Here is a 57,671-nt window from a genome sequence, read left to right as displayed (position 1 = left end):
CGGCCTCGACGGCCGTACCGGTGCGCCAGGTCGATGGCGCCCGTCGCGACGAGGTGGTCGAGGTACCGGCGGGCGGTGGCCCGCGAGGTGCCCGTCGCTGCCGCGACCTCGTCGACCGAGCGTGCGACCACGGGGTCGAGCGCCGTCACGACCCGACCGAGCGTGGTGGCGCTGACGCCCTTCGGGAGGGCGTCCTCGGGCGCTCGCGTCGCCGTGCGGTCGGGTCCGACCACGCGCACCGATCCGGTGGCGAGCAGCCGGTCGACGTCGCCCTGCCCCATCGGGACGTCGCGCTGCGCGTCCTCGCGGGACCGACGTTCGGCCGCGTAGGCGCGGAGTCGGTCCTGCAGGGCCTCGCGGTCGAACGGCTTCAGCAGGTACCCGACCGGGTGCGCGGCGAGCGCCTGCCGGACGGTGACCTGGTCGCGGGACGAGCTGACGACCAGCACGTCGGTGTCGTCGACGCCGGCGACGTGCATGCGGTGCAGGACCTCGATGCCGCTGATGTCGGGCAGGCGCATGTCGAGCAGCACGAGGTCGACCCCGCGCTCCACGGATGCCAGCGCGGCGCCACCGGACGCGACCGCCCCGACGACGGCGAACCCCTCGGTCGCGGCCACCCACCGGGTGTGGAGTGCGCGAGCGCCGGCGTCGTCGTCGACCACGAGCACGCGGAGCGCCGCCGTCACGACCCCGCCGCCATCTCGACGTCGAGCCGGGCACCGCCGAGCGCTGCCGACCGTCCGACGACCACGGATCCGCCGCGGTCGGTGGCGGTGCGTCGGACGAGTGCCAGGCCGATGCCGCGCCCGAGGCCGCTCTCGTCGGTCTTCGACGACCACCCGCGGGTCAGCACGCGGTGCGCGTCGGCCGGGTCGATGCCCGGTCCGTCGTCCTCGACCGTCACCGTCACACGCCCGTCATGCGAGCCGATGGTGCAGCTGACGGTGGCCGCCCCGGCCTCGGCGGCGTTCCGGCACAGGTTGGCGAGGACGAGCAGCACCGCGTCGTCGAGCACGACGTCGTCGGCGATCCGCAGGTCGAGCGTGGTCCCGGCCACGGCGAGCTCCGAGCGCACCGCCGCGACCGACGCCGTCGCCACCGCACCGCGGCGCGGCGACCCGGCACCGCCGCCGCTGGTCAGCCCGGGTGCCACGGCGTCGATGTAGGCCATCGCGTCCTCGTCGTCCCCCTGTTCGACCAGTCCGCGCACCACGTGCAGACGGGTGCCGAACTCGTGTGCCTGCTCGCGCAGCGCCTCGGTCGTCCACCGGACCTGCCGGCTCTCCGCGTCGACCGCGTCGGCCCGGCGGAGCCGTCGGGCGATCACGAGTGAGAGGAGCACGCTCGCGAGCGTCGCCGCGACGAGCGCACCGGTGCTCCACGGGAGCAGGGTGCCGAGTGCCCGTTCCCGGTCCGCCGCGATGGTGGACTCGAGCACGCCGACCGCCACGACGCCGACGACCTCGCCGTCCGCGTCGACGACGGGCACCTTCGCACGCAGGGTCGTCCCGGTCGGGCCGGTCTCGGTGCCGACGAACTCCGCACCGCGGAGCACGGGCGCGATCGTCGTCTCGACGGGCTCACCGCGTTCCGCCGGGTCCGGGTGGGTGATCCGCACGCCGTCGTCGTCGGTGACCACGACGTACGAGACGCCGGCGGCACCCTCGACGAGCGTCGCGATCGGTTGCAGTGCCGCGGTGGCGGAGGCGAGGTCGTCGGCGTCGGCGAGCGCCCCGGGTGCGCCCCGGTCGGCGACCGACGCCACCGCGTCCCGCACCTCGGGCAGGTCGGCCAGGCTCGACGCGACGCCGGACACCTGGTCGACCACGGACGTGCGGATGGCGCGCTCCTGCACCACGGCCGCGACCCCGGTCGTGACACCCGTCGCCGCGAGCACGATGACGCTCGGCAGCGCGAGCACCGCGGTCCGCCGCAACCGCCCGAGACGAGCCCTGGTCACCGTGGCGTCCCCCTTCGGCCGCGACGCCGTGAGCGTCAATGAGCACATCTCCGCCGCCGGGTGCTCGCCCGGTCGGCGGCTGCCATCGTACTTCTCGACCTGCGACACGACGACGTGCGCAGGAGGGAGCCAGCAATGCCAGAGCAACCAGTGCAGCCGGAGCAACCAGTGCCGGAGCAGCCGACGACGGGGACGCCGGGTCCGTTGCGTGCCCGTCGCCCCGTCGCACGCGTGGTCGGGACAGCCGTCGCCGCGGTGTCCATCGCGGTCGCGGCCTTCGGCTCGGTGACGTCGGCAGCGGCCGGAGGTGACCCGACCCGGTCGGTGACCCTCGTGGCGCCGGCGGCGGCCGGCGGCGGTTGGGACGGCGTCGCACGGTCCATGCAGCAGGCGCAGCGCGCGAACGGCATCGTCAACTCGGTCCAGGTGGTCAACATGCCCGGCGCCGGTGGCACCATCGCGCTCGGGAACGTCGCTCGGCTCGCCGGACAGACGGACACGCTGCTCGTCGGCGGGACGGGACTCCTCGCGGCCGAGATCCAGTTCGGTTCCGCGGTCACCCACGACGACATCACGCCGCTCGCGGTCACCGTCGAGGAGTACGACGTCATCGTCGTCCCTGGCGACTCGCCGTACGAGACGCTCGACGACCTCGTCAGCGCCTGGCGCGAGCGACCCGGCTCGGTGCCGTGGACGGGCGGCGGCTCGTTCGACCAGCTCGTCGTCACCGACCTCGCCGTCTCGGCCGGGATCGACCCGAAGGACACGAACTACATCCCGTCGGACGGCGGTGGCGAGGCCATCCAGGCGCTCCTCAACGGCACGGCGGCGGCGGCCTCGGGCGGGTACCCGGACAACATCGACCAGATCGAGTCCGGTCGTCTGCGCGCACTCGCGCTCGTCGCGGCGGAGCCGGTCGAGGGCATCGACATCCCCACGGCGGTCGAGCAGGGGCACGACGTCACGCTGACGAACTGGCGCGAGATCGCCGCACCGGGCGGACTCGACGACGAGCAGCGGGCGCAGCTCACCGACATCGTGCTGGACACGCTCGACACCCCCGAGTGGGCGGACGCCATGGAGCGGTACCACTGGACCGAGCGGATCATCACGGGTGACGAGCTCGACGCGTTCATCGACGAGGAGCGCGAGCGCATCACCGGGCTGTACGAGGAGCTGGGCCGATGACCCGTCCGAGCAACCCCACGTCGTCCTCCGTGGTCGTCGGACAGCGGCTCACGCTGCGGGCCGACCCCGGCCGCGTCGCCGCGGTGGCGAAGGAGCTGACCACCCCGGCGCTCTTCACCGCCTTCGCGGTCTACCTCGTCGTCGGCATCGTCACGATGGAGGTCCCCGAGGGCACCGCGTTCCCCGGGCCCGCGGTGTTCCCCGGCATCGTCGCCGCCGCGCTCCTGCTGCTGGCCGCCCTGCTGGTCGTCCGGTCCGTCCGGGCTGCACGCGGCCGACGGGTCGGGACCGACGGCACACCGTCGGAGGCCCGCACCGACGCCGCCGTCCGCGCCGACACGCACACCGCCGACACTGGAACGACCGGCACCTCGGTCGAGCAGCGCTCGGTCCGCGTCGACTGGCGCTCCCTGGCCTGGGTGGTCCTGTCCTTCGCCGCCTTCGCCCTGCTGCTCGGCGTGCTCGGGTGGATCGTCGGTGCCGGACTGCTCTTCCTCGGTGTCGCGAAGGGGCTCGGCGCCCCGGGGTGGCTGCGTCCGCTCGTCGTCGGGCTGACGGTGAGCGCGATCAGCTACATCGCCTTCGACATGCTGCTCGACCTGTCGCTGCCCTCGGGCATCGTCGGATGGGAGTTCTGACGTGGACGTGCTCGGTCTCCTCGGTGACGGCTTCGCCGGCGCCCTGACCCCCGCCAACCTGCTCTGGGTCGTCGTCGGGTGCCTCCTCGGCACCGCGGTCGGCGTCCTCCCCGGCCTCGGTTCGTCGATGGCGGTGGCGCTGCTGCTGCCCGTGACGTTCTCGCTCGACCCGACCGCGGCGTTCATCATGTTCGCCGGCGTCTACTTCGGCGGGCTCTTCGGTGACTCCACCATGGGCATCCTGATGAACACGCCGGGCCAGGCCTCGGCCATCGCCTCGACGTTCGAGGGCCACAAGATGGCGCTGAACGGACGAGCGGCCCAGGCACTCGCGACGGCCGCGATCGGCGCGTTCGTCGGCGGCATGATCGCCTCGGTCCTGGTCGTGTTCCTCGCACCGGCGCTCGCGTCGTTCTCGTCGAGCTTCGGACCCGCTGAGTTCTTCGCCCTGGCACTCTTCGCGTTCGTCACGACGTCGTCGGTCGTCACCGACGACGCACTGAAGGGCCTCGGCTCGCTGTGCCTCGGCCTCGGCATCGCGGTGATCGGCGTCGACGGCATCTCGGGTGCGCCGCGCTTCACGATGGGCGTGCCCGAGCTCTTCGACGGCATCTCGCTCGTCACGGTGACGGTCGCGGTCCTCGCGCTCGGCGAGGTCATCTACGTCGCGTGCCTGGCCCGACACCTGAAGGACGGCCGGATGGTGCAGGCGACCGGACGCCCGTGGCTCTCGAAGCGGGAACTGCGCGAGGCGGCGCCCGCCTGGCTGCGGGGCACCGCGATCGGGCTGCCCTTCGGCGTCGTGCCCGCCGGCGGGTCGGAGATCCCGACCTTCCTGGCGTTCGGGCTCGAGAAGCGTCTCGACGCCCGCCGGAAGGACCCGCAGTTCGGCACGGGTGCGATCCGCGGCCTGGCGGCACCCGAGGCCGCCGGCAACTCCACGACCGGCATGGCGATGGGCGCGCTGCTGTCCCTCGGCCTGCCGGTGTCGGCGACCGCCGCGATCATGCTCGCCGCGTTCCGCCAGTACGGCCTGCAGCCGGGTCCGCTGCTCTTCGACCGGTCCCCCGACCTGGTCTGGGCGCTGCTGGCCTCGTTCTTCATCGCGATGGTGGTGCTGCTCGTCATCAACCTCCCGTTCGCGATGCTGTGGGCGAAGCTGCTCCGGATCCCGCGGGCGTACCTCTACGCGGGCATCGCCGTCTTCTGCGGGCTCGGCATCTACGCGACGAGCGGTTCGGTCTTCGACCTGCTCATGCTGCTCGGCATCGGCCTCGTCGGGTTCCTCATGCGGGCCCTCGACATCCCGCTCGCACCGCTCATCATCGGGATGGTGCTCGGTCCGCTCGCCGAGACGAGCCTGCGGGACGCGGCGCTGAGCGCCGACGGGGACTTCTCGGTGCTGGTGGCCGGCCCCATCCCGATCGTGCTCTACGCGGTGCTGGCGGTCGTGGTCGCGGTCACGGTGACCGGCCGCGTCCGCGCACGCCGTGCGGCACGACGCGAGCTGGTCGACGCGTAGCCACGACCGAGCGTCGCGGCGCGCGGTCCGGGTCGGACCCGCCCCGTGTCGGACGGGAGGCACGGGGCGGTCCTGCACCGCACCTCCCGTCCGTCACCGCGACGGACGGAGGCACGTGGCGGCACCGCACCGCGCCTCCCGTCCGCCGGGCGGCGCGCTACGCTCGTCCCGATGCGCGCGACCGTGCGGGACGTGGCGGCCCTCGCCGGGGTCTCCCCGAAGACCGTCTCCAACGTGGTGAACGGCGGCGTGCCCGTGCGGCCGGCGACACGGGAGCGGGTCGAGCGAGCGGTCGCCGAGCTCGGCTACGTGCCGAACCTGTCCGCGCGCGGCCTGCGCAACGGACGCTCCGGCGCGATCGCCCTGACGCTGCCCGAACTCGGCAGCGCCTACTCGGCCGAACTCGCCCAGTGGTTCGTCGAACTCGCCCGCGAGCGCGGCTGGACGGTGCAGCTCGACCAGACCGGACACGACACCGGACGTGAACGGGACCTCGTCTCCCGGGCCCGGGCCCACCTGGTGGACGGCCTCGTGCTCAACCCGGTGTCGCTCAGCGCGAGCGTCCTGGCCGAGACCGAGGGGCTCCCGCCGACCGTCGTCATCGGCGAGGTCGAACCGGAGCACGTCGACCAGGTGCACGTGGACAGCCGCCGCGCCGCACGCGAGGTCACGACCCACCTGCTCGACCGCGGGCACCGTCGGATCGCGGTCGTCGGGGCCGCCCGCCCGACGGACGCCACCGCCACGAGCGAGCTGCGCGACCAGGGCCACGCGGATGCGCTCGGCGCGGTCGGCCTCGACGTCGACCCCGCCCTGCGCGTACCGCTGCCGACGTGGTCGACGAGTGCGGCGGCGACGGGGTTCGCGACCTGGCTGGACGCGCACCCGCTGCCGGACGCGGTGTTCGCGTACACGGACTCGATCGCCTTCGGCGTGCTGCACGTCCTGGCGGCACGGGGTGTCCACGTGCCGGACCAGGTCAGCGTCGTGGGGTTCGACGACGTCGACGCCGCAGCCTTCGCGATCCCGGCGCTGACGACGGTGTCGTTCGACCGGCGGGCCTTCGCCACGGCGGCGCTCGACCTGCTCACCCGACGCATCGCCGACCCGACGGCCGCTCCGGAGACCGTCGTCGTGCCGCACCGGATCGTCGAGCGCGCGAGCGTCGCCGCCCGCTGACCAGCCGGCAGCCGTCGCGAGCCCGTCGCGAGCCCGTCGCGCGCCCGTCGCGGTGCTGGACCGTCCTGTCGACAGACCCGGGTACCGTGCGCCGCATGAGTGCCGACGACCCCGCGATGCCCGTGCTGACCGCGACCGTCCTGCAGTCCCCCGACCCGGTGCGCCTCGCGCGGTTCTGGGGTGCGCTGACCGGGTGGACCGTGCACGAGGACGGTCCGACCTGGCTCCGGGTGCGCCCGGCCGACGGCGGGGTCGGGCTCTCGGTGCAGTACGACGACGCCTACGAGGCACCGACCTGGCCCCCGGTCACGGGGACGCAGGGCATGCAGCTGCACCTCGACCTGCAGGTGGAGGACCTCCACGCCGGGACCGCCCGCGCGCTCGAGCTCGGTGCGACCGAGGCGGACTTCCAGCCCCAGGACGACGTGCGGGTGCTCCTCGACCCCGACGGGCACCCCTTCTGCCTGTTCCTGCCCGGCGCCTGACCGCGGCGGCAGCGGCGCGGCACGGCCCCGAGACTCGGCCAGGCGGACGAGACTCGCGGGCCCCGGGGACGAAAGTGCCCGTCAGCGCGAGTCTCGCGCACGGCCGCCGCAGGAACCGCTCGCGGCTCAGCCCGCTGAGCCCGGGCCCGCGGCCGCGTCGAGCACGACCTCGCGGGTCTGCTGCGCGCCGAGGATCCGGAAGTGCCCGCCGACGGGCACCCGCACGTTCGTGGCCCCGGCGAGCTCGCTGCCTCCCGGGATGAGCGTGTCGAAGACCCCGTAGACGGACGTGATCCGGGCGTTCACGGCGAGGTCGCGTCCGAGCGCTGCGAGCACCGGGTCCGCCGCACGGAAGGCCCGCAGGTGCGGCACGGGCGCCAGTCGCGCGTACACGGACCCGCCGAACGGCGTCGACACCGCCACCATCCGGTCGATGCGCTCCCCCTCGGGCAGGGTCATCGCGTACTTGCCGATCAGGCCGCCCTTGCTGTGCGCGACGACCAGCACCCCGCGGAGGTCGTGCTCGCCGAGGTACGCCAGGACCTCGCACGCCGACTCCGGCACGGGACGCAGGTTGTGCCGCAGGACGGGCAGCACGTGCACCGGGTGTCCGGCGTCGTGCAGGGCGTCCATCAGCGGGCGCATGAAGTGCCAGGTCTCGTAGACGCCGGGCACGACGACGACCGGCTGGCCGTCACCGGTCCGGTAGTCATCGGCGGTCGTCGGTCCGGTGCTCCGCAGCTGCCACCGCGCGGCGTACCACCAGTCGAGGGCGGCCCACCAGGCGCGACGCAGCAGCGGCACACGGCCGGGAGGCACGGCCGCCGTCCCCGACGCCGCTCCCGTCCCCGGGGTGGTCCGGTCCGTCACCGTGCCGGCCCCGTCGTGGTGTCACCGGTCGACGGGTCACCGGTCGACGGGCCACCGGTCGATGGGCCACCGGCTGCGAGGTCCTCGACGGTCTGCACCCGCCGGAACTCGTCGACGAGCCGCGCGAACGCGACGGGCTGCCGGTCCTGCACGTGGTGACCACCGGGGAGCTCGACCAGGACACCCCGACGCGCTGCGGCCGCGAGCGCAGCAGCCCAGTCCCGTCGCCCGATCGGGTCGCGGTCGCCGCGCACGACGAGCACCGGCTGCGGGAGCTCCGGGACGGTGTCCTCGAGCCGGTAGCGGAGCATCGGTCGGAGCTGCCGGACGTACTGCCGCAGGCTCCGCAGGTAGTCGGTGAGCACGACGAGGTTCATCCGCGGGTCCTCGACGAGGCAGTCGCGTCCGAGGTCTGTCGCCTGCTGCAGCAGCGTCCGCCGCGCCGGGTCCACGACGGGCCCGACCAGGACGACCGCGGTCACCGTCTCGGCGTGCCGACGGGCTGCCTCGACGACGACCTGGGTGCCCATCGACTGGCCGACGAGCACGAGGTCCCCGACGCCGCGCGACCGGACGGCTTCGACCACCAGGTCGCCGAGCTCCTGCAGGTCGAGCGGGCGGCCTGCCGGGGGGAGCCCGCCGAAACCCGGCAGGTCGACCGCGATCGTGCGGTGGGTACGGGCGAGGTGGCGCTGCGTCCGGTCGAAGGAGCGGTGCGACATGCCGATGCCGTGCACGAGGACGACCGTCGGCGCGAGCGTGTCGTGCAGCCGCCCGGCCGGCGCGAGGCTCCGGAGCCGCACGGACAGCCCACCGACCTCGAAGGACTCCACCCGTGCGCGCACGGTGCGAACCTACCCGGCGCTCCCCGGCGCGGGATCAGCCTGATCGGCACGCATCTCTCGACGCGGGGTCGCGGCGGCCCTATGCTCCGCAGCATGCGCAAGGTGACCTCGGGGCTGTTCGCATCGGTCGACGGTGTGGTGCAGGACCCGTACGAGTTCCAGTACGACTCGTTCGACGCCGAGCTCGGGACCGCCATGACGGCGTGGATGGAGCGGACCGAGACGGTGTTGCTCGGCAAGCAGAGCTACCTGGAGTGGTCCGAGTGGTGGCCCCGGCACGAGGACGACCCGTTCGGCCGGTGGATCAACCCGATCGAGAAGCACGTCGCGTCGACCACCCTCGGTGACGACATGACGTGGCAGAACGCGCACCGGATCCAGGGCGACGTCGACGACTTCGTCCGCGACCTCAAGGCCGGCGAGGGCGGCGACGTCGCGGTCACCGGCAGCGTCACGCTGGTGCGCCACCTGCTGTTCGCCGGACTCCTCGACGAGCTGCAGCTCATGGTGCACCCGGCGATCGCCGGAGCCGGGCGGCGACTCTTCGAACCGACGGACCCGCCCACCCGCCTGCGCCTGGTGCAGAGCGTGGTGACCAGCAAGGGGAACGTGCTGAGCACCTACGCGCCGTTCGACGCCTGACGGCGGCGGGGCGTGCCTCCAGGCCGGACCGCGGGACCGCTCCATCGGCAGCCGGACGGGCAGGTGGACGGACGGGTGCCGAGACCGGCGTACCCTTCTGGGTGGCCGTCGACCGCACCACCCTGGAGAACACCATGTCCGAGGACACCCGCCCGCACGTCGTCATCGTCGGGGGTGGCTTCGCGGGGATCGCGGCCATGCGTGAACTCGCCGACGCGGACGTCCGGGTGACGCTCGTCGACCGCCACGTCTACAACATGTTCCAGCCGCTCATGTACCAGGTCGCCACCGGCGGCCTGAACGCGGGCGACGTGACGTACTTCCTGCGGAGCCTGCGGGCGAAGCAGTCGAACGCCGACTTCCGGCACGGACTGCTCACCGGCATCGACACCGAGCACCGCATCGCTGAGATGTCGGACGGCGAGCACCTGCACTACGACTGGCTGATCCTGGCGAACGGCGTCAACACGAGCTACTTCGGCACCCCCGGTGCGTACGAGTACGCCTACTCGATGTACTCCCGCTCGCAGGCACTCCGCATCCGCGACGAGCTGTTCACCCGCCTCGAGCAGGCCGCGGCCCAGCAGGGTCCTGACGAGATCCGCGTGGTGATCGTCGGCGGCGGCGCGACCGGCGTGGAGATGGCCGGCGCCCTCGCGGAACTCCGCGACCAGGCGCTCGTCGGCGCCTACCCGGAGATCGAGCGCGGCAACATCTCCATCACGCTGGTGCACCGCAGCGGCGAGCTGCTCAAGCCGTTCGCCCCGCGCCTCCGTCGGTACGCGGCCAAGGTCCTCCGGAAGCGAGGGGTCGTGCTCCGCCTGGACACGGGCGTCGCCGAGGTCAAGGAGGACGGGGTCGTCACCGCCTCGGGCGAGTTCATCCCCGCGTCGCAGGTCATCTGGGCCACCGGGGTCGCGGCGCACAAGGAGGTCTCCGGCTGGGGCCTCCCGCAGACCCACGGCGGTCGCATCCAGGTGAACGACGACCTCAGCGTCAAGGGCGTGGAGCGGATCTTCTCGGCCGGTGACATCGCGGCGCAGGACGACGCGCTCGCGCAGCTCGCCCAGCCCGCACTGCAGGGCGGCAAGCACGTCGCGCGCCAGGTGGTGCGGCTGCTCGACGGGAAGCCGACCGAGCACTTCAAGTACTTCGACAAGGGCACGATGGCGACCATCGGGACGAACGCCGCGGTGGCGCAGCTGCGCGGCGGCATCACGATGGTCGGCCCCGTGGCGTGGCTGGCGTGGGTCGCGGTGCACATCGCCTCGCTGCTCGGCAACGGCAACCGGCTGTCGACGCTCTCGCACTTCTTCGTCCGCTACCTGTGGTTCATGCGGAAGCGCTCGATCCCGATCGTCGGGGACGTCCGGCCGGTGCGCCCGAACGGCGACCGCGAGCCCGAGCCCTGGCAGATGCAGAAGGCCGAGTAGCGCCGCCGCGGGCCGGGCCGGGCCGGGCCGGCCCGCCGGCGCCGAGACTCGGCCCCGCGGACAGTTTCGCGGCGGTTGCGTCGCGAAACTGTCCGCTGTGCCGAGTCTCGCCACCGTGGTGACGAGCGCGGCGGGCGCGGCCGTCAGCGAGCGGCGGCGTGTGCGTACGCCCCTGCGGCGATGTCCTCGAGCAGGGACGGCCCGACGGGCTCCCACCCGAGCAACTCCTGCGTCGCGGTCGACGACGCCGACATCTCCGCGCTGAAGAACCCGCCGATGAACCCGAAGTGCGCCGACGCGTCCGACGGGTCGATGCTCGTGACCGGCAGCCCGAGCGCGTCGCCGATCGCTGCGGCGATCTCCCGCGTGGGGATCCCCTCCTCGGCGACGGCGTGCAACCGTGCGCCCGCGGGGGCCTGCTCGAGACCGAGTCGCACCATGCGGGCGGCGTCGTCCACGTGCACGGCCGCCCAGCGGTTGCTGCCGTCACCGACGTGGCCGGACACCCCGCGCTCGAGCGCGACCCCGGCCAGGTACGCGACGAAGCCGTGGTCGCCGACGCCGTGCGTGGTCGGGCTGAACCGCGCAGCGATCGCGCGGACCCCCTGGTCGACGAAGTCGAGCGCCCGGTTCTCGCTGCCACCGCGGGGGCTGTCCACGCCCGTGAAGGGAGACGGGTCCCGCTCCTCGGCGGGACGACCCGGAGCCAGGGCGGCGACCCCGGATGCCACCACGAACGGGCGGTCCGTGCCGACGAGGGCGTTCGCGAGGGTCTCGACGGCGGCGCGCTCGGTGGCGTTCGTCGCAGCCTGGTCGGACCAGTCGTGCTTGTTCGCGAGGTGCAGGACCCCCTCGGCACCGGCCGCACCCCGGGCGAGCGCCCCGAGGTCGTCGAGGTCGCCGCGCAGGACCGTGACGCCCTTCGTCTCGAGCGCCGCGGCCGCCGCGTCGGAGCGCGCGAGGCCGGTGACGTCGTGCCCGGCGGCGAGCAGGTCGTCGACGGTGTGGGAGCCGATCCATCCGGAGGCCCCGGTGACGAACACGTGCATGAGTGGTCCCTTCGTGGGGTGTCCGCGGCTTGATATCACGGACTGACATCACCGTAGCACTCGATGTCAGCGACTGTCATCAGTAGGATCGTCCCATGGCACGATGGCGATCGGGCACCCGGGAACGACTGCAGGCGACCGCACTGCAGCGCTTCGCCGAGCACGGCTACGACGAGACGACCGTCGCCGAGATCGCCGCGGCGGCCGAGGTCACCGAGCGCACCTTCTACCGGCACTTCGCCGACAAGCGCGAGGTGCTGTTCGCCGGGCAGGACGACTTCACCGGCATGTTCACCGACCCGATCGCCCAGGCCCCCGGGGGGACACCCGCCCTCGCCCTGGTCGGTCGCGCGCTCGACTCCGCGGCCGCGTTCTTCCCCGACGACCGTCGCGCGTGGTCCAGGGCCCGACAGCAGGTCATCGACGCCGTCCCCGCACTGGGCGAGCGGGAGCTCGGCAAGCTCGCGACCCTGAAGGTCCACCTGGGCGGCGCACTGCGCGCACACGGGATCGACGAGCCGGCGGCCACGATCGCCGCAGAGACGGCGGTCACGGTGTTCCACCTGTCCTTCACGCAGTGGATCGCGGACGGCGAGGACCGCGACTTCGCGACGATCGTGCACGAGCGGCTGGACGCACTGACCCGGATCCTGCACCCCGGATCTTGAGCGTGCTCTTACCCGGACAGGGCAAGCTCGTCGTCATCCGTTCGAACGATCCTCACAGGGAGGAACCGTGGCGACGAACACCCTCGCCCCCGAGCACGCCCACGCGGTCGACCGCAGCACACCGGTCGGCCGTGGGATCCGTGCTGCCCGGCCGACGCCGCCACCGCCGCTGACCCGCCGCGCTCCGGCCCTCGACGGGCTCCGGACGATCGCCATCGCCATGGTGATCCTGTACCACCTGCACGTGCCGCAGTTCGAGGGCGGCTTCATCGGCGTCACCGTGTTCTTCGCCCTGTCCGGGTTCCTCATCACGACGCTGCTGCTCGGCGAGCACCGGAAGACCGGACGCATCCGTCTCGGGACCTTCTGGCTGAAGCGTCTGCTCCGGCTCTACCCGGCCCTCGTCGCTCTCGTCGTGGTCGGGCTGCTCCTGTGGAACTGGGTCGGTGACTACAAGGGCGCCTCGTTCAGCCCCGGCGAGGCCGCGTTCATCGCACTGACCTACACCGGCAACCTCTTCCGATCCTTCTGGGACACCACGCAGGGCGTCTTCGCGCACACGTGGTCGCTGTCGATGGAGGAGCAGTTCTACCTGGTGTGGCCGCCCGTCCTGGTGCTCCTCTTCCTGGTCCGCTCCCGTCGACGCTGGCTCGTCCTCGGGCTCGGCGCGGTGATCGTGACGTGCTCGGTCGTCGCCGGCCTGGTGTACGCGAAGCCGAACAGCGGCGCGACGCCCGACGTCTACTTCTCCCCCGTGCTCGGGGTCGTCCCGCTGGCGACCGGCTGCCTGCTCGCGCTGCTGCTCGACGACGAGCGCATCCGCACGTGGGCCGCCGGGGTCGCCGGGCACGTCGCGACCTGGGCCGGGATCGTCCTGCTCGCCGGGACCATGCTGTGGATCGGCGACGACTGGGCGCAGCACGCCTGGACCTTCAGCGTCGTGCTGCCGCTCACGGGCGTCGTCTCCGCGGTGCTCATCGGCGGGCTCGTGTCGGTGCGGTCGCCGCTGTCGGCCGCACTCGCCTGGTCGCCGGTCTCGTGGTTCGGTCGGCGCGTGTCGTACGCCGCGTACCTCTGGCACCCGCTCGTCATCGCGCTCCTCGACCCCTTCGCCGTCGGGCCGTGGGGCAAGGTGCTCATGATCGCGGGCGCCGTCGTCGTGGCGGTCGGCGCCGCGTACGCCGTCGAGGTCCCCGTCGAGAAGGCACAGAAGCGCTTCCGCGAGGCCCGTCGGCTCGCCGCCGAGGACCGCGCCGAACGCGCACGCGTCACCACCTGACGACGTCGGCGAGCGTCCGCCGACGTGACGCACCGTCGGACGGGAGGCCCGTGGCGCGCCCGCCACGCGCCTCCCGTCCGACGACGCCTGGGTGGGTCGCCGCGACCGGTCCGTAGGCTCGCCTCCGTGACCACGGAACGCGTCGACGTGCTCGTCGTCGGGGGCGGGCCCGTCGGCCTGTTCACCGCTGCGCTCCTCGAGCGGGCGGGCGTCACGGTCGCCGTCTGGGAGCGGCGCGACACCGAGCCGACGGGCTCGCGCGCGATCGGGATCCACCCGCCGTCGCTCGACGCCTTCGCCGCGATCGGCCTGGACACCGCGGTGCTCGCCGAGGCGGTGCTCGTCCGCACGGGCGTGGCCCGGAGTCGCGGACGGGAACTCGGGACGCTGTCGTTCGACCGTGCCTCCGCGACGCACCCGTACGTCGCGACGCTCGACCAGCACCGCACCGAGGCGCTGCTGCGCGACCGGCTCGCGTCCGGGACGCTGCGGACGGGCACGACGGTGACCGCCCTGTCCCGCCGCGTCGGGGACGTCGTGGCGCACGGTGTCGGACCCGACGGTGCCCCGGTCGTCGTCGAGGCGGCCTTCGTCGTCGGCGCGGACGGCGCCCGGAGCGCGGTGCGGGACCTGGTCGGCATCGCGACCTCGGGCCGCGACTACCGCGACCGGTACGTGATGGGCGACTTCGCCGACCCCGAACCCGAGCAGGCCCGGTCGTCAGCACTGGTCGACGTCGGACCGGAGGGGGTCGTCGAGTCGTTCCCGCTGCCGGGTGGCAGGCGGCGGTACGTCGCCCTCGTGCCGGACGACCGCACCGCACCGGCCGGTGGCGAACCGGACCCGGACGCCGCCGCCCGCCTCGCCGCGATCGTCGCGGGACGCACCGGTGCCCGGCCCGACCCGGCGACGTGCACGATGACGAGCGGCTTCCGGGTGCGGCGGCGGGAGGCGTCGCACGTCGGTGTCGGACGGGTGGTGCTCGTCGGGGACGCCGCGCACGAGATCAGTCCGATCGGCGGCCAGGGCATGAACCTCGGCTGGCTCGACGCCGCCGCGCTCGCGCCACTGCTCGCCGAGGCCGTCCGTTCAGGCACGGACGGGCCGTGGCAGGAGTCCGCGAACGGGTACGCCGTCGGGCGGCAGGCCGCGGCGCGGCGGGCTGCTCGGCAGGCGGAACTGAACATGGCGCTCGGGCGTCCCACGGGTGTGCTCGGGTCGGTGGGGCGGGAGGCGCTGCTCCGCACCGTGCTCGCGCTGCCGAGCGCCGACGGGCTCGCCGGGGTCTACGCGATGCGGTGGGCCTGAGTCAGCCGGTGCCGATGCCGTTTCCGGTGCCAGTGCCGGTGCCGGTGCCGGTGCCAGTGCCAGTGCCTGTGCCGGTGCCAGTGCCGGTGCCAGTGCCAGTGCCCGTGCCGTCAGGCGATCAGTCGGGCGCCGGCGACGCCGAGCTCGACGACGAGCACGAGCGAGGACGCGATGACCAGGCGGAACAGTGCCCGCGTCGGACGACCGGCGAACACGAGGCGGATCCCGACCACCGCGAGCACGACGACCACGAGGGCTCCGACGACCGCCAGGACCGTCCCGGCCGTGCCGACGCCTCCGCCGGCGACCTGGCCGCCGAGCACCAGCGCCGCCGCGACGACGAGCGACCCGAACGCCAGCGTCCCCGCGCCCCGGAGCCCCAGCCGGTGGGGGAACCCACGGACGCCGGTCGCCTCGTCGTCGAGCAGGTCCGGCAGCACGTTGGTGCAGTGGATCGCGACACCGAAGACCGCTCCGGTGGCGATCGCCCACCACGCCGGCCACGAACCGTCGCCCCCGGCAGCGACGGACACGACCGGCAGCAGCCCGAACGCCACCACGAACGGCACGACGGACCAGACCGTCCGCTTCAGTCCGGCGTCGTAGGCCCAGCCGGCCACGACGAGGACGACGTGGGCCACCGCGGCGACCGGGCCCAGGGCGAGCGACAGGAGCACGGCGACACCCGCGGTCGTGACGGCCGCGGTCCGGACGGTCCCGACGGGGATCAGTCCGCGGGCGACGGGCTTGTCACTGCGGCCGACGGCCCGGTCGCGGTCGGCGTCGATCCAGTCGTTGGCGAGGCCGATCGACAGCTGCCCGGCCACGACGGCGAGCGCCACGAGCACGACGAGCCACCACGGGTGCCCGACGGCCGCGGCGATCACCGCGGCGAGGACCGTCACCGTGACCGTCGGTCCGGGGTGTGACGACGCGAACAGCAGGCGGACGGTCGAGGGCCGGCGGGTGTCGCTCACACCGGCGAGCGTACGGACCGGTGGCTGCGCGAGTGCGACGACGCCCACGGCCCGCGCCGCACCGGGTGTCGATGCGACGCGGACCGTGCGGCGGTCAGGCCGCCGGGATCAGGCCGTTCGGGTTCAGCACGTACTTCGTCGCGGCACCCTTGTCGAACTCCTCGTACCCGCGAGGGGCCTCGTCGAGTCCGATCGGCTTCGCGTTGACGTTCTTCGCGATGCTCGTGCGGTCGTGCAGGATCGCCATCATCAGCTGCCGGTTGTACTTCATCACCGGGCACTGCCCCGTGGTGAAGGACAGCGACTTGGCCCACCCGGTGCCGAGGCTGAGCGACAGGGCGCCCTTCTTCGCGGCCTCGTCGACGCCGCCCGGGTCACCCGTGACGTAGAGCCCGGGGATGCCGAGTGCGCCGCCGGCGGCCGTGACGTCCATCAGGGAGTTGAGCACGGTGGCCGGGGCCTCGTGTCCGGCACCGGAGCCGTGCCCCTTCGCCTCGAAGCCCACGGCGTCGATGCCGCAGTCCACGAGGGGTTCACCGAGGATCTGGTCGATCTGGTCGGCCGGGTCGCCCTTCGTCAGGTCGACCGTCTCGCACCCGAAGCTGCGCGCCTGCGCCAGCCGGTCGGCGTTCATGTCCCCGACGATGACGACGCTCGCACCGAGCAGGAACGCGCCCGTCGCGGCGGCGAGACCCACCGGCCCGGCGCCGGCGACGTAGACCGTCGAGCCGACCTCGACCCCGGCGGTCACCGCACCGTGGAAGCCGGTCGGGAAGATGTCGGAGAGCATCGCGAGGTCGAGGACCTTCTCGAGGGCCTGGTCGCGGTCCGGGAACTTCAGCAGGTTCCAGTCGGCGTAGGGCACGAGCACGTACTCGGCCTGGCCGCCGACCCAGCCGCCCATGTCGACGTAGCCGTAGGCGCTGCCCGGGCGGTCCGGGTTCACGTTGAGGCAGATGCCGGTCTTCCGCTCCTTGCAGTTCCGGCACCGCCCGCAGGCGATGTTGAACGGCACGGAGACGATGTCCCCCACCTTGATGAACTCGACGTCCGGACCGACCTCGACGACCTCACCGGTGATCTCGTGCCCGAGCACGAGGTCCGTCGGAGCGGTCGTGCGGCCGCGGACCATGTGCTGGTCGCTGCCGCAGATGTTCGTCGCCACGGTGCGCAGGATCGCGCCGTGGTTCACCTTGCGTCCGACGTTCGCCGGGTTCACCCCGGGTCCGTCCTTGAGCTCGAACGTCGGGTAGTCGGTGTCGATGACCTCGACCTTCCCGGGTCCCTTGTACGCGACTGCGTGGTTGCTCGCCATGTGATCCTCCTCGATCGGTCGGCGGCGGCACGTGCGGGGAGCGCGCAGCACTGCAGTGCGCTCCTCGTCCCGTCGAGGGGCCGTCTCCGTCGACGGGTGATCCGGACTGTACCGCCCGTGTCCGAGGGCGACAAGGACGGTGCGCGACTACCGGATGACCACTCGTCGCGCACGTGCCAGGATGGCGCCGTGGGGTGGGACGACAGCGGGCTGAGCCCGGCGCAGGCGGCGTTCGTCGCGCAGGTGCTCCCCGGGGCGTCGATGGTGGCGGACGAGTCGTGGGGCCTCCTCGACACCCGGGTGCTCCACGTCCGGAACGGTGCCGGGGAGCACACCGTGAAGGCGTCCGGACCGGAGAACACGCACTTCCCGCGGGAGCTGACGGCGCACCGGCAGTGGACCGGGGCGCTCCTCCGTGGTGACGACACGGGCCGTCTGGTCGCCGCGGACGCCGAGAGCCGTGTGCTCGTGCTGGAGCGGGTCCCCGGGCACCTCGCGCTCGGGACCCCCGACGAGACCGCTGCGACCGTGCACCGACAGGCAGGCACGATCCTCCGCCGGCTCCACGACCAGGCGGCCCGCACCGATGCGGAGTACCTGACGGCCGAGACCGCGAAGGCACTCCGCTCCCTCGACGCCCCGCACCGCGTCGATCCGCAGCTCGAGGACCGCGCGCGGACGCTGCTCCGGTCGTCGACCCCGCGCGCCGCGACCCTGGTGCCGACGCACGGCGACTGGCACCCCCGGAACTGGATCGTGCAGGACGGCCGACTGCGTGCGATCGACTTCGGTCGCTTCGGGTTCCGCCCGGCCGCAGCGGACCTCACCCGCCTGGCGGTCCTGCACTGGGAGGACTCCCCCGAGCTCGAGCACGCGTTCTTCGCGGGCTACGGGTCCGATCCTCGTGACACCGACGACTGGCGCTGGCTCCAGCTGCGTGAGGCGGTCGGGACGGCCGTGTGGGCCTTCACGGTGCACGACGAGCGCTCCGAACGACAGGGGCACCGGATGCTCGAGAACGCCCTCGCCGCCTTCTGACCCGCCCGAGGTTCAGGCGGACGTTCCGGCGAGGGACCTCCGGTACCAGCGGTCGGAGTACGGCTCGTCGTTGAACGGCTCGACCCGCCGGTAGCCGAGCCGCTCGTACAACGCACAGGCCTCGGAGAGCTCCCCGCGGGTGTCGAGCTGGACCGTGCCGACGCCCCGCTCCGCGCACGCCCGCTCGGCGGCGCGGACCATGCGTCTCCCGATGCCCCGCCCGCGGGCCTCGCCCACGGTGAACACCTTGGTCAGTTCGGCGACGTCCCCGCGGAAGCGCGCGCCGGCACACGCGACCGGTCCCCCGTCGTCGAGGGCGACGAGGAGCACACCGGTCGTGCCCGTGAGGTCGTCGGAGGGCTCGTCGTGGAGTGCCTGGTCGACCTCGTCCTCCGTCGCGGGCCGGCCGTACCACCGCGAGGCGACCTCGGAGGTGTACCGGCGGAGGATGCGCACGGCAGCGGGCGCACCGGGGAGCACGGTCTCGATCGTCAGCACGGGGCGAGCGTACTGCCGCGGGTGAGCGCGCCGAGTCCTCCCGGGCGTACCGGGTGGTTCCTCGCCGGTCCTGGTGCGCCCGGCCGTTCCGGGCGTACCTGGTCGATCCGGGCGTACCTGGTCGTTCGTTCCCACCAGGTACGCCCGGTTCCACCTTCCATCGCAGCCGCTCTGGGAAGGAACGGGCAGCGCCCCGCCCACGCCCCCGCCCGAGCGACGTCAAGCGGCGGCTGCAGCCCGCGGGGCGCTCCGCCGCCGGCCGCCCAGGACCCCGGACGCCAGCGCGATCCCGAGCAGCACGACGAGCCCACCCACGGGCTCGTTCCACCGCAGCGGCTCGCCGAGCACGAGGACCCCGAGTCCCACCCCGACGACCGGCGTCAGGTACGTCACCGTCGAGGCCCGCCCGGCGCCCCACGCCCCGACCAACCGCGTGTTCCACGCGTACGCCAGCCCCGTGCCCACCGCGCCGAGCCCGACCATCGCGGCCACGATCCTCCAGTCCAGCTGCACCGGACCGGTCGCGATGACGGGCGCGACCAGCAGCATGAGCAGCGCCGCCAGCGTGAGCTGCACGGTCGCGACGGTGGTCGGGTCCTGCCCGCCGCCGACGCCGAAGCGGCGGAGCCACGCCAGACCGATGCCGTACGAGGCGGTCATGCCGAGCAGGGCCAGCTGCCCCGGCACGGTGGCGAGCACGGCCGGGTCGCCGATCAGGTCCCACGGTCCGACGAGCACCAGCACCCCCAGGACCCCGAGGGCGATCCCGCCGAGCTGTCGCCGACCCAGCCGCTCGGAGGGCACCAGCACGGCGAGCGCCAGCAGCGTCATGATCGGTGTCGTCGCGTTGTAGATGCTCGCCAGACCCGACGGCACCGTCTGCTCGGCCCACGCCATGAGCGACGAGGGCACCGCGTTCAGGAACACCGCGACGACGAGCAGGTGCCCCCAGACGCGCGGCTCGCGCGGCCACCGCCGTCGGGTGACGAGCAGCACGACGACGAGCGTGACCGCCCCGAGCACGGTGCGGACGGTCGCGACCTGCTGCGGTGCGAGGCCCTCGAGCCCGATCTTCGCGAAGAAGAAGCTCGAACCCCAGGTGAGGGCGACCAGGACGTAGAGGAGGGCGTTCACGAGCGCTAGCATCGGCCACGTCCGGCACATGTGTCGAACGACTGACCTGCATGACTGCATGAAGGACACGCATGACCCTCTCGATCCCGCAGCTCCGCGCCTTCGTCGCCACCGTGGACGCCGGCTCCTTCACGGGTGCGGCCACCACCCTCGGCGTCGGTCAGTCCGCCGTCTCGCACGCCGTCGCAGGGCTCGAACGCGAGGTCGGCGGGCCCGTGGTCCGGCGCGGCGGCGCCGCGGTCGCCACCCCGCTCGGCGACCGCATGCTGGCCCACGCCCGCAGCGTGCTCGCCTCGGTCGACGCCCTGGAGGCCGTGGTGCGGCCCGCCACGATCCGCGGCACCGTGCGCCTCGCCGCCGTCCCGACCGTCTGCCAGGGCCTGCTACCGCGGCTCCGCGAGCTGTGGGCAGTGACGCTGCCGGACGTCGACGTGCAGGTCTACGAGGGTGACGACGACGAGATGGCCGAGTGGCTCGAGGGCGGCACCGTGGACGCCGCCGTGCTCGTCGACCCGGTGCCGGCACCCCACGGGGGCGTGGTCGTCGCGCGGGACGAGATGGGCGCGGTCGTCCGGCGCGACCACCCGCTCGCGTCGAGTACTGCGCTGACGCTCGACGACCTGCACGAGGACGGGCTGGTCGCCGGCGGCGGAGGCTGCGAGCACCAGATCCAACGGATGCACGAGCTCGCCGGGCAACCGTTCCGCTGGGCACACCGCGTGCGGGAGATGAGCACGATGTTCGGGATGATCCAGCGGGGCGAGGGGGTGTCGATCGTCCCGACGCTCGGACGGGTGATGCTGCCGGACGACCTGGTGATGCTGCCCGTGGAGCCGCGGTACGTGCGGACACTCGTGCTCAGCGGACCCGGCTCGCGGCCGTGGCACCCGTTGGCCCGGGCCCTCGTCGAGGCGGTGTGACCCCGGCCGCCGCCGTTTGTCCGACCTTCGGCCGATCCGGCGCGGGTGCCGGGGTTCCTAGGCTCGGAGCCGTGACCTCGACCGTGCTCCGTCCCGTGCCCCTCGGCCGACGCGTGTGGGCGCAGTCGTGGCGACTCGTGCTCGCGGCACTCGTCGGGCTCACCGCGTTCAGCGCGATCTGGTCGACCCTCGACACCACACGGTGGAGCGAGGCCCGGCTCGGTGCGGCGTTGCTCGTCGACCTCGCCGTCGGGCTCACCGCGCTCGTCCTGGTCCCCTTCCGGCACCGGGCGCCACTGCTCGTCGGCGTGCTCGTCATCGCCGGCAGCACCGTGTCCACCTTCGCGGTCGGTGCGGCCGTCCTCGCGCTGGTCTCGCTCGTCACCCGGCGGCGCCCGGCCGAGATCGCGATCGGGAGTGCGGCGTTCGTGGCCGCCTCGATGTTCGGTGAGGGGCTGTACCCGATCGAGGACGCCACGCCCCTGTGGCAGGTGCTCGTCGCGGCCGTCGTGCTCACCGCCCTGCTCGTCGCGATCGGCATCGCGATCGGGCAGCGGCGGGCCCTGCTCGACGGGTTGCGCGAACGGGCCGCCCTGCTCGAGCGCGACCAGCAGCTCCGCGAGGACCGCGCCCGGGAGCAGGAGCGGGCGCACCTGGCCCGCGAGATGCACGACGTGCTGGGACACCGGCTGTCGCTCGTCGCCCTGCACGCCGGGGCGCTCGAGTACCGCGGCCGGTCGCTGTCGCCCGACGAGACGGTCGAGGCCGCCGGGGTCGTCCGGGCCGAGGCGCACTCCGCACTCACCGAGCTCCGCGACGTGCTCGGCGTGCTGCGGGAACCCGGGGACACCGCCGCGCTCGCCGGAGCCGCTCCCCCGCAGCCGACCCTGCGCGACCTCCCCGTGCTGCTCGACGAGGCGCGGTCCTCGGGCGCCGTGGTGTCGGCGACCGTCGACGAGGCCGTCACCGCCGCGCCGGACACCGTCGGGCGGCACGCCTACCGGGTGGTGCAGGAGGCGCTGACGAACGCCCGCCGACACGCTCCGGGGCAGCCCGTCACCGTCACGGTCGACGTGCGCCACGGTCCGGCGCTGCGCGTGCGGGTGGGCAACCCGACGGTGGGAGCCGCGAGCACCGGCGACGGCGCTCCCGGCGGTCACGGCCTGCGGGGCCTGGCGGAACGGGCCCGGCTCGTCGGTGGGACCTTCACGGCCGGTCGCGACGACGACGGCACCCACGTGGTCGAGGCGGTGCTCCCGTGGACGGTGTGAGCGCACCGATCCGGGTCGTCCTCGTCGACGACGACCACCTCGTCCGGGCCGGGCTCCGACTGCTCCTGAGCGGCGACGACGGCATCGAGGTCGTCGGCGAGGCCGGCGACGGACTCGAGGCCGAGGGCGTGATCGCCTCCGCAGCACCCGACGTCGTGCTCATGGACATCCGGATGCCCCGCTGCGACGGCCTCGTCGCCACCGAACGGGAGCTCCGGAAGCAGCCGGAGCTGGCCGTGCTCGTCCTGACCACCTTCCAGGACGACGACCTCGTGCTCGGAGCGCTGCAGCGGGGCGCCCGGGGCTTCCTGCTCAAGGACACCCCGCCGCACGACCTCGTCCACGCGGTCCGGACGGTCGCCGCCGGGCGGTCGATCCTGTCGCCGTCGGTGCTCGACCGCGTCATCGCCGTCGCGGCGAGCGCCCCGACCGGGACGGGACGTGGGACGGCCGCCGTCGCGACCGCCACGGCCGACGGGGCCGCCGAGCGCGCGCTCCTGGCGAGCCTGACCGACCGCGAGACCGAGGTCGCCCTCGCCGTGGCCGCCGGAGCCTCGAACGCACAGATCGCCGCGGACCTGTTCGTGAGCCTGGCGACCGTGAAGACCCACGTGGGGCACGTGTACGAGAAGTTCGGCGTCGAGAACCGGGTGCAGCTCGCCCTGGTCGTGCACGCCGCCCGTCGCGGAGCCTGAACACTCGTCGAGCACCCTCGGCAGGATGGACCGGTGCCCGAGATCCACGTGAAGACGTTCCGCGACCCCGACGAGGCGACCGCCGAGGCCGCCGGACTGGCCTGGCTCGCCGAGGCCGAGGAGACGGGCGGCACCCGGATCGCCCGCGTGCTCGACCACCCGGAGCCGACCGTGCTCCACCTCGAGCAGATCCGGGACGGCAGCCCGACGCGGGCGCAGGCCGAGCGCTTCGGTCGCTCGCTCGCGCGCACCCACGCCGCCGGTGCCGACCACTGGGGTGCACCCTCGCCCGGGTTCCCGACCCGCGGCGGCCTGCGGATGGGCCGGTCGCGGACGCCGTTCACGAGTGCCGCCGACGCACCGGCCACCTGGGGCGCGTTCTTCGCCGAGTACCGCATCCGGGACTTCGTGCAGCGCATCGTCGACCGCGGTGGCTTCGACGCTGCCGAGGCCGCGGTGTTCGACCGCGTGGCCGACCGGCTCGAGGACGGCACGCTCGGCTCCCCGCAGCCCCGGCTCGTCGGCGACGCTCCGGCGCGCATCCACGGCGACCTCTGGGCGGGGAACGTCCTGTGGCCCACGGGCTCCTCGGAACCGACCGGTGCGGTGCTCATCGACGCAACGCCGCACGGCGGGCACGCGGAGACCGACCTGGCACTGCTGGCGCTGTTCGGACTCCCCCGGCTCGAGACGGTGCTCGCCGGGTACGACGCCGAGTCCCGCTTGGCGGACGGCTGGCAGGAGCGCGTCGAGCTCCACCAGCTCGCACCGCTGCTGCTGCACGTGTTCCTGTTCGGCGGCTCGTACACCGACCACGCGTTGCGCGCCGCCCGCCGGTACGCCTGACGCCGCGGGGCGTCCACAGCGGCGGGGACGCAGGTGTGTCACCTACGCTGGCGCGATGGCGGTGGAGCAGACGGGTGGCCCGGTCCTCGCGTTGTTCGACGTGGACAACACGCTCGTGCACGGCGCGAGCGCCTTCCACCTGGTCCGTGGCCTCCGGGCCGCCGGACTGATCACCTTGCGCGACATCGTCAGCGCCGGGTGGAAGCACGCGCGGTTCAAGGTGCGCGGGGAGGACGACCGGCACCTCGCCGCGGCGCAGACCCGCGGGCTCGAGGTCATCACCGGCATCACCGTCACCGACATGGCCCGGTTGGCCGACGACGTGTGGGAGCGCCACACGGAACCGAGCGTCTGGCCGGAGACCGCCGCGCTCGCGCGGGAGCACCTCGCGAAGGGCCACCAGGTCTGGCTCGTCACCGCGACGCCGACGTTCCTCGCCGACGTGATCGCGCGGAGCCTCGGCCTGACCGGTGCCCTGGGCAGCGTGTTCGAGGTGCAGGACGGCGTGTACACGGGCCGCCTCGACGGGGCGTTCCTGCACGGCGAACAGAAGGCCGTCGCCGCCCGGGCGCTCCTGGCGAGGACCGGTGCCGACCCCGCGATCTGCTGGGCCTACTCGGACTCGCGGCACGACATCCCGCTCCTCTCGCTCGTCGGGAACCCCGTCGTGGTGAACCCGGACCAACAGCTCGCGACACACGCGCGCACCGCTGGGTGGCCGTCGATGCGGCTGCAGCGCGCGAGCATCCGCCAGGCCCGCCGACGGGTCCGCCGCGAGGCCGCCTCCGGCACCGGTACCGCTACCGACACCGGCACCGGCACCGGCACCGGCACCGGCACCGTGCAGCGCTCTTAGGGAGCACCGAGGGAACACATCGGATCGGCCGACCCGGACCGGCGATCGTCGTCGACATGACCACCTACCCGACCCCCGCGACCGACCGTCCGGGCCGCGCCCACCCCGGTGGGAGCACCGCCGCCCGGGTCCGTCGACGCCAGCCCCTCGTCCGCCTGTTCGCCGGCGAGCGCGAGGACGCCCGCTGGCTCCGCCCGGCGTTCTGGGCGCTCCTCGTCCTCACCGCCGTCGTGTACCTGTGGGACCTCAGCATCTCCGGGTACGCGAACAGCTTCTACGCTGCCGCCGTGCAGGCCGGCACGAAGTCCTGGGAGGCGTTCTTCTTCGGCTCCCTCGACTCGTCGAACTTCATCACCGTCGACAAGCCCCCGGCCTCGCTGTGGGTGATGGTGCTGTCCGCCCGGGTGTTCGGCTTCTCGTCGACCAGCCTGCTGCTCCCCCAGGCGCTCATGGCCGTCGGCTCCGTCGCCCTGGTGTGGGGCACGGTCCGGCGGACCCTCGCCCGCCTCGGTGCGACGGCCGCGAACGTCGGTGCGCTGCTCGCCGGCTTCGTCGTCGCCGCGACCCCGGCCGCCGCGCTGATGTTCCGCTTCGACAACCCGGACGCGCTCCTCGTCCTGCTCATGACCGCGGGCGCGTACTGCACCGTCCGGGCGCTCCCGAGGGGCAGCTGGCGGTGGATCGCCCTCGCCGGTGTCGCCCTCGGCTTCGCGTTCCTGACGAAGATGCTGCAGGGCCTGCTCGTCCTGCCGGCGTTCGGCCTCGTGTACCTGTTCGCCGCACGCACGAGCTGGGGCCGGCGCGCGATCGGCCTCGGCATCGCCGCGGTCTCGCTCGTCGTGTCCGCGGGATGGTGGGTGGTCGCCGTGGCGCTCTGGCCCGCGGAGGCGCGCCCGTACATCGGTGGGTCGACCGACGACACGGTCCTCGACCTGGTGTTCGGCTACAACGGCCTCGGCCGGATCCTCGGCGGCTCGGGCAACGGCGGCGGCGGGGGCGGCACGGGCGGAGGCGGCACCGCGGGCTCGTCGTTCGGCGGTGCGACCGGGTTGGACCGCCTGTTCTCGTCCGAGATGGGCCTCGAGATCTCCTGGCTCCTGCCCGCCGCGCTCGTCGCGCTCGTCCTCGGCCTGGTGGTCGTCGGTCGTCGGCACCTCGCCGATCCGGCACGCGCCGGTCTGGTGCTGTGGGGCGGCTGGCTGATCGTCACCGGTCTGGTCTTCTCGTTCATGTCCGGCACGATCCACCCGTACTACACGGTCGCGCTCGCCCCGGCGATCGCCGGCCTGGTCGGCACCGGTGGTGCGCTCCTCTGGCACGCCCGCGAGCGTGTCACCGGTCGCCTCGGCCTCGCCGCGATGGTCGGCGGGACGGCGTTCTGGAGCTGGTGCCTGCTGAACGAGGACCCGACCTGGCTGCCCTGGCTCCGATGGGTGGTGCTCGTCGGTGGGCTCCTGTCCGCCGCGGCGATCGTCGTCGGCAGCGTGCCCACCCTCCGGAAGGCCGTCACCGTCGGCGTCCTCGCGGGCACCCTGTTCGGGCTGACCGGCACGACCGCGTACGCGCTCGCCACGACGACCGTCGCGCACTCCGGGTCCATCCCGAGCGTCGGCCCGGCGGGCAGGGGCTCCGGTGGGACGGGCGGCTTCCCAGGTGGCGGTGGACAGCCGGGAGGCGCGGGAGGCCCCGGCGGGTCGACTGACGGCACGCAGACGGACGGCTCGCAGGACGGTGGCGGCCCGGGCGGGCAGGGCACGCAGCAGGACGGGACGGACGGCTCCCGGCAGGGCCCGGGCAGCGGCGGGCAAGCGCCGACCGGCTCGGCTCCTGCGGGGACGGGCGACGGCGTCCCGACGATGCCGGGCAGTTCCGGCTCCGGCTCCGCGACCTCGGAGGACGGTACCCCGACCGGCGGCGGCGGGATGGGCGGTGGCGGTGTGACGACGTCGTCGGCACTGACGAAGCTGCTCGCCGCCTCGGACGCGAAGTGGTCGGCCGCGGTGAACGGCTCGCAGTCGGCCGCGCAGCTCGAGCTCGACACCGACACCGCCGTGATGGCCATCGGCGGCTGGTCGAGCGACCCCGCGCCGACCCTGGCCGAGTTCCAGGCCTGGGTCGCGGCCGGTGACGTCGGCTACTACGTGTCCTCGGGCTCCGGCGGCGGGATGGGTGGCGGCTCGTCGACCGCGAGCGCGATCCAGGAGTGGGTCGCCGCGCACTACGAGGCGACGACCGTCGGCGGCCAGACCGTCTACGACCTGAGCGCGACGAAGTGACGGCATCGACGTGACCGACGACGAGGACACGGCGGTGGCTAGGCTCCGGTGCATGGCGGACCGACCACTCCGACGCACCGACGGCAACCCCGTCCGGGTCCTCGTCGTCGACGACGAGCACGCGCTCGCCGATGCCGTCGCCCTCGCGTTCGAGGGCGACGGCTGGGCCGTGCGGGTTGTGCACCGCGGACGGGACGTGCTCTTCGCGGCGCGGGAGTTCCTGCCCGACGTGGTCGTGCTCGACGTGATGCTGCCGGACATCGACGGCTTCGAGGTGCTCGAGCGGCTCCGGGACGCACGGGACCCCGTGCGGGTGCTGTTCCTCACCGCCCGGGACGCCCCCGAGGACCGGCTCGCCGGACTCACCTGCGGCGGCGACGACTACCTGACGAAGCCCTTCGGCATCGACGAGCTGCTCGTCCGTGCCCGCATCCTGGCCCGGACCGCACCGCAGGTGGTCGCGGCACCGGGGTCGTCCGCGGTCGTGGTCGGCGACCTCCGGCTCGACGAGGAGGACCGCTCGGTGCTGCGCGACGGCGAGCCGATCGAGCTCACACCGACCGAGTACGAGCTCCTCCGCCACCTCGCCCGGAACGCGAACCGGGTGCTGTCCCGCGAGCAGATCCTGGCGAGCGTGTGGGGCATGGACTTCGGCACGTCGTCGAACCTCGTCGACATGTACGTCTCGTACCTGCGGCGGAAGCTCGACGCCGGACGCGAGCCGATGCTGCAGACGGTCCGGGGTGCCGGTTACGTGCTGCGGCCGACGACGTGAGCCGTCCGGACGGGGCGGGGCGTGCCTCCCGGCCGGTGCGCACCCCGTCGCTGCGCTGGCGGATCGTCGGAGCCGTGGCGCTGCTGCTCGTCGCGACGAACGTCGTCGTCGGCGCGGTGACCGTGATCGCGTACCGCGAGTACCTGGTCGGGCGGCTCGACGCGGAGCTGGCGACGGCGGCGGGACGGACCCCGGGCGGGCAGCCGCCGTCCGGACCGCCCCCGCAGTCCTCGGGCGGTCAGCAGGACCCGGACAACCGGTTCATCGGGGCGCCGGGGCAGGCGGCCGACACCGTCGTGGCGGTCATGCGCGACGGTGCAGCCGTGCTCGCCGGGTACACGGACGGTGCCGGTGCGCAGCACGGTCTCAGCCGAGCGCAGGAGGCCGTGCTCGCGGACGTCGCACCGGATGCGACCCCCACGACGGTCTCGCTGGGGTCGCTCGGGGCGTACCGGGCGCAGGCGGTCACCCGCGGCGGCGACGTCTTCGTGACGGCGCTGCCCCTCGGGGACCTGCGCGCGTCGGTCGTCCGACTCGTCGTCGTCATCGGGAGCACCACGCTGCTCGCACTCCTCGTCGCGGCGTGGGCGCTGACCCTGGCCGTCCGACGATCGCTGCGTCCGCTCGAGCGGGTCGCCTCCGTCGCGTCGAGCGTCACCGCACTGGACCTCGAACGCGGCGACGCCGACATCGCCGCCCGGGTGCCCTCCGCGGACCTCGTGGTCAGCCGCGAGGTCGAACAGGTCGGCACCGCGCTCAACCGGCTGCTCTCCCACGTCGGCCGCGCACTGACCGTCCGACGGGACGCCGAGCGGGGCATGCGCACCTTCGTCGCCGACGCCTCGCACGAGCTGCGCACGCCGATCGCGACCGTCCGCGCCTACGCCGAGCTGTCGGCCGGTTCGCAGGACGTCGCAGCGCTGCAGCGGAACGCCGAACGGATCGGCCGCGAGGCGGTGCGGATGGGCGACCTGGTCGAAGAGCTCCTGCTGCTCGCCCGGCTCGACGCCGCCACACACGACGGCGCGGCGCCCGACGCAGCGACACACGACGGCGCGGCGCCCGACGGCCCGGCGCCCGACGCCGCGGCCCTCGCCGCCCGGCCCGGGACGGTGCACGAGGAGGTCGACCTCACCGCCACGGTGCTCGAGGCCGTGATGGACGCACGAGCCACCGCACCCGACCACCGGTGGACGCTGCAGCTCGCCGACGACCACCCGCTGACGGTGTCCGGCGACCCGGGGCAGCTGCGGCGCGCCGTCACGAACCTGCTCGCGAACGCGAGGACGCACACCCCGGCGGGGACGACCGTCGTGGTGTCGCTGCAACGGGTCCCGCGCACCGGGGGCGGCGAGGCCGCGACGGGTGGGCTCGCTCGGCTGGTCGTGGCGAACGACGGACCCCCGATCGACGCCGAGGTCCTGCCGGTGCTGTTCGACCGCTTCACCCGGGGCTCGTCGTCCCGCTCGCGGGAGCACGGGACGAGCGGCCTCGGACTGGCGATCGTCCGCGCGGTCGTGGCCGCACACGGTGGGAGCGTCCGGGTCGTGTCGGAGCCGGGACGGACCGCGTTCACGGTCGACCTGCCGGAGGCCGGCAACCGATCCGACGCCTGACGATCCCGGTGCACGATCCCCACGGACCGCGAACCAGGATCGTCACGCGTACCTGCTCCCGCTTCCTCGTCTGCCACGGGTACGCTGCGGGCACCGGCGGAAGGGGAACGCGATGGACCAGCGACACGGCGACCTGCGGGACGGCGACCTGCGCAGCGGCGACCTGCGGGACGGTGACCCGCGCGGGACGGACCAGCGGTTCACCCGCCTGCCGGAGCGTGCCCGACCCGAGGACCTGGTCGTCGAGGTCCCGGCGTTCGAGGACGACCGACCCCAGCCCGAACCCGAGCCGCCGGCCGCCGCCCCCGAGCTCGTCGCCGCGACCCGCTTCGCGCAGACCTCGCACGCGATGCCGACGATCCGGCGGACGCAGACGCGCGCGGGGCTCTGGATCGCGGGCGTGCCGATCGCGGCGCTCGCGGTCGTCGCGATCGTGCAGATCGTGCTCGGCGTCACCGGCTGAGCCCTCCGACCGCTTCTTAGGGGCACCACAGGGTGCTGCTGCGGTCCGCATCGACGCGCTGCCGAGCCTGGGCGGCATGACGGAAGCAGCCACCCCCCACGACAGCAGCACCCCGCTCGACAGCAGCACCGCGCTCGACATCGACATCGTCGTGCCCTGCCACGACGAGCAGGGCACGCTCGCCGCCCACGTCCGACGTCTGCACCACTTCTGCCGGACGTCGTTGCCGCACACCTGGCGCATCACGATCGCCGACAACGCCTCGACCGACGACACCGGGCGCATCGCCGACGACCTCGCCGCGATGCTGCCCGAGGTGCACGCCGTCCACCTGCCGCTCAAGGGTCGCGGCCGTGCCCTCAAGGCGGTCTGGGCAGCGTCCCCGGCCGCCGTGCTCGTCTACGTGGACGAGGACCTGTCGACCGACCTCGCGGCGCTCGAACCGCTCGTCGCACCGCTGCTCTCCGGCCACTCCGACGTGGCGATCGGCACGCGGCTCGCGGGGTCCTCCCGGGTCGTGCGCGGCGGCAAGCGCGAGTTCATCTCCCGCTCGTACAACCTGCTCCTCCGGAGCACGATGGGCGTGTCGTTCTCCGACGCCCAGTGCGGGTTCAAGGCGATCACCCGCCAGGCCGCCGACCACCTGCTGCCCCTCTGCGAGGACGACGCGTGGTTCTTCGACACCGAGCTCCTGGTGCTCGCCGAACACGCGGGGCTGCGCGTCCACGAGGTCCCGGTCGACTGGGTCGACGACGTGGACTCCTCCGTGCACATCGCGTCGACCGCAGCCGAGGACCTCAAGGGCATGTGGCGCGTTTCCCGCGGGCTCGCGACCGGACGCATCCCGATCGACCCGGTGTACGACGCCATCGGCCGGCAGCCCTTCACGGCACCGCACGTGGGGATCGTCGGACAGCTCCTGCGGTTCGGGACCATCGGCGTGCTGTCCACGGTCGCCTTCGCACTGCTCTACGCGCTGTTCCGTCCCGCGATCGGTGCGCAGACGGCGGACTTCCTCGCGCTCCTCGTCACCGCGATCGGCAACACCGCACTGAACCGCCGTTTCACCTTCGGTGTCCGAGGGCGGGCGGGGGCCGGTGTCCACCACGTGCAGGGACTCGTCGTGTTCGGCATCGCCTGGGTGATCACCGCCGGGTCGCTCGTCCTGCTGCACACGACCGTGCCCGGGGCGTCGCACGGCGCCGAGGTCCTGGTGCTCACCGGCGCGAACCTCGTCGCGACCCTGGTGCGCTTCGTCCTCTTCAAGGCGTGGGTGTTCCGCACGCGGCGGCGTCCCGTGCTCGTGCGCCCCGGCGGCCCCACGGCAGCCGTCGCCGACGCTGCCGGCCCGCTCGCGACGACGGCGACCGCCGCGTCGGCGGCCCGGCGAGTCGACGAGCCGGCGGCCTGAGCCGCCGCCGCAGGCGGCGCGGCACGGCGCTCGCGGCACGCGGCACGCGGCACGGCGCTCGCGGCACAACCGGAAGCACGTCGCGCCACGGGATCCCGTGGCGCGAGGTGCTTCCGGTTGTGCGCAAGCAGACAGAACCGCGGGAGCAGAACGGCACCGGCACCGAGACCGGCACCGGCACCGGAACCGGCCGCGCACCGGACGGGAGGCGCGTGGCCGGACCGCCGCGCGCCTCCCGTCCGGCCGGTCTGTTGCACCCGCGGTATACCAAGCCGTAGCATCGGCTCACCGCACCACCCCCACACAGGGCCACGACCGCCACCACCGGTCCGCCCGCGGCGAGCGCTCCACCGATGCAGCCCTGGCCGTCCGCTGCCGGCTGAGCCCCACTGGACCCGCACGTGAACCCCTCCCCCTTCGGTCTGTACGACCCTGCCCGCGAGTCGAGCGACTGCGGCGTCGGCTTCATCACCCGTCTCGACGGGGTGCCGACCCACGACGTCATCGTCCGCGGCGACGAAGCGCTCTGCTCGATCCCGCACCGGGGCGGCAAGTCCGCCGAGGGCGTCGGTGACGGCGCCGGCGTGAGCATCGACCTGTCGGTGGAGTTCTTCAGCGCGATCACCGGCGAGGAGCTCGTCGCCGGGCACTTCGGCGTCGCGAACTGCTTCGTGCCGGCCGACCCCGACGAGCGTGCCGCCGCCGTGCAGACCGTGACCGACGCGATCGAGCACGAGGGCTTCACGCTGCTGCTCGTCCGCGACGTCCCCGTCGACCACTCGGTCGCCCGTCCCGAGGCCGAGCAGTACCAGCTGCCGATCGTGCAGTGGGTGTTCCGCGCGCCCGAGGGGTGGTCCCGCACCGACGTCGACGCCGCGGCGAACCGCGCCCTGCTCGCCGTCGAGCGCGTGTCCTACACGCAGGCGGCCGAGGCCCGTGCCCCGCACGCCGCGCTCTACCCGCTGTCGCTCAGTGCCCGCACGCAGATCCTCAAGGGCCGACTGAACTCGGGCGAGGTGATCTCGTACTTCCGCGACCTCACGGACCCGCGGCACTCGGTGCGCACGCTCTACTTCCACACGCGGTTCTCGACGAACACCGAGCCGCACCCGACCATGGCGCAGCCGTTCCGGTTGATGGCGCACAACGGTGAGCTCAACACCGACCGGAAGAACCGGCTGTCGGACGAGGCACTCGCCGCCGCCCGCACCCGCAGCATCGTCCGGCCTCCCGGACAGTCGGACTCGAGCCGGCTCGACCAGACCCTGCAGAGCCGCGTGTTCGACGACGGGCTCGAGATCGTCGAGGCCGTCGTCACGCTCATGCCGCCGGCGTGGGAGAACGACCGCACCCTGACGGCCGACGTCCGGGACATGCTCGAGTACTTCTCGCTGTACGAGGAGAAGAACGACGGCCCGGCTGCCGTGATCTTCAGCGACGGCGACGTCGTCGGCGCGCGGCTCGACCGACTGGGGCTCCGTCCTCTGCGGACCGTGCAGACGGACGAGTACCTCATGGTGGCGTCCGAGTCCGGCCAGGTGACGTTCCCGGCCGACGAGGTCGTGCACCGCGGTCGCATCGAGGCCGGCGGCATGCTCGTCGTCGACCACCGCACCGGGTCGGTGATGCGCACGGACGAGGTCCTGCGGATGCTCGCCGCCCGTCGCGACTACGGGACGCTGCTCGACGCCGCCCGCGTGCACCTCGACGACCTGCCGGCGCCGGCCTACGACCGCGGCACCAGCACGCTGGGCTACGACGGCGACCTGTCGCTCGCGGGCCGCTACGTGGCGTACTCGCTGAACCAGGAGAGCTTCCGGTTCATGCTCGACCCGATGCTCGCCACCGGCTCGGAGCGCATCTCGGCGATGGGCTACGGCAACGCCATCAACGCGCTGAGCGACACCGAGGGCGGCATGGCGAAGTACTTCTCGCAGCGCTTCGCCCAGGTGACGAACCCGCCGCTCGACTCGATCCGCGAGGCCGACGGCATGTCGATGCGGGTCGCCCTCGGCAGCAAGCCGGACGGTACGGGCAGCGCGTCCGGCACGTCGAGCCGGCAGATCGTCGTGGACTCCCCCGTCCTCGGGCACCTCGACATGGTCCGCCTGCGCGACCAGACGATCGTGCCGCTCGAACGGTTCGACATGCTCTACGTGCCGGTCGTCGACGACGAGCAGGCGAACGCGGACGCCGTGCGTACCGCGACCGAACGGCTCGCCGGTGCCGTCGTGGCCTTCGCCGAGCGCCAGGGCGGGATCGCGGTCCTGACCGACCGCTCGGTGTCGTCGACGCACGCACCCCTCCCCGTGATCCTCGCCGTCGCCGCCGTCAACCAGCGGCTCATCGAGACCGGTCTGCGCCTGCGGGTGTCCGTGGTCGCCGAGTCCGGCCAGCTGCCGTCCTCGCACCACGTGGCCACCGCCCTGGGCTTCGGGGCCTCGGCCGTGTACAGCCTGTCCGCCCGGCTCCGCGCGGAGGAGAAGTACCCCGCCGCCCCCGCACCCGCCGGCGAGCTCACCGAGACGGATGCCGCCCTCAAGCGCTTCCGCAAGGCGGCCGAGAAGGCGCTGGCGAAGACGATGGGCCGCGTCGGCCTGTGCACCGCCGAGAGCTACATCGGCGGCGAGTTCTTCGAGCCGAACTACCTCGACACCGGCGACGACCTGTTCGCCCGGGTCTTCCCGCACATGGCCGCTCCGGTCGGCGGTGTCGGCTTCGCCCGCATCGCCCAGGCGTCCACCGAGTGGCACGAGCGCGCGCGCTCGGTCGCCACCGAGGGCCAGGTCCCCCTGCTCGGCCTGTTCAAGGAGCGGTCGGACGGCGCCGGACACTCGTTCGGCGTCGCGAGCGTCCGCGGCTTCGGCGGCATGACCGAGGAGCGCCCGGCCTTCGAGCGCTCCGGTGACTCCGACGCGCTGCGGCTGCTCACGCTCCGGCAGCTCGACGACTCGTTCGGCATCTCGGACACGGCGTACCGGAACACCGGTTACGACCGGCTGAGCGACGCCGAGATCGACGCGCACCGCATCACGCCGGGCTACGTCACGTTCCTGCAGACCACGCACGACGAGCGTTCCCGCCGCCCGGCGGCCCTGCGCGACGTGCTCGCCCTGCCCGCGGACGTCACCGGCATCGACGAGGCGCCGGACTTCGCGCGCGAGCTCGGCCGCTTCTCGACCACCGGGAACGCGAGCATCACGGTGCGCGGGCTGTCCGGCTCGCGGTCTTCCTCGGAGGACGCCCTGCCGGGAGGCACGACCCGCTTCACCCTGCGGCTCACCTCGACGGGGCCCACGGGCGCACTGCGCCACCGGGCCCTCGCGGACGGGCTCGCCCTGCTGCACCCCGGCACGGTCGACGTCGACGTCGTCGCCGACGATCGGGTGACGCTGCGCGCCACCGGTGCGGCCGCCGACCTGCTCGGCCTGCTGCAGCAGGCACCGGCGAGCGTCGACGTGGCCGAGGTCCAACCCGCGCACGAGATCACCCGGACCCTGGCGTCCGGTGCGATGAGCCACGGCGCCCTCGTCGCGACCGCGCACGAGGCCGTCGCCCACGGCACGAACATGGTCGGCGGCATGTCGAACTCGGGCGAGGGCGGCGAGCACCACTCCCGCTACGGCACGATCCGCGGCTCGCGCATCAAGCAGTTCGCCTCGGGTCGGTTCGGCATCTGGGCGGGCTACCTGGCCGACCCGATGCTCGAGGAGCTCGAGATCAAGATCGGCCAGGGCGCCAAGCCCGGCGAGGGCGGACAGCTCCCCGCGCCCAAGGTCACGGTGGACATCGCCGCGGCCCGGGGTGGGACGCCCGGCGTCGAGCTCATCTCGCCGCCGCCGCACCACGACACGTACTCGATCGAGGACCTCGCGCAGCTCATCCACGACTGCAAGGCCGCCCGGGTCCGGGTGGTCGTGAAGCTCGTGTCCTCCGAGGGCATCGGCACGATCGCGGTCGGCGTCGCGAAGGCCGGCGCGGACGTCATCAACGTCGCGGGCAACACCGGCGGCACCGGCGCCGCGGCCGTCACGAGCCTGAAGTACGCCGGACGCTCCGCGGAGATCGGTGTGGCCGAGGTGCACCAGGCCCTCGTCGCGAACGGCCTGCGCCAGAAGGTCACGCTCCGCTGCTCCGGTGCGCACCAGACCGGCTCGGACGTCGTCACGAGCGCGCTGCTCGGCGGGGACTCGTTCGAGTTCGGCACGACCGCGCTCATGATGCTCGGCTGCGTGATGGCGAAGAACTGCAACGTGAAGTGCCCGGCGGGCCTGACCACGAACGCCGAGGCCTTCGAGGGCGACCCCCGAGCGCTCGCGCAGTACCTGCTCAACATCGCGCACGACGTCCGGCAGATCCTCGCGCGCCTCGGCCTGCAGTCCCTCCGCGAGGCCCGGGGGCGCACCGACCTGCTGCAGCTCCTCGACCACCCGGCGTCCGTCGGCCGGCTGGACGTGCGGAACCTGCTCGCGCAGGTGCCCGAGAAGGTCGTCACCGACCCCGAGTACCTCGAGAAGGACTACCGCACCGACGACGCCCTGATCGACCAGGTGCGGGCCGCGCTCGTCGACGGGCACGAGCACGCCCTGACCGTGGACGGCATCGGCCTGGGCAACGCCGACAAGTCGGTCGGCGGGCAGCTCGGGATCGACGTCGAGCGCATCCTCAACCACGAGCTGCGCGGCGTCGACCTGTCCGCGCACCCGGCGGTCACCACCGACGACCGCGGTCGCCGTCGCTTGGTCGACGGCGCGGTGACGGTCCGCACCCACGGCGCTGCCGGGCAGTCGTACGGCGTCTTCACGAACGACGGCACGACGCTCGAGCACACCGGCACGGCGAACGACGGTGTCGGCAAGAGCCAGTCCGGCGGACGCATCGTCGTCCGTGCCCCGGGCGGCGGGAGCGCCGAGCGCGGCGGCAACGTCCTCGTCGGCAACTTCGCGCTGTTCGGCGCCACCGGCGGACGCACGTTCGTCGAGGGCGAGGCCGGCGACCGGTTCGCCGTCCGGAACTCGGGCGCGACGGCGGTGGTGGAGGGCCTCGGCGACTTCGGCTGCGAGTACATGACCGGCGGCGCCGTGCTCAACCTCGGCGGCTACGGCAAGGGCCTCGGCAACGGCATGTCCGGCGGGTTCCTGTACCAGTACGACCCGTCGGGAGCGGTGACCGAGCGCGCGAGCACCGACTCGCTCCTCGTCTTCCCCGTCACGGAGACCGAGCGCGGTGCGTTCCACGAGGCCGCGGCGAAGCTGCTGCTCGAGTGGCACCTCGAGGCCACCGGGTCCGCCCTCGCCGAGCGGCTGCTCGCGGACTGGGCGACCACTCGCGAGCACGTGTTCGTCGGGATGCCGCGCGCGCTCCTGCTCAGCCAGGACGCCGACGAGATCCTCGCCGCCGCGACGCGGAACGAGCTCCTCGACGAGCTCGCGACCTCGGTGGCGACGGACAAGCTCCGGGCGTTCAAGGTGGACTACCGCGACCAGCGGACGGTGCTCGACGGCCGCGCTCCGGCGCTGGGTGACCAGGGCGAGGACACGTTCTCGCTGCTGTCGTCGTACACGGTGCTCGGGGTGGCGCAGGACGTCGCGCAGGAACGTGTGCCGGGTGCCGCGCCGAGCGACCCCCGGGTGGCCGAGGCGGTGCGGAACCTCGTCCTGACCGAGGACTTCCAGGTGAAGCAGCGCGTCGTGAAGTACCTCCGCGGCACGTTCGACCGGTTCGCCGACGACGAGCTCGCGACCCTCATCGCCGTCAAGCGGCTCGACGACGCCAAGCGTGCCCTCGCACAGCGGAACAACCGCAGCGCGGACATGCCCGGCACCACGGGGTGGATTATGCACCAGAACGCCAAGAACGCCGGCCGTGTCCGCGCCGCCCGCTTCGACGAGCTGCTCGCGACCGCGGCGCTCGAGGACATCGCCGCCCGCGCCCCGCAGGCCCCCCTCGAGGCGGTGTCGGCATGAGCACGCTTCCCCCCACCGGGCAGCTGATCCCGGTCGACGCCCCGTTCTCGGCAGCGCAGGAGTCGTGGCTCGCCGGGTTCATCGCCGGCATCGCGGCCGCGGGCAAGCGTGCCACCGGCGGTGCCCCGACCACGACGGTGGACGTGCTCTTCGGGACGCAGACCGGCAACGCCGAGTTCCTCGCCGACGAGCTCGTCGCCGGCGCGAAGGCCCGCGGGCTCGGCGGACGGGCGACACCGCTCGACGCCGTGACGCCGGAGCAGCTCGCCGGCATGTCGCACGTGCTCGTCGTCACCTCGACGTACGGCGAGGGCGAGATGCCCGACAACGCCGGACTCTTCTGGGACGCGGTCCAGGCCTCGACGGTCCCCCGGCTCGAGGGGCTGCAGTACGCGGTGCTCGGGCTCGGCGACACGAGCTACGACGAGTTCTGCCAGGCCGGGAAGCTCCTCGACCTGCGGTTCGAGCAGCTCGGCGCGACCCGCATCCACGACCGCGTCGACTGCGACGTCGACTTCGAGGACCCCGCGGCGCTCTGGAGCGCGGCGGTCCTCGACCGGCTGGCGGCCGAGGCCGGAGTGCAGCCCGGGGCGGGCGGCCCCGCCGCAGCCGCGTCCACGTCGTCCGCCGCAGCGGGCGCGTCGGAGGCGAGCCGCGCCTCCCGGCCAGGATCGCAGTGGAACAAGCGCAACCCGTACCGAGCCCCGCTCGTCGTGAACCGGCTGCTCTCCTCGCCGCGCAGCGCGAAGGAGATCCGGCACGTCGAGTTCGACCTCGGCACCTCGGGCATCGAGTACCGCGCCGGCGACGCCCTCGCGGTGGTACCGCACAACGACCCCGCGCTCGTCGACCAGCTGCTCGAGCACCTCGGGGCCGACGGGGCCGCCGTGTTCGACGGACGGCCGCTCGCCGAGGTCCTGCGCACCGAGCGCGAGATCCGGACGCCGTCGAAGGACCTCGTGGCCGACCTCGTGCAGCGCGCACCGGCGTCGGAGCTCGCGGCGGTCGTGTCGCACGGGGACAAGCACGAGCTCGACCGGTGGCTCTGGGGCCGCGACGTCCTCGACCTGCTCCGGGACGCCGGTACCGCGGCGCCGTCGATGGAGGAGCTGCTCCCGAACCTCCGCGGGCTGCAGGCGCGGCAGTACTCGATCTCGTCGAGCCCGCTGGCGCACCCGGACCGCATCCACCTGACGATCGCGTCCGTCCGCTACGGCGACGCGCACCGGTCCCACGCCGGCGTCGCGTCGACGTACCTGGCCGACCGGGTGCAGGCCGACGGTGAGGTCGACGTGTACCTCCAGCCGAACGCCGCGTTCGGGGTCCCCGCCGACGGCGACGCCCCGATGGTGATGATCGGCCCCGGCACCGGCATCGCTCCGTTCCGTGGGTTCCTGCACGAGCGGGCAGCGGCCGGTGCGACCGGGCGGAACTGGCTGTTCTTCGGCGACCAGCACCGCGAGACCGACTTCGTGTACGAGGACGAGCTCACCGCGATGCAGGAGTCGGGCGTGCTCACCCGGCTCGACCTGGCGTTCTCGCGCGACCAGGCCGAGAAGGTCTACGTGCAGACGCGGATGCGCGAGCAGGCGGCGGAGCTCTTCCGGTGGCTCGAGGACGGGGCGCACGTGTACGTGTGCGGCGACGCCTCGCGCATGGCGAAGGACGTCGAGCAGGCGCTCCTGGAGGTCATCGCGACCGGTCGGGGCCGCGGGGACGACGACGCGCAGGCGTACCTGGCGGACCTGCGGCGCGCGAAGCGCTACGTCCGCGACGTCTACTGAGCGGCGCCGCCGCCGAGGCGTGCCCCGGCCGCCGAGGGACCGACGGCCGGGGCACCCGAGGGACGGTCACCCGGTGACGGCGACCGACTCCGCATCCCGCACGACGAAGAAGTCCGAGTACAGCGCGCACCCGTCCGGCTCGACCAGGAGACCCCTGATCCAGATCTCGTGTCGACACTCCACCTCGACGACCGTCCCGGCGCGGTCGTCGACCGTGTCCTCCGTCGCGGACATGCGGTTCCCTCCGTCCGCGGTCGCAGCCGGCCGGCTCCCTGACGCCGGCCGTGGGGACTGTGCGTCCCGCGGCACCCGTACCCTACGGAGGCGCCTGCGACGGCCGGAACCCGTTGACCCGGCTCCGCCGCTGTGCTACTCCGTGTCGCCGGCGGACGCGGACTCCGCCGCCCCCGGGACGACCGCCCGGGACCACGCGGAGTCCGCCGCGGTGCTCGTGTCCGGTGGCTCGGGCACGAGCACGAGCCCGGCACCGGAGGTCGCCGCCGCGTAGAGCTCCTCGAGCCAGCTGCGGTTGATCGCGGGCACCCGGCTGCCCGCGAAGGTGAACCGCAGGCTGACGTTCGGGTGCAGCCAGACGGAGCTGCGCCCGTCGCCGTGGAGCACGTCGTCCTTCCACGAGAACACGAAGCGGTGGTCGCGCCGCAGCATGTTCACGATGACGATCTGCAGGTGCGTGAGCGCGCGGTCGTCGACCCGCAGGTCGAGCACCTCACCGTCGTAGACGATCTGACCCATGAGGATCCTTCTACACCGTGCCGGCGAGCGAGGGCCGGGTGCGGGACGGACGGGAGGCGCGGTGCCGGCCGGCACCGCGCCTCCCGGCCGTCGTGGGGTCGCGTCAGTCCTGCGCGGTCGCCTCGTAGTGCCGCGCACCGCCGCGCACACCCGCGAAGCGGTACGGCGCAGCCGTGACGCGGGGCCGCTCGACGTCCTCGCTCGTGGCGGCACCGGCAGCGTGCAGCTCCCGGTAGGCGTCGACCGTCAGCGGGGTGCGCGCCGCGAGCAGTGCGCGGACCCGGCCCTCGCGGCGGTGGGAGCGGTGGTCGGGCCGGACGATCCCGGTGATGAGCTCCCCGACGCTGCCCGAGCCGTAGCTGAACAGGGCGATCCGCTCGCCGCCCAGGTCGTCGTCGAGGTCGAGCAGCGCCGCGAGGCCGATCCAGAGCGACGCCGTGTAGGTGTTGCCGGTCTGCTTGTTGTAGGTGAAGCCGATCGCGAGCTCGGACTCGTCGAAGGGCACCCCGACGTGCTGCGTGAGCTTCCGGTGCGCCTTGAGCGCCATCTTCGTGAACGGCTGGTGGTGGACGAAGCGCACGATGTCCTCGTACGCCGGGCCGCCCTGCGACGCCAGGTCGTCCCACGCCCCGACGAACGCGTCGACGTACGCGCTGACCGACAGCCGGCCGTCGACGAGCGCCGTCGAGCGGTCGTTCGGCCGCCAGAAGTCGTCGACGTCGGCGGTGAAGACGCCCGCGGCGGGCTCGATCTCGATGAGGTCGGGGTCCGCGGACACCAGGATCGCGGCGGCCCCGGCGCCCTGGGTGGGCTCGGCGGCGGTGTCGACGTCGTACCGGGCGACGTCGGCGGCGATGACGAGGACCCGCTCGTGGGGTGCGCGCGCGATGATGCCGAGGGCGAGCTGCACGGCGGCGGTCCCGCCGTAGCAGGCCTGCTTCAGCTCGACCACGCGGACGTTCTGCGGGAGGCCGAGGAGCCCGTGCACGTAGACACCGGCGGCCTTGGACTGGTCGACGCCCGACTCGGTCGCGAACAGCACCGTGCGGATGCCCTCGACGCCGTGGCGGTCGATGACCTCCTTCGCGGCGGCGGCACCCATGGTGACGATGTCCTCGTCGGGCGCGGGCACGCTGAACGCGTCCTGCCCGATGCCGACGTGGTACTTCGCCGGGTCGACGCCGAGCCGTTCGGCCAGGTCGTCGAGCTCGAGCACGTGGTGGCCGGTCGCGATCGCGATGTCGTGGATGCCGACGGACAGCGGTTGCCGTGCGTCGCGCTGCTGGGCGCTCATGCTGCACCTCCTGCGGGCTTCGACCCGCGACGTTCCATGGCGACGTGCGCCGCCATCAGCTCGCCCGGGTTGGTCTGGGCGGCGAGCAGGGACAGCTCACCGCAGAGCACCGTCGCCGCGCACAGGGCGGCCAGGCGGCGGGCGTTGGCACCGGGCTCCCGGTCCTCACGGCAGCCGAGGCGCACCAGGGCGTCCTCGACGACGGGCAGGTCCCCGCCCTTGCCGTTGCCGACCGTGCCGACGATGAGGTGCGGCAGCGCCGTGGAGAAGTAGAGGTCGTCACCGCGGGCCTCGGCGTAGGTGATGCCCTGCGAGCCCTCGACGATGTTGGCGGCGTCCTGCCCGGTGGCCAGGTAGAAGCCGAGGAGCATGTTCGCGTAGTGCGCGTTCGCGGAGCGCAGGGCCCCGGCGATGGTCGAGCCGACCAGGTTCTTCGCCACGTTGAGCTCCGCGATCCGCGCAGCGCTCGACCGCAGCCGCTTCTCGACGATCTCCCCCGGGATCACGATCTCGGCGATCGTGTTCCGGCCGCGACCGCGGATGCCGTTCACCGCGGTGGCCTTCTTGTCCGTGCAGAAGTTGCCCGAGACGCTGACGTAGCGCAGGCCCGGCTCCCACGCGAGGATCGCGGGCAGGAGCTTGTCCGCCGCCTGCGTCACCATGTTGTGGCCGGAGGCGTCGCCCGTGGTGAACGCGAAGCGCAGGAACAGCAGGTCGCCGACGATCTCGGGGTGCACCTCGATGAGCTTCGCGAAGCGGCTCTGCCCGGCGACGATCTGCTCGAGTTCGTCCTGGCGCGCGAGGATGCGGCCTGCCGCGATGTGCGCAGCGGCGGCGCTGTCGGCCTTCACGACGACCGAGCGGGTCATGCGCTCGTCGACGACGGTCGCGACGATGCCGCCCTCGACCATGCGCGAGATGCGGGCACCGCGACCGACGGACGGCCACAGCGGCGACTCGTACGTGGCGAGGGGCACCTCGTGCTCGCCCTCGACGGCGTTGCCGCTCACGCGGATCGGCCCCACCCACTTCGTGGGGACCGGGGTCAGCAGGTCGGTCATTCGACGCTCCCTTCGGGCGCTTGCACCGCGACGCTGAGGTGTCTGATGTCGTGCGCCTCCCAGGCGCGGTGGATGCCGGCGAGGTCGGTGTCCGCCGGGACGAGCGCGATGCCGCAGTCGCCGCCGCCGGCACCGGACGGCTTCGCCGCCCCGCCGGCCGACTCGACGACGTCGCACAGGGTCGCGAGCCGCTCGGTCTCGATCTGCGAGCCGACGGACGCGCCGAGGCGCTGCATGAGCACGCGGGCGCGCCGCAGGGCATCGAGCGTCATCGCCGCGTCGCCGGTCCGGAGGCCCGTGGTCAGGTCGTCGACGCAGGCGCGGCTGTCGTCGAGGAACGCCTGGTACCCGCCGTTGCGGTGCTTCCGGACCACGCTGACGAGCTTCGTCGTCGACGCCGGCGAGCCCGTCCAGCCGACCAGGAGTTCGAGGTCCGCCGGCGCGGGCAGGCGCTGCACGTCGAAGCCGGTCCAGGCGTCGGTGTCGTCGAGGATGGCGGTCACGGAACGGCTGTCGAGCATGGCCACCAGGCGCTCGCGGTCCGGTGCGCTGTAGCGGAGCCAGCCGCCGAAGGTGCTCGCGGCGAGGTCGCCGCCGGACGCGCGCGGGTTGACCCGGACGGTCGCGAGCAGCGCGACCCGGAAGCGGTCCCGCTGCGAGAGCCCGATGCCGTAGAACCGGTCGAGTGCGCCGACCGTGGCGACGGTGACCGCGGCCGAGGATCCGAGCCCGAACTTCCGACCGCTGGCGTCGTCGAGCTGGCTCTCGATGCGGAGGTCGTGGAACCGCGGTGCGATCCCACGCTCGGCCCGGAGCTTCTCGACCAGGTCGATCGTCGCCATGACGTAGTCGTAGGGGTGGTGCTCGCGGTCCAGCGCCAGGCCGTCCTCGTCGCGGGTCCACGTCAGCGGGAGGTGCCCGTACTCCTCGGAGTGCACGCTCCCGGAGCCGTGGCCCTCGCGCACCCGGGCGGTGATGGCCCGGTCGAGAGCGATGAGCACGGACGGCTGCCCGGGCTCGACGACGGCGTACTCGCCCGCGACGAACAGCTTGCCGTGGGCGCGGAACTCGATCACTCGGCGGTCTCCTCCGGTCGGACGGCACCCACTCCGGGTGCCTCCGTCCCTTCGGAGCGGACGACGCGTGCGCCTGGTCCGGTGCCCGACTCGATGACGTCTCCGAGACCGGCGAGCGCCGTGGCGACGGCACCGCGGTCCTCGGGCTTCGTGAGCACCACGACGTTCGGGCCGGCGTCGGCGGTCGCGTACGCCTCGGTCCCGGCGGCACGGAGCTCGGCGACGGCGTCGAACACGGCGACGCTGCGGGCGTTCAGGTACCGGATGGGCGGGAAGGCGCCCTCGATCGTCGCGTGCATGCGGAGCGCGTTGCTCTCGGTGAGCTCCCCGATCCGGGTGAAGTCACCGGCGGCGCAGGCGTCGAGCATCTCCCCCACGGTCTCGGTCGTCGACGTCACCCACGCCGGGTAGAACGGCGAGGTCGCGATCGTCCGGCGCATCGCCTCGCGCGAGCCGATCGCCTTCTCGCCGGCGGAGATCGTCACCACGACCATGGCCATCGGCGGGGCGGGGACGCGCTCGGCGTAGGAGCCCTGATCGTCGCCGGCGTGCCAGACCGCGACACCGCCGGGGATCGAGCGCGTGGCGGACCCCGAACCGCGTCGGGCGAGCCGGGAGAGGTCGCGCTCGGACAGGTCGAGCCCGTAGGCCGCCGACGCCGCGGTCGCGAGGGCCGCGAAGCCGGACGCACTGGAGGCCAGCCCGGCGCCGGTCGGCACGGTGTTCTCGGAGACGACGGCCGCGCGGTCGGACGACCCGGCGAGCTCGCGCACGAGGTCGAGGAACTGCTGCACGCGGAGCAGCGCACCCTCGGGGGCCGCGCCGCCGTTGAGCACGAGCGAGTCGGCGTCCGCCGCGGCGTCGAGCGTCACGGTCGTCGTGGTCGGGAAGACGTCGAGGCCCATCGACACGCTGCCGGTGGCGGGCAGGGCGAGTTGCGCGTCGGCCTTGCCCCAGTACTTCACGAGCGCGATGTTGGGGTGCGCGACGGCGGTGGCGGTCATCAAGCGCGGGCTCCGATCGTGGTGGTCCAGGTCTCCGTCGCGCCCGCGGCACGGAGTGCGGCGGACACGCGGTCGGCGTGCTCCCCGTCCGCGACGAGCGCGAGGACGCATCCGCCGCGCCCACCGCCGGTGAGCTTCGCGCCGAGGGCGTCCGCACAGCGTGCGGCGTCGACGAGCCGGTCGAGGTCCGCGCTCGACACGTCGAGTTCGGTGAGCAGTTCGTGCGCGGCGTCCATCGTGGCACCGAGGGCCTGGGCATCGCCATCCTCGAGTGTCCCCCGTGCGCGTCGCGCGAGGGCGCCGATGGCATCGACGACGCCGTCGACCGTGGCGGGGTCGGCGTCGTGCCGTTCCCGGACGGCCGCGACTGCCTCGCGCGTGTGCCCCGGGACACCGGTGTCCGCGACGACGAAGGTGAACACCGCGCCGAGCGGGACGGGCTCGACCACGCCGCCCTCGAACCACACGGGCACCTCGGCGACGACCCCTCGGGCATCGAGTCCGGAGGGGCGGCCGTGGGCGACGCGCTCGCACTCCTGCACGAGTTCGTGGTGCTCCTCGGGGTCGAGGGTCCGACCGAAGACGTCGGCCACGGCGGCGGTCACGGCGGCGGCGACGGCGGCGCTCGAACCCATGCCCCGGGCGGTCGGCACGGCACTGTCGACCCGGACGTGCACGTGCTGCTCCTCGGCGCCGAGGTGCCGGAGCGTCGCGGTCACGGCGGTCACCGTCGGCAGCACCGCCGCCGGTGCGGTGTCGAGGGGTCCGGTGTGCACGGTCGACTCGAGCCGGCTGCCGTCGCCGGGTGCCACCGGGGTCACCGTCGCGGTCACCCGCACGTCGAGCACGGGGAGCACGAGCGCGGGTACGCCGTACACCACGGCGTGCTCGCCGATCAGGATCGTCTTGCCGTGGGACGACGCTGACCCGGTGCGGAGGCTGGGTCCTGCTCCCGGGGTCGCGGTGCTGTCGGTGTCGTTGCTGGTCATCGTGGCTCAGGTCAGCCTAACCGGCCGTGCGCGCGACCGCCCGGTGCCCGGCTGTGAACAACTTGGTTGTGCACAACCGAGTTGCGTGCCACACTGGTGGGCATGCCGGTGACCGACGAGATGGTGTGCTTCTCGCTCTACGCGGCGTCCCGGGCGACCACCCAGGCGTACCGCGCACTGCTGGAGCCCTGGGGACTGACGTACCCCCAGTACCTCGTCCTCGTGACCCTGTGGATCGAGGGCGACCAGACCGTCTCCACGCTCGGCGAGCACCTGCAGCTCGACTCGGGCACCCTGTCGCCGCTGCTCCGGCGCATGGAGCAGGCCGACCTGGTCCGCCGCGAGCGCCGCAGCACCGACGAACGCGTCGTGACGGTCACGCTCGGCGACCGCGGTCGCTCGATCCGCCCCGAGCTCGCGCACGTCCCCGCGCGCATCGCCGCCGGGATGGGCCTGTCCGACGAGCAGGCCGCCCTCGAGCTCATCGCGACGCTCCAGCGCCTGACGGCGACCATGCACGCCGCGGCCGACGACACCGGAACCACGACCACCGACGCCCCCACAGCGTCGGACGACTGACCCCACGAAGGAAGGAAGGACCCCCATGGACGTCCTCTACACCGCCGAGGCGCTCGCCACCGGTGAGGGCCGCAACGGCCACGTCGCCACCAGCGACGGCCGCGTCGAGCACGACCTCGCCATCCCGAAGGAGATGGGTGGCTCCGGCAACGGCGCCAATCCCGAGCAGCTCTTCGCAGCCGGCTACGCCGCGTGCTTCCACTCCGCGCTGCAGGGCGTCGCCCGCGCGCAGAAGGTGAAGATCACCGACTCGACCGTCGGTGGCCGCGTCTCCATCGGCCCGAACGGCCAGGGCGGCTACCAGCTCGCCGTCATGCTCGAGGTCGTCATCCCCGGCCTGGAGCACGACCAGGCCCAGGCCCTCGCGGACGCCGCGCACCAGGTCTGCCCGTACTCGAACGCCACCCGCGGCAACATCGACGTCACCATCGTCGTCTCGGAGGACTGACCCATGACCGACACCACCCCCACCACCATGCGCGCCGTCGTCCACGAGACCTTCGGTGAGCCGGCCGACGTCCTGACCGTCGCCGAGCGCCCCGTCCCGCAGCCCGGCCCCGGCCAGGTGCTCGTCCGCACGGTGCTCTCCCCCATCCACAACCACGACCTGTGGACGATCCGCGGCACCTACGGGTTCAAGCCCGAGCTCCCCGCGGCCAGCGGCACCGAGGCGCTCGGCGTCGTCGAGGCCCTGGGCGAGGGCGTCGACCGCCTGCAGGTCGGCCAGCGCGTCGCGGGCGGCACCTTCGGCGTCTGGGCCGAGTACTACGTCGCCGACGCCGCCGGGCTCGTCCCCGTGCCGGACGCCATGCCCGACGAGTCCGCCGCGCAGCTCGTCTCGATGCCGTTCAGCGCGATCAGCCTGCTGCACTCGCTCGACCTGCACGAGGGCGACTGGATCATCCAGAACGCCGCGAACGGCGCCGTCGGCCGCATGGTCGCCCAGCTCGGCAAGGCTCGCGGCATCAACGTGATCGGTCTGGTCCGTCGCGCCGAGGGCGTCGAGGAACTGCGGGAGCAGGGCATCGACCGCATCGTCGCCACCGACGCCGAGGGCTGGCAGGACCAGGTCCGCGAGCTCACCGGCGGTGCCCCGATCGTCGCGGGCGTCGAGTCCGTCGGCGGGAAGGCCGCGGGCGACATCGCCTCGGTCATGGGCGAGAACGGCACGCTCGTCGTCTTCGGCGCCATGGCGTCGCCGACGCTCGAGATCCCGTCCGGCAAGGTGATCTTCGGCCAGCTCACCGTCAAGGGGTTCTGGGGCGCCGTCGTCAGCAAGACCATGCCGGCCGAGCTCAAGGGCCAGCTCTTCGGCGAGCTCATCACCCGCGTGCTCGACGGATCGCTGACGCTCCCCGTCTCCGAGACCTTCGTCTTCGAGGACGCCCGCGACGCAGCGCGTGCCAGCGACACCGCCGGCCGTGTCGGCAAGGTGCTGCTGCGCCCGTAGCAGTGCAGCACCCCGGGACGGACGGGAGGCGCGGTGCCAGCTGGCACCGTGCCTCCCGTCCGTCGCGGTGTGCGCCGCAGGTCACATCGCCTCCTTCAGCCCCTTCCGCACCAGGAGCGCGTTCATCGGGTACGAGCAGACGAACCCGGCGACCATCGCGACCTGCATCGCGACCCAGAACTCGGGTGTCAGCACGCCGACGCGGCCACCGAGCACCGCCGGCAGCAGCGCGAACTGCAGCACCGCCATCGCGCCGTACATACCGACCTGCCACGCGGTGATGCTGAGGGTGTCGGCCTTCAGCGCGGCGACGAGCCCGTCCCGCCAGCCGAGCCCGCGCATCGGCGCGATCGCCGCGTACTGGAACGCGATACCGACGACGAACGCGATGACGAAGTCGATGATCCACCCGGCGAACATGCGGTCCTGGTAGAGCGTGCCGAGCCCGACGAGGGTGCCGAGGGCCGGGAAGGCGACGAGCCCGAACTCGCCGACGAGGTCACCGAGCGCACACCCGGCGCCGCAGTGGCTCGTGTCGATCGCGGTGCCCGCCCACCGGCCGTGACCGCCCACCGTCGCGCGGCCCCGGCGGAGGTAGAAGACCAGCCACACCACGCTGCCGAAGAGCATCGTCAGCGGCCAGACGAGCGCCATCACCCGCATGTGCGGCGGGTGCCGGACGACGTCGACCGCGACGACGAGCGCGCAGCCGACCGCCACCACGAGGAGCACCGCGCAGACCGCGGTCAGCGTCGTCGGCAGGTCGCCCACCTGCAGTTCGGTCATCGCATGCGCCTCCCGTGATCGTTGTCGCCCGACAACGGTGCACCGTACACACCCGGATCGGAGCCCCGGTCGGGCATGCGTCCCCCGGCGTCCGTCCGCGTGGCAGCGCGGGCTACCGCTGCGCCTGCTCCGCGGCGACGGCGGAGACGTCGCCGGTGGGCAGCCCCTGCTCGACCTCCTCCAGGGTGCGACCCCGGCTCTCCGGCACGAACCTCCGGATGAAGAGCAGGGCCAGGACGCCGACCGCGGCGAACCCGAAGAAGGTGCCGGTGATGCCGGTCGCCGCGACGATCGTGGGGAAGGTCAGCCCGAGGAACGCGTTCGCGGTCCAGAGGCAGAACACGGCGATGCCCATGCCGAGCGCGCGGATCTGCGTGGGGAAGATCTCCGACAGGATCACCCACGTCGCGATGTTGAGGAACGTCTGCATCGAGCCGACGAACGCGACGACGAGGACCAGGATCACCCAGGGTCGAGCGGGGCTGCCCTCGACCAGGGTCATCGACGCGATGCCGATCAGGAAGTGGCACACCGTCGTCAGCGAGTACCCGATGACGAGCGTCGTGCGGCGGTCGATGCGCTCCATGTTGGCGAGGGCGACCACCCCGCCGACCACCGCGATGACCCCGGGAGCGATGTTCGCGATGAGGGCCGCCGACTCCTGGAAGCCGGACTCGACCAGGACGGTCTGCCCGTAGTACATGATCGAGTTGATGCCGGTGAGCTGCTGCGCGACACCGATACCGGACCCGACGAGCACGATCCGGACCAGCCTCCCGTTGCCGAGCAGCGTGCGCCACCCGCCGCCGTGCCGGGCCTCCGCCTCGCGCTCGTTCGCGCGCTCGATCGCCTCGAGTTCGGCGGTGGCGCGCTCCTCGGAGCGGACCTGCACGAGCACCGCGCGGGCTTCGCCGTACCGGCCCTTCGACGCGAGCCACCGCGGCGACTCCGGCACGCGCAGCATGCCGACGAAGAGCGCCACCGCAGGCAGGGCGCAGACGGCGAGCATGACGCGCCAGACGCCGTCGCCCTCACCCCAGAGGGTGCCGATGACGGCGTTCACCACGAAGGCGGCGAGCTGGCCGATCACGATCATGAGCTCGTTGCGGCCCGACAGCGATCCACGGATCTCGTACGGTGCGAGCTCGGCGAGGAAGACGGGCACGACGGTCGACGCCCCACCGACCGCGAGCCCGAGCAGGACCCGGCCGACGACCATGACCCCGAACGTCGGGGCGAGGACGCAGGTCAGCGTGCCGACGAAGAAGGCCACGGCGAGCAGGACGATCGTCCTCCGACGTCCCCAGCCGTCCGCGATCCGACCGCCGAGCACCGCACCGACCGCAGCGCCGAAGAGCAGCGAGCTCGTGACGACGCCCACGGTCAGGTCCGTCAGGCCGAGCTCCTGCTGCATCGGGAGCAGCGCCCCGTTGATCACACCGGTGTCGTAGCCGAAGAGGAGGCCGCCGAGGGTCGCGACGAGGGCCAGGACACCGAGACGGCGGCGGTGGGGGCCCTCCCCCACCGGGGGGAGGGCGACCTTCGGTGCTGTCGGCGCGGTGTCGACCATTGCGTGGCTCCTTCGTCGGGGGACCTCGCGACGGTGCGCGCGGCGATCGTGTCCCGTTCCGTGTCCCGTCGACCGGACCGCTCACCCGTGCGGCCGGCCGATCCTCCGACCGGTCGGCGGAGGCCGGTGCTGCTCAGTCGGAGTCGGCCGGACCGTCGCCGAGCACGTCGCCGAGCGAAGCCATGCCGGCCCCGTGGTCGGTGTAGCGGCGGACGGTCCGTCGGGCCGCTGCACTCGCGGCCCCGCCGAGCGCCGGGTTGCGCCGAGCCGCGTCCGCCACCCGACCCGCGTGCCCGGCGGTGGACAGCAGGACGTTCGCCAGTGCGCGTGCGGCGCCGGACTCCGGGACCCCGGTCACCGTCCAGGCGCTCCGGAGCTGCTCGTCCGGTGTGACCCCGCGACGGGTGCCCATCCGGTGCCAGTCGGAGAGGGCGCCCTCGGTGCGCTCAGCGGCCCGCTCGACCTCTCCTGCACGCCGGCGCTGGACCGCGCGGACGGCGTCGGCCGAAGCATCGTCCGTCCCGTGCTCGCGCCCCTCGACGGCGGCGGCACGCTGCCGGGCGGCCGTGTCGTCACCGCCCGCCTCGGCGATGCGAGCGGCGTGGGCGGCGGCTGCGGCGGCGAGGATGTCGTGGCGGTCCATGCCTCGACGGTAGCCGCTCGCGCCGACAGCTACGTCCCTCGACACATCCGCTCGCCGCCGCTCCCTGCCGCGCCGGGTCCGCCGGTAGCATCTCGAACCGAGGGGGAATCATGGACCGAACCGTTGCGACCGGTGCCACCGCTCTGGTCGTCGCCGTCGCGCTGTCCGGTTGCTCGCTGCTCGGCGGGTCCGACGGAGCGCTCCCGGCGCCCTCGGCCCCGCCGACGGCGAGCCGGACGTCCACCCCGTCGCCGACGGCGACCGAGGACCCGGACGCCGCCCGGCTCGAGGCCTCGGCGACCCCGCGCGCGCCCAGCCCGGTCGCGTCCGAGGCCGCCGTCCCCGACCCCGTGCTCACCCCGATCCCGGCCGGGACGGTGCTGGCCGAGGGCGACGTCGCCTCACCGAAGGGCAGCATCCACTTCCACTACCGCGTCGTGGCGGACGGCGACGACACCTTCACCGCACAGTTCAGCGGCGTGACCTCGTCGCTGCCCGTCCCGATCGGGGCCGGGTTCTTCGAACGCGAGCGGACGGTGGGCGACGGCCTGACCTACGCCGGCGTGGGCGACACCGTGCTCGGCGGTCCGACCCCCGCGCCGGTCGCGAAGGACGTGCCGCTCGACGGCTCGGGTGTCGACCCGTCGGGGCTCGTGACGCTCGTGGTGTCCTCGGCGGCCGACCCCGGCCAGGCCGACCTGCCGATCGAGATCGCGGCCGGCAAGGTGCTCGCGGTCGCGCCGGTGCGCTGGTCGGTGCCCGAGCGGCAGACGAACGTGCACCCGGTCGACGGCGGAGCACGGTCGAACGCCTCCGGTCCGGTCACGGCGACGACGGCGTCCGGTGCGCCGCGCTCCTACACGGTCGCGCCGGACGACCTGATCGGCGACGTCGCGGCACGCTTCGGCATCAGCGTGAAGGCGCTCGTCTGGTTGAACGCCGACGTGCAGGTGTTCGGCGACGAGCAGTACCTGTACGAGGGGACGACCCTCAACCTCGACCCGCTCGCGCGCTGACGCCGGCTGGTCGCACGCCCGCCGAGTCTCGCGCAGGCGGACGTGTTCGCGGCTCGCGAGCCGCGAAGGTGTCCGCGAGGCCGAGTCTCGGGGCCGAGGCCGCCCCGCGGCAAGCGCGACCACGCACCGGACGGGAGGCGCGGTGCCAGCTGGCACCGCGCCTCCCGTCCGTCGTCAGGTGCGTGGGCTACTCGCCGCGCAGCTCCAGGTACTTGGCGATGAGCGACTTCGTCGAGGAGTCCTGCGACGCGAGCGCGTCCTGGTCGCCGTCGACCGCCGGGGCGATCTGCAGCGCGAGCTGCTTGCCGAGCTCGACACCCCACTGGTCGAACGAGTCGATGCCCCAGATGGTGCCCTCGGTGAACACGATGTGCTCGTAGAGGGAGATGAGCTGACCGAGCACGCTCGGGGTGAGCTCCGGCGCGAGGATCGACGTCGACGGCTTGTTGCCCGTGAAGGTGCGGGCCGCGACGATGCCCTCGTCGGTGGTGCCCTCGGCGCGGACCTCGTCGGCGGTCTTGCCGAACGCGAGCGCCTTGGTCTGCGCGAAGAAGTTCGCCAGGAACAGCGCGTGGACGTCCTGGCCCGGCTGCACGGCCTTGCCGTCGCCCGACTCGTCCTTGAGCGGACGCGCCGGCTTCGCGACGGTGATGAAGTCCGCCGGGATCAGGCGGGTGCCCTGGTGGATGAGCTGGTAGAACGCGTGCTGGCCGTTGGTGCCCGGCTCGCCCCAGAAGACCTCGCCGGTGTCCGTCGTGACGGGCGAGCCGTCCCAGCGGACGCGCTTGCCGTTCGACTCCATCGTGAGCTGCTGCAGGTACGCGGCGAAGCGGTGCAGGTACTGCGTGTACGGCAGGACCGCGTGGCTCTGCGCGCCGAGGAAGTTCGTGTACCAGACGTTGAGCAGGCCCATCAGGACGGGGACGTTCTGCTCGAGCGGCGTGGTGCGGACGTGCTCGTCGACGGCGTGGAACCCGGCGAGGAACTGCTCCCAGTTCTCCTTGCCGATCGCGATGACGACCGAGGTGCCGATGGCCGAGTCGACCGAGTAGCGGCCACCCACCCAGTCCCAGAAGCCGAAGGCGTTCTCGGGGTCGATGCCGAACGCGGCGACCTTGTCGAGCGCGGTCGAGACGGCGACGAAGTGCTTGGCGACGGCGTTCGACTTCTCCTCGTCCGACGCGTCGGTCAGGCCGAGGCGCTCCCACAGCCACTGGCGGGCGAGACGGGCGTTGGTCAGGGTCTCGAGCGTGCCGAAGGTCTTCGACGCGACGATGAAGAGCGTGGTCTCCGGGTCGAGGTCGACGGTCTTCTCGTAGATGTCGGCGGGGTCGATGTTCGAGACGAAGCGCGCCTCGAGGCCCTCCTGCACGTACGGCTTGAGCGCCTCGTAGACCATGACCGGGCCGAGGTCGGAGCCACCGATGCCGATGTTGACGACGGTCTCGATGCGCTTGCCGGTGACACCGGTCCACGAGCCGTCGCGCACCTGCTCGGCGAAGGCGTAGACCTTGTCGAGCGTGGCGTGCACGTCGGCGTCGACGTCCTGGCCGTCGACCACGAGCGCCGGCTCGATGCCCCGCGGACGGCGGAGCGCCGTGTGCAGGACGGCGCGGTCCTCGGTCACGTTGATGTGCTCGCCGGCGAGCATCGCCTCGAAGCGCTCGGCGACGCCGGTGTCCTTCGCGACCTGGAGCAGGGCGGCGAGGATCTCGTCGTCGACGAGGCCCTTCGACAGGTCGACGGTCAGGTCGGCGGCCTGGAACGTGTAGCGCTCGGCGCGACCGGGGTCGCTGTCGAACCAACCGCGCAGGTCGGGGGTGAATCCGTCGGCGATGCCGGCGAGCTTCTTCCAGCCGTCGGTCGATGTGGGGTCGACGGGAGCGGATTCGGTCACTTCGGTCCTCCTGGGTACCTTCTGGACGTACTGGACCGCGGGTCACCGCAGCGCTGCGTCGCGGACCACGTCCGAGCGTAGTGCGCTCCGGCAGGTGGCGTGCACAGTCGCACGGGAGGCACCGCGCACGTCCGCCCCGGCGGTCACGTCGTCGGGACCGTCGGCGCTCCGGCGGTGGCCCGGAAGCGACGCAGGCGCAGGCTGTTCGTCACCACGAAGACGGACGAGAACGCCATCGCCGCACCCGCGAGCACCGGGTTCAGCAGTCCCGCCATCGCGAGCGGGATCGCCGCGACGTTGTAGGCGAAGGCCCAGAACAGGTTGCCGCGGATCGTGCGGAGCGTCGCCCGGGACAGCCGGACCGCGTCCGCCACCACGGTGAGCCGACCGCTCACGACGGTGATGTCGCTCGCGGCGATCGCCGCGTCGGTGCCGGCCCCCATCGCGATGCCGAGGTCCGCCGCCGCGAGCGCCGCCGCGTCGTTGACCCCTTCGCCGACCATCGCGACCGTCCGCCCCTCGGCCTGCAGTCGCCGGACGGTCTCGAGCTTCGAGGCCGGGGTCGCACGCGCGTGCACCTCGTCGATGCCGACGCGGGCCGCGACGGCGCGCGCGGCGCCCTCGTTGTCCCCGGTGAGCAGCACCGGGCGCAGGCCGAGCGCGACGAACCGCCGGACGGCCTCCGGCGCCTCGGGCTTCACCGTGTCGCCGACGACGACGGCGCCGAGCACCGAGCCGCCCCGGCCGACGAGGACCGCGGTCCCGCCGTCCGACTCGGCAGCGGCGACCTGCACGGCCAGCGCCTCGTCCACCGGCAGGGCCCACGCCTCCGCCAGCCACCGGGCGGTGCCGACGACGACCACCTCGCCGTCGACCACGGCCTGCACGCCCGCGCCCGGCGTCGCGGCGAACTGCTCCGCGACCGGGACGTCGAGTGCGCGGTCCCGCGCGGCCCGGACGACCGCACGCGCCACCGGGTGCTCGGAACCGTCCTCGACCGCCGCCACCACCGCGAGCAGCGGTCCGTCGGCGTCCGGTGCGCCGTCGACCGGCAGGACCGCCGTCAGGCGCATCTCCCCGGTCGTCACGGTGCCGGTCTTGTCGAGCACGATCGTGTCCACGGCGCGGGTGCGTTCGAGCGCCTGGGGGCCGCCGATCAGGATGCCGAGCTGCGAGCCACGACCCGTGCCGACGAGCAGCGCGGTGGGCGTCGCGAGCCCGAGGGCGCACGGGCAGGCGATGACGAGCGTCGCGACCGCGGCGGTGACGGCAGCGGTCAGGGACCCGCCGGCGACGAGCCACCCGACGAACGCGACCACGGCGAGGCCGATCACGACGGGCACGAACACGGCGGAGACCCGGTCGGCGAGTCGCTGCACCGCGGCCTTGCCGGTCTGGGCGTCCTCGACGAGGCGTCCCATCCGGGCGAGCTCGGTGTCGGCACCGACGGCGGTGACCTCGACCACGAGCCGACCACCGACGTCGATGGTCGCGCCGGTCACGCGGTCGCCGGGTCGCACCTCGACCGGGACCGACTCGCCGGTGAGCATGCTGAGGTCGACGGCTGACGAGCCCTCGCGCACGATGCCGTCGCTCGGGATCCGCTCCCCCGGTCGGACGACGACGACGTCCCCGACGACGAGCGACGCGGCGGGCACACGGGTCTCGACGGGACCGGACGGCCCGTCGCGGAGCACCGACGCGTCCTTCGCGCCGAGTTCGAGCAGCGCGCGCAGCGCCGCCCCGGACCGCTGCTTGGCCCGGGCCTCCATGTACCGGCCGGCCAGGATGAAGACCGTCACGGCCGCGGCCACCTCGAGGTAGAGGTCGCTCGCCTCGGGGTCCGTGGCGAACCACGAGAAGGTCATGTGCATGCCGGGGGCACCGGCGTCGCCGAGGAACAGTGCGTACAGCGACCAGCCGAACGCGGCGACGACGCCGAGGCTGACCAGGGTGTCCATGGTCGCGGCGCCGTGTCGGGCGTTCACCCACGCGGCACGGTGGAACGGCAGCGCTCCCCAGACGGCGACCGGTGCCGCCAGTGCCAGGGCAGCCCACTGCCAGTTCGGGAACTGCAGGACCGGCACCATCGAGAGCAGGACCACGGGCAGCGCCAGGACGGCGGAGACGACGAGCCGCTGCCGCAGGGGCGCGGTCGCGGCGTCGGGGCCGGTGGCGTCGTCGACGTCGTCGGCAGAGCCCGGAGTCGGCTGCCGCACGTGGACGGTCGCCCCGTACCCGGCGGCCTCGACCGCCGCGACGAGCGCCGCGGTGTCGACCGTGTCCGGGTCGGTCACCGACACCTGCGCCTGCTCGGTCGCGTAGTTCACGGTCGCGGAGACGCCCGGCAGCTTGCCGAGCTTCCGCTCGACACGGTTCGCGCACGAGGCGCAGGTCATCCCCGTGATGTCGAGCTCGACGACGCCCTCGCTCACCGGGACACGACCTCGTACCCCGCCTCCGCGATCGCGCCGCGGAGGGCCTGGTCGTCGATCCGGTGGTCGGACGTGACGGTGACGGACGACGACCCGCCGGGCACGAGGTCCACGGCGACGTCGGTCACACCGGCGAGCTCGGAGACCTCCTCGGTCACGCTCGCCACGCAGTGCTCGCAGGTCATCCCGGTCACGGCGACGGTCTCGGTGGTCATGGGTCCTCCTCGGTGTGTGGTGCGGTGGGGTCAGGAACGGACGAGTCGGGCGATGGCGTCGCTCGCCTCGCGGATCTTCGCGTCGGCGGCGTCGCCGCCCTCGGCCACGGCCTCGGCGACGCAGTGGCGCAGGTGGTCCTCGAGCAACGACAGGGCGACCCGTTCGAGCGCCCGGTTCGCCGCGGAGATCTGGGTCAGCACGTCGATGCAGTACGTCTCGTCCTCGACCATGCGCGCGATCCCGCGGACCTGCCCCTCCGCGCGACGCAGCCGCTTGAGCAGGTCGTCCTTGTCCTCGATGTACCCGACGTGTGCGTGCGGTGCTGCTGGCATCCTGACCTCCGTGCTCCCCGACAGGGTACCCCCCTGGGGTACTTCGTGGTCGCCGAGCCGACAGGAGACGCAGAGTTGTCTGAGAATTCGTCATTGTGCGCCGGGGTCGCTCGTCGCTGCGGGCGAGGGTCGGCGCGTGCCGACGGATCCCTGCCGGGGCGCGGATCGAGCCGGTACCCACCGGACGGGAGGCTCGTGTCGCGGCCGCCACAGGCCTCCCGTCCGGCAGCGCCCACCCGGGACGCGGAAGCGCGCATCCCGGACAGTGCTGGCATGATGCGCGGGTGAGCACCTCGTCGACGAACGGTTACCGCCGCCTGCGGTTCACCGAGAGCGACGGCACCGACTACGGCCGGATCTTCTCGGCGGAGTACAACGGCCGCGACCTCGGTACCGAGACCTACGTCGCCGAGGGCACCCGGTACGAGTACACGATCGTCGGCGACGACGACGTCACGCTCCGCACCATGCGCGCCGAGGGCGGACGGCGCGGTGGCGTGATCGGCCCGCGCAACGACCACGTCGTGTTCTGGCTCACCCGCGGACGCCTCGAGATGCACTTCGCGGACCGGACGCGGGTGATCGAACCGGGGAGCCCCTACATCGCCTCGGCGTCCGAGGCGTACCGGTTCGAGTCCGCCGACACCGTCTACAACGGCCTGCACGTGTCGGACCCGTTCCTCCGGTCGGTCGGCGCGGAGCTCGGCTACCGCCTGCCGGACGGCCCCCTGCTGTTCGACCAGCAGGACGAGGCGATCGCCCGGCGCGAGCCGCTCCGCCGCCTGGTGCAGGACCTCGCGCCGGCACTGCTCGACGACCGCGTGGTCGGTCCGATGCGCACGGCCCTGAACCGGCGGCTCGCGGTGGTCGTCCTCGACACCTTCCCGATCCGCAACCGGGGCCAGGACGTCCCGGTCGCGAACCGGCTGCGCGACGCGGTCCGCCACATCGAGGCACACGCACAGGACCGACCGTCCGTCCCCGAGATCGCGGCCGCGTGCGGACTGAGCCAGCGCGGCCTGCAGGACGTCTTCGCGCGGACGCTCGGCACCACACCGAACCGGTTCATGCGCGACCACCGGCTCGACTGCGTCCGTCGTGAACTGCTGCGCGCCGCCGGCGACGAGGGCGTGACACCGGTCGCCCGACGATGGGGCTTCACCAACCCCGGCCGTTTCGCCGCGGCCTACCGGGAGCGCTTCGGCGAGGACCCCGCGGCGACCCTGCGCGGCTCACGGGCCGCGCGACCCGACTCCGGCCGGACGTCCTGGCGGGTCCGACGTGCCGTCGCGCACATCGTCGAGCACGCCGACGGCGACCTGACCGTCGACGAGATCGCGGACGCTGCGGGGGTGCGTCCCCGCCGGTTGCAGCAGCTCTTCCGACAGGAGTGCGGACTGTCGCCCATGGCGTACGTGCGCTCCGTGCGCTCCGTGCGGGACGCTGGGTCGCGCAACACCGGGGCCGGTATCGGCGGCACCGGCTGACCCTCCGCCGTCGGGGTACACGGAGAACCGGCGTTCTGGCGCTTTCCCTGGAAGGGCGCTGAATCACACCGGACCCGTGTGACGAATCTCGGTGTCAGCCCGTCTCATCCGTGAACAGCAACCGCTGGGAACGTGTCCCGGCGGGTTCTCGAAGGGAGACACCAATGGCTGAC

At 73.3% G+C, this 57,671-nt stretch carries 51 protein-coding genes (1 of these 51 running past the window's edge); 28 read left to right on the top strand and 23 right to left on the bottom strand.

Annotated elements, in window-relative coordinates; all coding sequences use genetic code 11:
• Both J2X59_RS12515 and J2X59_RS12510 read right to left on the bottom strand, forming a co-directional pair.
• A protein-coding gene (locus J2X59_RS12515; protein WP_235426364.1) for a response regulator crosses the window boundary here: on the bottom strand, positions 1–689 show its 5' portion. The gene continues 37 nt to the left of window position 1, outside the view; the window shows 689 of its 726 coding nt (coding positions 1–689); the start codon lies at positions 687–689; its stop codon lies beyond the left edge, outside the window.
• Entirely contained in the window at positions 686–1,963 is a 1,278-nt protein-coding gene (locus J2X59_RS12510) for an ATP-binding protein (protein WP_326496899.1), read from the bottom strand. The genes J2X59_RS12515 and J2X59_RS12510 overlap by 4 nt, the downstream gene beginning before the upstream one ends.
• A gap of 135 nt (positions 1,964–2,098) precedes the next feature.
• On the opposite strand from J2X59_RS12510, the gene J2X59_RS12505 reads away from it, so the two are divergent.
• The 5 genes from J2X59_RS12505 (at position 2,099) to J2X59_RS12485 (ending at position 6,975) form a co-directional block, all read left to right on the top strand.
• A complete protein-coding gene (locus J2X59_RS12505; protein ID WP_326496898.1) occupies positions 2,099–3,151 on the top strand; it encodes a tripartite tricarboxylate transporter substrate binding protein in 1,053 nt (350 codons plus the stop codon).
• Positions 3,148–3,789, top strand: a complete 642-nt coding sequence (locus J2X59_RS12500; RefSeq protein WP_326496897.1) for a tripartite tricarboxylate transporter TctB family protein — start codon at positions 3,148–3,150, stop codon at positions 3,787–3,789. The genes J2X59_RS12505 and J2X59_RS12500 overlap by 4 nt, the downstream gene beginning before the upstream one ends.
• Position 3,790: 1 nt before the next feature.
• Entirely contained in the window at positions 3,791–5,311 is a 1,521-nt protein-coding gene (locus tag J2X59_RS12495; RefSeq protein ID WP_209685533.1) for a tripartite tricarboxylate transporter permease, read from the top strand.
• Between the two features lie 171 nt (positions 5,312–5,482).
• Positions 5,483–6,490: a LacI family DNA-binding transcriptional regulator gene (locus J2X59_RS12490; protein WP_326496896.1), complete on the top strand. Its 1,008-nt coding sequence runs from the start codon at positions 5,483–5,485 to the stop codon at positions 6,488–6,490.
• Between the two features lie 95 nt (positions 6,491–6,585).
• On the top strand, positions 6,586–6,975 hold the full coding sequence (locus tag J2X59_RS12485) for a VOC family protein (RefSeq protein WP_326496895.1): 390 nt from the start codon (positions 6,586–6,588) through the stop codon (positions 6,973–6,975).
• Between the two features lie 126 nt (positions 6,976–7,101).
• On the opposite strand, the gene J2X59_RS12480 is transcribed toward J2X59_RS12485, so the two are convergent.
• Positions 7,102–7,845, bottom strand: coding sequence for an esterase/lipase family protein (locus J2X59_RS12480; RefSeq protein ID WP_326496894.1), 744 nt, complete (start codon positions 7,843–7,845; stop codon positions 7,102–7,104).
• Positions 7,842–8,690 (bottom strand): alpha/beta fold hydrolase, encoded by an 849-nt coding sequence (locus J2X59_RS12475; protein WP_326496893.1) that lies wholly within the window; start codon positions 8,688–8,690, stop codon positions 7,842–7,844. The genes J2X59_RS12480 and J2X59_RS12475 overlap by 4 nt, the downstream gene beginning before the upstream one ends.
• Positions 8,691–8,783: 93 nt before the next feature.
• On the opposite strand from J2X59_RS12475, the gene J2X59_RS12470 reads away from it, so the two are divergent.
• Positions 8,784–9,332 carry a dihydrofolate reductase family protein gene (locus J2X59_RS12470; RefSeq protein ID WP_326496892.1) on the top strand — a complete coding sequence of 183 codons (549 nt, stop codon included), beginning with the start codon at positions 8,784–8,786 and terminating at the stop codon, positions 9,330–9,332.
• A 101-nt stretch (positions 9,333–9,433) separates the two neighbouring features.
• Positions 9,434–10,765, top strand: coding sequence for an NAD(P)/FAD-dependent oxidoreductase (locus J2X59_RS12465; protein WP_235426368.1), 1,332 nt, complete (start codon positions 9,434–9,436; stop codon positions 10,763–10,765).
• A gap of 143 nt (positions 10,766–10,908) precedes the next feature.
• Here J2X59_RS12465 and J2X59_RS12460 read toward each other — a convergent pair whose 3' ends face one another.
• Positions 10,909–11,814, bottom strand: coding sequence for an SDR family oxidoreductase (locus tag J2X59_RS12460; RefSeq protein ID WP_326496891.1), 906 nt, complete (start codon positions 11,812–11,814; stop codon positions 10,909–10,911).
• Between the two features lie 95 nt (positions 11,815–11,909).
• Here J2X59_RS12460 and J2X59_RS12455 point away from each other — a divergent pair, with 95 nt between their 5' ends.
• The 3 genes from J2X59_RS12455 (at position 11,910) to J2X59_RS12445 (ending at position 15,069) form a co-directional block, all read left to right on the top strand.
• Positions 11,910–12,482 carry a TetR/AcrR family transcriptional regulator gene (locus tag J2X59_RS12455; RefSeq protein WP_326496890.1) on the top strand — a complete coding sequence of 191 codons (573 nt, stop codon included), beginning with the start codon at positions 11,910–11,912 and terminating at the stop codon, positions 12,480–12,482.
• A 67-nt stretch (positions 12,483–12,549) separates the two neighbouring features.
• Positions 12,550–13,761, top strand: a complete 1,212-nt coding sequence (locus J2X59_RS12450) for an acyltransferase family protein (RefSeq protein ID WP_326496889.1) — start codon at positions 12,550–12,552, stop codon at positions 13,759–13,761.
• A gap of 126 nt (positions 13,762–13,887) precedes the next feature.
• Positions 13,888–15,069, top strand: a complete 1,182-nt coding sequence (locus J2X59_RS12445) for an FAD-dependent oxidoreductase (protein ID WP_326496888.1) — start codon at positions 13,888–13,890, stop codon at positions 15,067–15,069.
• Between the two features lie 110 nt (positions 15,070–15,179).
• Here J2X59_RS12445 and J2X59_RS12440 read toward each other — a convergent pair whose 3' ends face one another.
• Positions 15,180–16,046, bottom strand: a complete 867-nt coding sequence (locus J2X59_RS12440) for a UbiA family prenyltransferase (protein WP_326496887.1) — start codon at positions 16,044–16,046, stop codon at positions 15,180–15,182.
• Between the two features lie 94 nt (positions 16,047–16,140).
• The gene (gene fdhA, locus J2X59_RS12435; protein ID WP_251154445.1) at positions 16,141–17,361 is read right to left on the bottom strand and encodes a formaldehyde dehydrogenase, glutathione-independent; all 1,221 of its coding nucleotides are present in this window, start codon (positions 17,359–17,361) and stop codon (positions 16,141–16,143) included.
• Positions 17,362–17,550: 189 nt separating this feature from the next.
• Here fdhA and J2X59_RS12430 point away from each other — a divergent pair, with 189 nt between their 5' ends.
• Positions 17,551–18,399, top strand: coding sequence for an aminoglycoside phosphotransferase family protein (locus J2X59_RS12430; protein ID WP_326496886.1), 849 nt, complete (start codon positions 17,551–17,553; stop codon positions 18,397–18,399).
• 12 nt (positions 18,400–18,411) lie between these two features.
• Here J2X59_RS12430 and J2X59_RS12425 read toward each other — a convergent pair whose 3' ends face one another.
• Together J2X59_RS12425 and J2X59_RS12420 are read right to left on the bottom strand one after the other, a co-directional pair.
• Positions 18,412–18,897 carry a GNAT family N-acetyltransferase gene (locus J2X59_RS12425; RefSeq protein WP_326496885.1) on the bottom strand — a complete coding sequence of 162 codons (486 nt, stop codon included), beginning with the start codon at positions 18,895–18,897 and terminating at the stop codon, positions 18,412–18,414.
• Positions 18,898–19,116: 219 nt separating this feature from the next.
• Positions 19,117–20,031, bottom strand: coding sequence for a DMT family transporter (locus J2X59_RS12420; protein WP_326496884.1), 915 nt, complete (start codon positions 20,029–20,031; stop codon positions 19,117–19,119).
• Positions 20,032–20,102: 71 nt separating this feature from the next.
• On the opposite strand from J2X59_RS12420, the gene J2X59_RS12415 reads away from it, so the two are divergent.
• The 12 genes from J2X59_RS12415 to J2X59_RS12360 all read left to right on the top strand — a co-directional run bounded on the left by J2X59_RS12415 (position 20,103) and on the right by J2X59_RS12360 (position 38,910).
• Positions 20,103–20,951: a LysR family transcriptional regulator gene (locus J2X59_RS12415; RefSeq protein ID WP_326496883.1), complete on the top strand. Its 849-nt coding sequence runs from the start codon at positions 20,103–20,105 to the stop codon at positions 20,949–20,951.
• A 71-nt stretch (positions 20,952–21,022) separates the two neighbouring features.
• Positions 21,023–22,222 carry a sensor histidine kinase gene (locus J2X59_RS12410; protein ID WP_326496882.1) on the top strand — a complete coding sequence of 400 codons (1,200 nt, stop codon included), beginning with the start codon at positions 21,023–21,025 and terminating at the stop codon, positions 22,220–22,222.
• Entirely contained in the window at positions 22,210–22,917 is a 708-nt protein-coding gene (locus J2X59_RS12405; protein WP_326496881.1) for a response regulator transcription factor, read from the top strand. Before J2X59_RS12410 ends, J2X59_RS12405 begins: the two co-directional genes overlap by 13 nt.
• A gap of 33 nt (positions 22,918–22,950) precedes the next feature.
• Positions 22,951–23,763 (top strand): fructosamine kinase family protein, encoded by an 813-nt coding sequence (locus tag J2X59_RS12400; protein WP_326496880.1) that lies wholly within the window; start codon positions 22,951–22,953, stop codon positions 23,761–23,763.
• Positions 23,764–23,818: 55 nt separating this feature from the next.
• A complete protein-coding gene (locus tag J2X59_RS12395; RefSeq protein ID WP_326496879.1) occupies positions 23,819–24,619 on the top strand; it encodes an HAD family hydrolase in 801 nt (266 codons plus the stop codon).
• Between the two features lie 56 nt (positions 24,620–24,675).
• Positions 24,676–26,895, top strand: coding sequence for an ArnT family glycosyltransferase (locus J2X59_RS12390; protein ID WP_326496878.1), 2,220 nt, complete (start codon positions 24,676–24,678; stop codon positions 26,893–26,895).
• A gap of 52 nt (positions 26,896–26,947) precedes the next feature.
• Positions 26,948–27,670, top strand: coding sequence for a response regulator transcription factor (locus J2X59_RS12385; protein WP_326496877.1), 723 nt, complete (start codon positions 26,948–26,950; stop codon positions 27,668–27,670).
• A 35-nt stretch (positions 27,671–27,705) separates the two neighbouring features.
• The gene (locus J2X59_RS12380; protein WP_326496876.1) at positions 27,706–29,286 is read left to right on the top strand and encodes a sensor histidine kinase; all 1,581 of its coding nucleotides are present in this window, start codon (positions 27,706–27,708) and stop codon (positions 29,284–29,286) included.
• Between the two features lie 112 nt (positions 29,287–29,398).
• Positions 29,399–29,749 carry a hypothetical protein gene (locus tag J2X59_RS12375; protein WP_066656002.1) on the top strand — a complete coding sequence of 117 codons (351 nt, stop codon included), beginning with the start codon at positions 29,399–29,401 and terminating at the stop codon, positions 29,747–29,749.
• A 76-nt stretch (positions 29,750–29,825) separates the two neighbouring features.
• Positions 29,826–31,160 carry a glycosyltransferase gene (locus tag J2X59_RS12370; RefSeq protein ID WP_326496875.1) on the top strand — a complete coding sequence of 445 codons (1,335 nt, stop codon included), beginning with the start codon at positions 29,826–29,828 and terminating at the stop codon, positions 31,158–31,160.
• Between the two features lie 401 nt (positions 31,161–31,561).
• On the top strand, positions 31,562–37,126 hold the full coding sequence (locus J2X59_RS12365) for a glutamate synthase-related protein (RefSeq protein ID WP_326496874.1): 5,565 nt from the start codon (positions 31,562–31,564) through the stop codon (positions 37,124–37,126).
• Positions 37,123–38,910 carry a sulfite reductase subunit alpha gene (locus J2X59_RS12360; protein WP_326496873.1) on the top strand — a complete coding sequence of 596 codons (1,788 nt, stop codon included), beginning with the start codon at positions 37,123–37,125 and terminating at the stop codon, positions 38,908–38,910. The genes J2X59_RS12365 and J2X59_RS12360 overlap by 4 nt, the downstream gene beginning before the upstream one ends.
• Before the next feature lie 66 nt (positions 38,911–38,976).
• On the opposite strand, the gene J2X59_RS12355 is transcribed toward J2X59_RS12360, so the two are convergent.
• The 7 genes from J2X59_RS12355 to mvk form a co-directional block, all read right to left on the bottom strand.
• On the bottom strand, positions 38,977–39,144 hold the full coding sequence (locus J2X59_RS12355) for a hypothetical protein (protein WP_209685778.1): 168 nt from the start codon (positions 39,142–39,144) through the stop codon (positions 38,977–38,979).
• Between the two features lie 135 nt (positions 39,145–39,279).
• The gene (locus tag J2X59_RS12350) at positions 39,280–39,663 is read right to left on the bottom strand and encodes a DUF7882 family protein (RefSeq protein WP_066656011.1); all 384 of its coding nucleotides are present in this window, start codon (positions 39,661–39,663) and stop codon (positions 39,280–39,282) included.
• A 103-nt stretch (positions 39,664–39,766) separates the two neighbouring features.
• Complete coding sequence (locus J2X59_RS12345; protein WP_326496872.1) at positions 39,767–40,957, bottom strand: hydroxymethylglutaryl-CoA synthase; 1,191 nt, start codon at positions 40,955–40,957, stop codon at positions 39,767–39,769.
• A complete protein-coding gene (locus J2X59_RS12340; RefSeq protein ID WP_326496871.1) occupies positions 40,954–42,018 on the bottom strand; it encodes a hydroxymethylglutaryl-CoA reductase in 1,065 nt (354 codons plus the stop codon). The genes J2X59_RS12345 and J2X59_RS12340 overlap by 4 nt, the downstream gene beginning before the upstream one ends.
• Positions 42,015–43,094, bottom strand: a complete 1,080-nt coding sequence (locus J2X59_RS12335) for a phosphomevalonate kinase (RefSeq protein WP_066656020.1) — start codon at positions 43,092–43,094, stop codon at positions 42,015–42,017. Before J2X59_RS12335 ends, J2X59_RS12340 begins: the two co-directional genes overlap by 4 nt.
• Complete coding sequence (gene mvaD, locus J2X59_RS12330) at positions 43,091–44,098, bottom strand: diphosphomevalonate decarboxylase (RefSeq protein WP_251160429.1); 1,008 nt, start codon at positions 44,096–44,098, stop codon at positions 43,091–43,093. The genes J2X59_RS12335 and mvaD overlap by 4 nt, the downstream gene beginning before the upstream one ends.
• The gene (mvk, locus tag J2X59_RS12325) at positions 44,098–45,087 is read right to left on the bottom strand and encodes a mevalonate kinase (RefSeq protein WP_326496870.1); all 990 of its coding nucleotides are present in this window, start codon (positions 45,085–45,087) and stop codon (positions 44,098–44,100) included. Before mvk ends, mvaD begins: the two co-directional genes overlap by 1 nt.
• Before the next feature lie 102 nt (positions 45,088–45,189).
• Here mvk and J2X59_RS12320 point away from each other — a divergent pair, with 102 nt between their 5' ends.
• From J2X59_RS12320 to J2X59_RS12310, 3 genes are read left to right on the top strand one after another with little or no spacing between them, the layout of a single operon-like run.
• Positions 45,190–45,666, top strand: coding sequence for a MarR family winged helix-turn-helix transcriptional regulator (locus J2X59_RS12320; RefSeq protein ID WP_326496869.1), 477 nt, complete (start codon positions 45,190–45,192; stop codon positions 45,664–45,666).
• 25 nt (positions 45,667–45,691) lie between these two features.
• Positions 45,692–46,114, top strand: coding sequence for an organic hydroperoxide resistance protein (locus J2X59_RS12315; protein ID WP_066656027.1), 423 nt, complete (start codon positions 45,692–45,694; stop codon positions 46,112–46,114).
• A gap of 27 nt (positions 46,115–46,141) precedes the next feature.
• Positions 46,142–47,116: a zinc-binding dehydrogenase gene (locus J2X59_RS12310; RefSeq protein ID WP_326496939.1), complete on the top strand. Its 975-nt coding sequence runs from the start codon at positions 46,142–46,144 to the stop codon at positions 47,114–47,116.
• Positions 47,117–47,197: 81 nt separating this feature from the next.
• Here J2X59_RS12310 and J2X59_RS12305 read toward each other — a convergent pair whose 3' ends face one another.
• The 3 genes from J2X59_RS12305 to J2X59_RS12295 form a co-directional block, all read right to left on the bottom strand.
• A complete protein-coding gene (locus J2X59_RS12305; RefSeq protein ID WP_209685788.1) occupies positions 47,198–47,902 on the bottom strand; it encodes a DUF4396 domain-containing protein in 705 nt (234 codons plus the stop codon).
• Positions 47,903–48,014: 112 nt separating this feature from the next.
• Complete coding sequence (locus J2X59_RS12300) at positions 48,015–49,472, bottom strand: sugar porter family MFS transporter (RefSeq protein WP_326496868.1); 1,458 nt, start codon at positions 49,470–49,472, stop codon at positions 48,015–48,017.
• A gap of 133 nt (positions 49,473–49,605) precedes the next feature.
• On the bottom strand, positions 49,606–50,115 hold the full coding sequence (locus J2X59_RS12295) for a hypothetical protein (protein WP_066656042.1): 510 nt from the start codon (positions 50,113–50,115) through the stop codon (positions 49,606–49,608).
• 110 nt (positions 50,116–50,225) lie between these two features.
• On the opposite strand from J2X59_RS12295, the gene J2X59_RS12290 reads away from it, so the two are divergent.
• Positions 50,226–51,131 (top strand): LysM domain-containing protein, encoded by a 906-nt coding sequence (locus J2X59_RS12290; protein ID WP_326496867.1) that lies wholly within the window; start codon positions 50,226–50,228, stop codon positions 51,129–51,131.
• A 187-nt stretch (positions 51,132–51,318) separates the two neighbouring features.
• Here J2X59_RS12290 and pgi read toward each other — a convergent pair whose 3' ends face one another.
• The 4 genes from pgi to J2X59_RS12270 form a co-directional block, all read right to left on the bottom strand.
• The gene (gene pgi, locus J2X59_RS12285) at positions 51,319–53,028 is read right to left on the bottom strand and encodes a glucose-6-phosphate isomerase (protein WP_326496866.1); all 1,710 of its coding nucleotides are present in this window, start codon (positions 53,026–53,028) and stop codon (positions 51,319–51,321) included.
• Between the two features lie 143 nt (positions 53,029–53,171).
• The gene (locus J2X59_RS12280; protein ID WP_326496865.1) at positions 53,172–55,463 is read right to left on the bottom strand and encodes a heavy metal translocating P-type ATPase; all 2,292 of its coding nucleotides are present in this window, start codon (positions 55,461–55,463) and stop codon (positions 53,172–53,174) included.
• Complete coding sequence (locus tag J2X59_RS12275) at positions 55,460–55,678, bottom strand: heavy-metal-associated domain-containing protein (protein ID WP_209685798.1); 219 nt, start codon at positions 55,676–55,678, stop codon at positions 55,460–55,462. The genes J2X59_RS12280 and J2X59_RS12275 overlap by 4 nt, the downstream gene beginning before the upstream one ends.
• A gap of 30 nt (positions 55,679–55,708) precedes the next feature.
• On the bottom strand, positions 55,709–56,011 hold the full coding sequence (locus J2X59_RS12270; RefSeq protein WP_326496864.1) for a metal-sensitive transcriptional regulator: 303 nt from the start codon (positions 56,009–56,011) through the stop codon (positions 55,709–55,711).
• A gap of 284 nt (positions 56,012–56,295) precedes the next feature.
• Between J2X59_RS12270 and J2X59_RS12265 the strand changes: the two genes are divergently transcribed.
• Positions 56,296–57,498: an AraC family transcriptional regulator gene (locus tag J2X59_RS12265; protein ID WP_326496863.1), complete on the top strand. Its 1,203-nt coding sequence runs from the start codon at positions 56,296–56,298 to the stop codon at positions 57,496–57,498.
• The last annotated feature ends 173 nt before the right edge of the window (positions 57,499–57,671 follow it).

The organism is Curtobacterium sp. 260 (assembly GCF_030803485.1).
GTDB lineage: Bacteria > Actinomycetota > Actinomycetes > Actinomycetales > Microbacteriaceae > Curtobacterium.
This window is presented reverse-complemented; position numbering and strand designations above follow the sequence as displayed.

Bases quoted from the DNA above. Each gene is read 5' to 3' on its own strand.
- J2X59_RS12490 (WP_326496896.1), top strand. From the start codon at position 5,483: ATGCGCGCGACCGTGCGGGACGTGGCGGCCCTCGCCGGGGTCTCCCCG.
- J2X59_RS12485 (WP_326496895.1), top strand. From the start codon at position 6,586: ATGAGTGCCGACGACCCCGCGATGCCCGTGCTGACCGCGACCGTCCTG.
- J2X59_RS12470 (WP_326496892.1), top strand. From the start codon at position 8,784: ATGCGCAAGGTGACCTCGGGGCTGTTCGCATCGGTCGACGGTGTGGTG.
- J2X59_RS12350 (WP_066656011.1), bottom strand. From the start codon at position 39,663: ATGGGTCAGATCGTCTACGACGGTGAGGTGCTCGACCTGCGGGTCGAC.
- J2X59_RS12505 (WP_326496898.1), top strand. From the start codon at position 2,099: ATGCCAGAGCAACCAGTGCAGCCGGAGCAACCAGTGCCGGAGCAGCCG.
- fdhA (WP_251154445.1), bottom strand. From the start codon at position 17,361: ATGGCGAGCAACCACGCAGTCGCGTACAAGGGACCCGGGAAGGTCGAG.
- J2X59_RS12290 (WP_326496867.1), top strand. From the start codon at position 50,226: ATGGACCGAACCGTTGCGACCGGTGCCACCGCTCTGGTCGTCGCCGTC.
- J2X59_RS12500 (WP_326496897.1), top strand. From the start codon at position 3,148: ATGACCCGTCCGAGCAACCCCACGTCGTCCTCCGTGGTCGTCGGACAG.
- J2X59_RS12270 (WP_326496864.1), bottom strand. From the start codon at position 56,011: ATGCCAGCAGCACCGCACGCACACGTCGGGTACATCGAGGACAAGGAC.
- J2X59_RS12305 (WP_209685788.1), bottom strand. From the start codon at position 47,902: ATGACCGAACTGCAGGTGGGCGACCTGCCGACGACGCTGACCGCGGTC.
- J2X59_RS12415 (WP_326496883.1), top strand. From the start codon at position 20,103: ATGACCCTCTCGATCCCGCAGCTCCGCGCCTTCGTCGCCACCGTGGAC.
- J2X59_RS12275 (WP_209685798.1), bottom strand. From the start codon at position 55,678: ATGACCACCGAGACCGTCGCCGTGACCGGGATGACCTGCGAGCACTGC.
- J2X59_RS12355 (WP_209685778.1), bottom strand. From the start codon at position 39,144: ATGTCCGCGACGGAGGACACGGTCGACGACCGCGCCGGGACGGTCGTC.
- mvk (WP_326496870.1), bottom strand. From the start codon at position 45,087: ATGACCAGCAACGACACCGACAGCACCGCGACCCCGGGAGCAGGACCC.
- J2X59_RS12310 (WP_326496939.1), top strand. From the start codon at position 46,142: ATGCGCGCCGTCGTCCACGAGACCTTCGGTGAGCCGGCCGACGTCCTG.
- J2X59_RS12460 (WP_326496891.1), bottom strand. From the start codon at position 11,814: ATGCACGTGTTCGTCACCGGGGCCTCCGGATGGATCGGCTCCCACACC.
- J2X59_RS12385 (WP_326496877.1), top strand. From the start codon at position 26,948: ATGGCGGACCGACCACTCCGACGCACCGACGGCAACCCCGTCCGGGTC.
- J2X59_RS12370 (WP_326496875.1), top strand. From the start codon at position 29,826: ATGACGGAAGCAGCCACCCCCCACGACAGCAGCACCCCGCTCGACAGC.
- J2X59_RS12320 (WP_326496869.1), top strand. From the start codon at position 45,190: ATGCCGGTGACCGACGAGATGGTGTGCTTCTCGCTCTACGCGGCGTCC.
- J2X59_RS12345 (WP_326496872.1), bottom strand. From the start codon at position 40,957: ATGAGCGCCCAGCAGCGCGACGCACGGCAACCGCTGTCCGTCGGCATC.
- J2X59_RS12455 (WP_326496890.1), top strand. From the start codon at position 11,910: ATGGCACGATGGCGATCGGGCACCCGGGAACGACTGCAGGCGACCGCA.
- J2X59_RS12390 (WP_326496878.1), top strand. From the start codon at position 24,676: ATGACCACCTACCCGACCCCCGCGACCGACCGTCCGGGCCGCGCCCAC.
- J2X59_RS12375 (WP_066656002.1), top strand. From the start codon at position 29,399: ATGGACCAGCGACACGGCGACCTGCGGGACGGCGACCTGCGCAGCGGC.
- J2X59_RS12315 (WP_066656027.1), top strand. From the start codon at position 45,692: ATGGACGTCCTCTACACCGCCGAGGCGCTCGCCACCGGTGAGGGCCGC.
- J2X59_RS12340 (WP_326496871.1), bottom strand. From the start codon at position 42,018: ATGACCGACCTGCTGACCCCGGTCCCCACGAAGTGGGTGGGGCCGATC.
- J2X59_RS12395 (WP_326496879.1), top strand. From the start codon at position 23,819: ATGGCGGTGGAGCAGACGGGTGGCCCGGTCCTCGCGTTGTTCGACGTG.
- J2X59_RS12360 (WP_326496873.1), top strand. From the start codon at position 37,123: ATGAGCACGCTTCCCCCCACCGGGCAGCTGATCCCGGTCGACGCCCCG.
- J2X59_RS12295 (WP_066656042.1), bottom strand. From the start codon at position 50,115: ATGGACCGCCACGACATCCTCGCCGCCGCAGCCGCCGCCCACGCCGCT.
- mvaD (WP_251160429.1), bottom strand. From the start codon at position 44,098: ATGACCGCCACCGCCGTCGCGCACCCCAACATCGCGCTCGTGAAGTAC.
- J2X59_RS12300 (WP_326496868.1), bottom strand. From the start codon at position 49,472: ATGGTCGACACCGCGCCGACAGCACCGAAGGTCGCCCTCCCCCCGGTG.